General features: G+C 65.7%; 52 protein-coding genes. 26 read left to right on the forward strand and 26 right to left on the reverse strand.

Annotated features, from left to right (window positions below):
• Positions 1–309: 309 nt before the first annotated feature.
• The 8 genes from ssd (at position 310) to A5788_RS10650 (ending at position 5,795) form a co-directional block, all read left to right on the forward strand.
• Positions 310–1,371: a septum site-determining protein Ssd gene (ssd, locus tag A5788_RS10615; protein ID WP_064868181.1), complete on the forward strand. Its 1,062-nt coding sequence runs from the start codon at positions 310–312 to the stop codon at positions 1,369–1,371.
• Positions 1,368–2,582, forward strand: coding sequence for a TadA family conjugal transfer-associated ATPase (locus A5788_RS10620; protein ID WP_064870676.1), 1,215 nt, complete (start codon positions 1,368–1,370; stop codon positions 2,580–2,582). The genes ssd and A5788_RS10620 overlap by 4 nt, the downstream gene beginning before the upstream one ends.
• Complete coding sequence (locus A5788_RS10625) at positions 2,579–3,421, forward strand: type II secretion system F family protein (RefSeq protein ID WP_064868080.1); 843 nt, start codon at positions 2,579–2,581, stop codon at positions 3,419–3,421. The genes A5788_RS10620 and A5788_RS10625 overlap by 4 nt, the downstream gene beginning before the upstream one ends.
• Entirely contained in the window at positions 3,418–4,026 is a 609-nt protein-coding gene (locus tag A5788_RS10630; RefSeq protein WP_064868083.1) for a type II secretion system F family protein, read from the forward strand. Before A5788_RS10625 ends, A5788_RS10630 begins: the two co-directional genes overlap by 4 nt.
• Positions 4,027–4,109: 83 nt before the next feature.
• Positions 4,110–4,343: a DUF4244 domain-containing protein gene (locus A5788_RS10635; RefSeq protein WP_064870677.1), complete on the forward strand. Its 234-nt coding sequence runs from the start codon at positions 4,110–4,112 to the stop codon at positions 4,341–4,343.
• Position 4,344: 1 nt separating this feature from the next.
• The gene (locus A5788_RS10640) at positions 4,345–4,722 is read left to right on the forward strand and encodes a TadE family type IV pilus minor pilin (RefSeq protein WP_064868177.1); all 378 of its coding nucleotides are present in this window, start codon (positions 4,345–4,347) and stop codon (positions 4,720–4,722) included.
• Positions 4,719–5,135 carry an Rv3654c family TadE-like protein gene (locus tag A5788_RS10645; protein ID WP_156525498.1) on the forward strand — a complete coding sequence of 139 codons (417 nt, stop codon included), beginning with the start codon at positions 4,719–4,721 and terminating at the stop codon, positions 5,133–5,135. The genes A5788_RS10640 and A5788_RS10645 overlap by 4 nt, the downstream gene beginning before the upstream one ends.
• Before the next feature lie 327 nt (positions 5,136–5,462).
• Entirely contained in the window at positions 5,463–5,795 is a 333-nt protein-coding gene (locus A5788_RS10650) for a hypothetical protein (protein ID WP_231894353.1), read from the forward strand.
• 39 nt (positions 5,796–5,834) lie between these two features.
• On the opposite strand, the gene A5788_RS10655 is transcribed toward A5788_RS10650, so the two are convergent.
• Together A5788_RS10655 and A5788_RS10660 are read right to left on the reverse strand one after the other, a co-directional pair.
• Positions 5,835–6,479: a hypothetical protein gene (locus tag A5788_RS10655; protein ID WP_064868178.1), complete on the reverse strand. Its 645-nt coding sequence runs from the start codon at positions 6,477–6,479 to the stop codon at positions 5,835–5,837.
• A 186-nt stretch (positions 6,480–6,665) separates the two neighbouring features.
• The gene (locus tag A5788_RS10660) at positions 6,666–7,256 is read right to left on the reverse strand and encodes a hypothetical protein (RefSeq protein WP_064868179.1); all 591 of its coding nucleotides are present in this window, start codon (positions 7,254–7,256) and stop codon (positions 6,666–6,668) included.
• A 515-nt stretch (positions 7,257–7,771) separates the two neighbouring features.
• Here A5788_RS10660 and A5788_RS10665 point away from each other — a divergent pair.
• Positions 7,772–8,980 (forward strand): IS110 family transposase, encoded by a 1,209-nt coding sequence (locus A5788_RS10665; RefSeq protein ID WP_005193666.1) that lies wholly within the window; start codon positions 7,772–7,774, stop codon positions 8,978–8,980.
• Between the two features lie 9 nt (positions 8,981–8,989).
• Here A5788_RS10665 and A5788_RS10670 read toward each other — a convergent pair whose 3' ends face one another.
• The 4 genes from A5788_RS10670 to A5788_RS10685 form a co-directional block, all read right to left on the reverse strand.
• Positions 8,990–9,643, reverse strand: a complete 654-nt coding sequence (locus A5788_RS10670) for a DsbA family protein (RefSeq protein ID WP_064870678.1) — start codon at positions 9,641–9,643, stop codon at positions 8,990–8,992.
• A gap of 269 nt (positions 9,644–9,912) precedes the next feature.
• On the reverse strand, positions 9,913–10,428 hold the full coding sequence (locus A5788_RS10675) for a signal peptidase II (protein WP_005193672.1): 516 nt from the start codon (positions 10,426–10,428) through the stop codon (positions 9,913–9,915).
• A complete protein-coding gene (locus A5788_RS10680; RefSeq protein WP_064868407.1) occupies positions 10,425–12,425 on the reverse strand; it encodes a heavy metal translocating P-type ATPase in 2,001 nt (666 codons plus the stop codon). The genes A5788_RS10675 and A5788_RS10680 overlap by 4 nt, the downstream gene beginning before the upstream one ends.
• The gene (locus A5788_RS10685) at positions 12,422–12,823 is read right to left on the reverse strand and encodes an ArsR/SmtB family transcription factor (protein WP_010844639.1); all 402 of its coding nucleotides are present in this window, start codon (positions 12,821–12,823) and stop codon (positions 12,422–12,424) included. Before A5788_RS10685 ends, A5788_RS10680 begins: the two co-directional genes overlap by 4 nt.
• A gap of 92 nt (positions 12,824–12,915) precedes the next feature.
• Between A5788_RS10685 and A5788_RS10690 the strand changes: the two genes are divergently transcribed.
• Positions 12,916–13,512: a class I SAM-dependent methyltransferase gene (locus A5788_RS10690; RefSeq protein WP_064870679.1), complete on the forward strand. Its 597-nt coding sequence runs from the start codon at positions 12,916–12,918 to the stop codon at positions 13,510–13,512.
• A gap of 339 nt (positions 13,513–13,851) precedes the next feature.
• On the opposite strand, the gene A5788_RS23840 is transcribed toward A5788_RS10690, so the two are convergent.
• Both A5788_RS23840 and A5788_RS10695 read right to left on the reverse strand, forming a co-directional pair.
• Entirely contained in the window at positions 13,852–14,046 is a 195-nt protein-coding gene (locus tag A5788_RS23840) for a hypothetical protein (protein ID WP_156525499.1), read from the reverse strand.
• A gap of 35 nt (positions 14,047–14,081) precedes the next feature.
• Positions 14,082–14,444, reverse strand: coding sequence for an Rv2640c family ArsR-like transcriptional regulator (locus A5788_RS10695; RefSeq protein WP_005193682.1), 363 nt, complete (start codon positions 14,442–14,444; stop codon positions 14,082–14,084).
• A gap of 99 nt (positions 14,445–14,543) precedes the next feature.
• On the opposite strand from A5788_RS10695, the gene A5788_RS10700 reads away from it, so the two are divergent.
• Positions 14,544–15,032 (forward strand): ArsI/CadI family heavy metal resistance metalloenzyme, encoded by a 489-nt coding sequence (locus A5788_RS10700; protein WP_174351863.1) that lies wholly within the window; start codon positions 14,544–14,546, stop codon positions 15,030–15,032.
• Positions 15,033–15,058: 26 nt separating this feature from the next.
• Here A5788_RS10700 and A5788_RS10705 read toward each other — a convergent pair whose 3' ends face one another.
• From A5788_RS10705 to A5788_RS10725, 5 genes are read right to left on the reverse strand one after another with little or no spacing between them, the layout of a single operon-like run.
• The gene (locus A5788_RS10705) at positions 15,059–15,469 is read right to left on the reverse strand and encodes an arsenate-mycothiol transferase ArsC (RefSeq protein ID WP_005193685.1); all 411 of its coding nucleotides are present in this window, start codon (positions 15,467–15,469) and stop codon (positions 15,059–15,061) included.
• Positions 15,466–15,891 (reverse strand): arsenate reductase ArsC, encoded by a 426-nt coding sequence (locus A5788_RS10710; RefSeq protein ID WP_006360546.1) that lies wholly within the window; start codon positions 15,889–15,891, stop codon positions 15,466–15,468. Before A5788_RS10710 ends, A5788_RS10705 begins: the two co-directional genes overlap by 4 nt.
• Positions 15,892–15,932: 41 nt before the next feature.
• Positions 15,933–16,616, reverse strand: coding sequence for an arsenate reductase ArsC (locus A5788_RS10715; protein ID WP_006360545.1), 684 nt, complete (start codon positions 16,614–16,616; stop codon positions 15,933–15,935).
• The gene (arsB, locus tag A5788_RS10720; RefSeq protein WP_005193688.1) at positions 16,609–17,709 is read right to left on the reverse strand and encodes an ACR3 family arsenite efflux transporter; all 1,101 of its coding nucleotides are present in this window, start codon (positions 17,707–17,709) and stop codon (positions 16,609–16,611) included. Before arsB ends, A5788_RS10715 begins: the two co-directional genes overlap by 8 nt.
• Positions 17,706–18,068 (reverse strand): ArsR/SmtB family transcription factor, encoded by a 363-nt coding sequence (locus tag A5788_RS10725; protein ID WP_020173050.1) that lies wholly within the window; start codon positions 18,066–18,068, stop codon positions 17,706–17,708. The genes arsB and A5788_RS10725 overlap by 4 nt, the downstream gene beginning before the upstream one ends.
• Positions 18,069–18,317: 249 nt before the next feature.
• Here A5788_RS10725 and A5788_RS10730 point away from each other — a divergent pair, with 249 nt between their 5' ends.
• Positions 18,318–21,251: a helix-turn-helix transcriptional regulator gene (locus A5788_RS10730; RefSeq protein ID WP_231894355.1), complete on the forward strand. Its 2,934-nt coding sequence runs from the start codon at positions 18,318–18,320 to the stop codon at positions 21,249–21,251.
• On the opposite strand, the gene A5788_RS10735 is transcribed toward A5788_RS10730, so the two are convergent.
• The 4 genes from A5788_RS10735 to A5788_RS10750 all read right to left on the reverse strand — a co-directional run bounded on the left by A5788_RS10735 (position 21,244) and on the right by A5788_RS10750 (position 29,740).
• Positions 21,244–23,559, reverse strand: coding sequence for a helix-turn-helix transcriptional regulator (locus tag A5788_RS10735; protein WP_231894356.1), 2,316 nt, complete (start codon positions 23,557–23,559; stop codon positions 21,244–21,246). The two genes, A5788_RS10730 and A5788_RS10735, sit on opposite strands and share 8 nt — an antisense overlap.
• A gap of 190 nt (positions 23,560–23,749) precedes the next feature.
• Positions 23,750–25,375 (reverse strand): hypothetical protein, encoded by a 1,626-nt coding sequence (locus tag A5788_RS10740; RefSeq protein WP_064868418.1) that lies wholly within the window; start codon positions 25,373–25,375, stop codon positions 23,750–23,752.
• Between the two features lie 252 nt (positions 25,376–25,627).
• Complete coding sequence (locus tag A5788_RS10745) at positions 25,628–27,202, reverse strand: hypothetical protein (RefSeq protein ID WP_064868399.1); 1,575 nt, start codon at positions 27,200–27,202, stop codon at positions 25,628–25,630.
• A 162-nt stretch (positions 27,203–27,364) separates the two neighbouring features.
• Positions 27,365–29,740: a DEAD/DEAH box helicase gene (locus A5788_RS10750; protein ID WP_064868397.1), complete on the reverse strand. Its 2,376-nt coding sequence runs from the start codon at positions 29,738–29,740 to the stop codon at positions 27,365–27,367.
• Between the two features lie 402 nt (positions 29,741–30,142).
• Here A5788_RS10750 and A5788_RS10755 point away from each other — a divergent pair, with 402 nt between their 5' ends.
• The 3 genes from A5788_RS10755 (at position 30,143) to topA (ending at position 34,398) form a co-directional block, all read left to right on the forward strand.
• The gene (locus A5788_RS10755) at positions 30,143–30,346 is read left to right on the forward strand and encodes a cold-shock protein (RefSeq protein WP_005171662.1); all 204 of its coding nucleotides are present in this window, start codon (positions 30,143–30,145) and stop codon (positions 30,344–30,346) included.
• Between the two features lie 174 nt (positions 30,347–30,520).
• Positions 30,521–31,123 carry a hypothetical protein gene (locus tag A5788_RS10760; protein WP_064868394.1) on the forward strand — a complete coding sequence of 201 codons (603 nt, stop codon included), beginning with the start codon at positions 30,521–30,523 and terminating at the stop codon, positions 31,121–31,123.
• Between the two features lie 212 nt (positions 31,124–31,335).
• Positions 31,336–34,398, forward strand: coding sequence for a type I DNA topoisomerase (topA, locus tag A5788_RS10765; protein WP_064868391.1), 3,063 nt, complete (start codon positions 31,336–31,338; stop codon positions 34,396–34,398).
• A gap of 141 nt (positions 34,399–34,539) precedes the next feature.
• Here the strand turns inward: topA and A5788_RS10770 are convergent, their stop codons facing one another.
• On the reverse strand, positions 34,540–36,084 hold the full coding sequence (locus A5788_RS10770) for an adenylate/guanylate cyclase domain-containing protein (RefSeq protein ID WP_064868388.1): 1,545 nt from the start codon (positions 36,082–36,084) through the stop codon (positions 34,540–34,542).
• A gap of 84 nt (positions 36,085–36,168) precedes the next feature.
• On the opposite strand from A5788_RS10770, the gene A5788_RS10775 reads away from it, so the two are divergent.
• From A5788_RS10775 to A5788_RS10800, 6 genes are all read left to right on the forward strand, one after another.
• A complete protein-coding gene (locus A5788_RS10775) occupies positions 36,169–37,527 on the forward strand; it encodes a DNA polymerase III subunit delta' (RefSeq protein ID WP_064868384.1) in 1,359 nt (452 codons plus the stop codon).
• 88 nt (positions 37,528–37,615) lie between these two features.
• Positions 37,616–38,536, forward strand: a complete 921-nt coding sequence (locus A5788_RS10780; protein ID WP_064868381.1) for an ABC transporter ATP-binding protein — start codon at positions 37,616–37,618, stop codon at positions 38,534–38,536.
• Positions 38,529–39,338: an ABC transporter permease gene (locus tag A5788_RS10785; protein ID WP_064868378.1), complete on the forward strand. Its 810-nt coding sequence runs from the start codon at positions 38,529–38,531 to the stop codon at positions 39,336–39,338. Before A5788_RS10780 ends, A5788_RS10785 begins: the two co-directional genes overlap by 8 nt.
• Positions 39,335–40,228 carry an ABC transporter permease gene (locus tag A5788_RS10790; RefSeq protein ID WP_197494536.1) on the forward strand — a complete coding sequence of 298 codons (894 nt, stop codon included), beginning with the start codon at positions 39,335–39,337 and terminating at the stop codon, positions 40,226–40,228. The genes A5788_RS10785 and A5788_RS10790 overlap by 4 nt, the downstream gene beginning before the upstream one ends.
• A 67-nt stretch (positions 40,229–40,295) precedes the next feature.
• Entirely contained in the window at positions 40,296–41,378 is a 1,083-nt protein-coding gene (locus tag A5788_RS10795; RefSeq protein WP_064868375.1) for an ABC transporter substrate-binding protein, read from the forward strand.
• A gap of 123 nt (positions 41,379–41,501) precedes the next feature.
• The gene (locus A5788_RS10800; RefSeq protein WP_064907302.1) at positions 41,502–42,614 is read left to right on the forward strand and encodes a hypothetical protein; all 1,113 of its coding nucleotides are present in this window, start codon (positions 41,502–41,504) and stop codon (positions 42,612–42,614) included.
• On the opposite strand, the gene A5788_RS10805 is transcribed toward A5788_RS10800, so the two are convergent.
• Positions 42,506–43,690, reverse strand: coding sequence for an NAD(P)/FAD-dependent oxidoreductase (locus A5788_RS10805; protein ID WP_082938000.1), 1,185 nt, complete (start codon positions 43,688–43,690; stop codon positions 42,506–42,508). The two genes, A5788_RS10800 and A5788_RS10805, sit on opposite strands and share 109 nt — an antisense overlap.
• 8 nt (positions 43,691–43,698) lie before the next feature.
• Entirely contained in the window at positions 43,699–43,893 is a 195-nt protein-coding gene (locus A5788_RS10810) for a ferredoxin (RefSeq protein WP_049700598.1), read from the reverse strand.
• Between the two features lie 139 nt (positions 43,894–44,032).
• Here A5788_RS10810 and A5788_RS10815 point away from each other — a divergent pair, with 139 nt between their 5' ends.
• The gene (locus A5788_RS10815) at positions 44,033–45,229 is read left to right on the forward strand and encodes a PucR family transcriptional regulator (protein WP_064868369.1); all 1,197 of its coding nucleotides are present in this window, start codon (positions 44,033–44,035) and stop codon (positions 45,227–45,229) included.
• Positions 45,230–45,245: 16 nt separating this feature from the next.
• On the opposite strand, the gene A5788_RS10820 is transcribed toward A5788_RS10815, so the two are convergent.
• Both A5788_RS10820 and A5788_RS10825 read right to left on the reverse strand, forming a co-directional pair.
• Positions 45,246–46,658 (reverse strand): fatty acid desaturase, encoded by a 1,413-nt coding sequence (locus A5788_RS10820; protein WP_064868414.1) that lies wholly within the window; start codon positions 46,656–46,658, stop codon positions 45,246–45,248.
• 117 nt (positions 46,659–46,775) lie between these two features.
• Positions 46,776–47,678: a LysR family transcriptional regulator gene (locus A5788_RS10825; RefSeq protein WP_064868366.1), complete on the reverse strand. Its 903-nt coding sequence runs from the start codon at positions 47,676–47,678 to the stop codon at positions 46,776–46,778.
• Between the two features lie 128 nt (positions 47,679–47,806).
• On the opposite strand from A5788_RS10825, the gene A5788_RS10830 reads away from it, so the two are divergent.
• A complete protein-coding gene (locus A5788_RS10830; RefSeq protein WP_049700601.1) occupies positions 47,807–47,995 on the forward strand; it encodes a hypothetical protein in 189 nt (62 codons plus the stop codon).
• Positions 47,996–48,006: 11 nt separating this feature from the next.
• Here the strand turns inward: A5788_RS10830 and A5788_RS10835 are convergent, their stop codons facing one another.
• Genes A5788_RS10835 through A5788_RS10850 form a run of 4 tightly spaced genes read right to left on the reverse strand, consistent with a single transcriptional unit; the run spans position 48,007 to position 53,177 of the window.
• Positions 48,007–49,698: a dipeptide ABC transporter ATP-binding protein gene (locus A5788_RS10835; RefSeq protein WP_064868363.1), complete on the reverse strand. Its 1,692-nt coding sequence runs from the start codon at positions 49,696–49,698 to the stop codon at positions 48,007–48,009.
• Between the two features lies 1 nt (position 49,699).
• On the reverse strand, positions 49,700–50,629 hold the full coding sequence (locus tag A5788_RS10840; RefSeq protein ID WP_064868360.1) for an ABC transporter permease: 930 nt from the start codon (positions 50,627–50,629) through the stop codon (positions 49,700–49,702).
• On the reverse strand, positions 50,629–51,585 hold the full coding sequence (locus tag A5788_RS10845) for an ABC transporter permease (RefSeq protein WP_064868357.1): 957 nt from the start codon (positions 51,583–51,585) through the stop codon (positions 50,629–50,631). The genes A5788_RS10840 and A5788_RS10845 overlap by 1 nt, the downstream gene beginning before the upstream one ends.
• A complete protein-coding gene (locus tag A5788_RS10850; RefSeq protein ID WP_064868354.1) occupies positions 51,585–53,177 on the reverse strand; it encodes an ABC transporter substrate-binding protein in 1,593 nt (530 codons plus the stop codon). Before A5788_RS10850 ends, A5788_RS10845 begins: the two co-directional genes overlap by 1 nt.
• Before the next feature lie 284 nt (positions 53,178–53,461).
• Between A5788_RS10850 and A5788_RS10855 the strand changes: the two genes are divergently transcribed.
• The 3 genes from A5788_RS10855 (at position 53,462) to A5788_RS10865 (ending at position 57,479) form a co-directional block, all read left to right on the forward strand.
• Positions 53,462–55,804 carry a sulfatase-like hydrolase/transferase gene (locus tag A5788_RS10855; protein WP_064868412.1) on the forward strand — a complete coding sequence of 781 codons (2,343 nt, stop codon included), beginning with the start codon at positions 53,462–53,464 and terminating at the stop codon, positions 55,802–55,804.
• Positions 55,805–55,927: 123 nt separating this feature from the next.
• Positions 55,928–56,911, forward strand: coding sequence for a TauD/TfdA dioxygenase family protein (locus tag A5788_RS10860; RefSeq protein ID WP_064870075.1), 984 nt, complete (start codon positions 55,928–55,930; stop codon positions 56,909–56,911).
• A 145-nt stretch (positions 56,912–57,056) separates the two neighbouring features.
• Positions 57,057–57,479 (forward strand): hypothetical protein, encoded by a 423-nt coding sequence (locus A5788_RS10865; protein ID WP_064868348.1) that lies wholly within the window; start codon positions 57,057–57,059, stop codon positions 57,477–57,479.
• The last annotated feature ends 52 nt before the right edge of the window (positions 57,480–57,531 follow it).

The raw sequence follows: 57,531 nt of genomic DNA on the forward strand, positions 1-57,531 counted from the left end.
ATGCGATCGTCGGCAGCGTCAGATGTGTATAAGAGACAGGTCCTCTGTCTGGGGTCTTTCATTTTTCGGCGCGGCGGGTGGCCGCGTTCAATCGCCGGGCTGGGCGGATCTGGACGCGTCAATCTGCGGTCAATCAATGTGATGAGCGTACACCATTGTTGAGCAGATTCAGTATAGTGAATCTGCTTACATCGAACCGCCCATCGAGTCGCGCGTGCGTCTCATCCACAAGCACGCCTCAGTCCACAGATGTGCCCACTCCTTGCGGTGGCGGGCGTACCGGCGACCGATGCGACGCATGCTCAGTTCATGTCCGACGACCTCCTCGCCCTCGTGGCCGAACACCTGCACGACGACGTTGCCCGGTGCGCCGCAGCAGCGGGATATCGGTTGATCCCAGGCGACGCACGTGAGTGCAGACGGGACTGGCTGAGAACGCGGGCGGTCGTGCTCGATCCGCCCGCAGTCGCGACACTCGCGCCGAGCTCGCTGCCACGACGTGGCGGCGTCGTGCTGATCTCCGATGCCGAACCCGCTTCCGCGACGTGGCGCGGTGCGCTCGATCTCGGCGCCGTCGACTCCGCGGTTCTTCCAGAAGACGAGTCTCACCTGGTGCGGATTCTCACCGAGTTGCGGCTGCCGGCGTCACGCCAGGCAGGAGCGTTGGCGTTCATTCCGGCGCACGGCGGGGCCGGAGCGTCGACACTCGCCGTCGCGAGCGCGCTCGCCGCCGTCGAGAGCGGAGAGCGGGTGTTGCTCCTCGACATCGACGAACTCGGGGCAGGGTTGGATCTCACGCTCGGAGTGGAGGCGCGCGAAGGGCTCCGGTGGCAAGACCTGTCCTTCGACGAGGGTGCGGTCAGCGGTGCCTCGCTCCGAAATGCGTTGCCGCGCTACAACGACAGGCTCGCGCTGGTGACCGGTAGGCGTGACGACATCCGACCGCTCACCCGTGGGCCCGTGCTCGCAGCGGTAGACGCCGGTCGCGCTCATGGCGACCTCGTGATCGCAGACCTCCCGCGTGCCGATACCCCCGTGGTCCGCGCGGTTGCCGAGTCGGCCGAGTTGGTGGTGGTCGTGACGACACCGACTGTCGCGGGAACTGCCGCCGCACGTCTGCTGATCGCTCGATTGTTGACGTCGTGCCCACGCGTCGAGCTCGTGATCCGCGGGCCGTCTCCTGGCGGGTTGCGAGCGGCTCAGGTTGCCGACGCCGTCGGTGTGCCGTTGATCGCCGCGTGCCGACCCGACCCGCGCCTGGCCATGCGCCTCGAGGCCGGACGCCTGCGGGTCGCGCCGCGCAGTCCGCTGGGCCGAGCAGCGTCAGCCGTGTACTCGCGATTCACCGACGCCCGAGTGGCGGCATCATGAGTAGTGCGGCGCCACAGAGAGTTTCACGGCTGCAGTCGACCAATGCGACCTCCGACGACGCTCTGATCGACCGGGTGCGCGAACGCCTCGCCAAGGAGTCGGCCGAACCGACGGCCGCGGTCATCGCGGAGGCTATTCGCGCCGAGTCGGGTGGTGTCCTCGGCGACACCGATCTGCTTGCGGCACTGCGACATCTGCAGACCGAACTGACGGGTGCGGGCCGACTCGAAGTGCTTCTCGCCGAGCCCGGCGTCGCCGACGTGCTCGTCGTCGGACCGCAGCGGGTCTGGGTCGATCGCGGCGGTGGTCTCGAACCGACAGGTATCACCTTCGACGACGACGCGGCAGTTCGACGACTCGCGAGTCGGCTGGCGCTCGGCGCTGGTAGACGTCTCGACGACGCGCAACCGTGGGTCGACGCCCAGCTCACCTCACTCGGCAGACGCGGACTCACCGTACGACTCCACGCGGTCATCCCTCCGCTGGCCGCGGACGGCACGTGCATCTCGCTACGGGTATTGCGCACCGCAGGAATGGATATGGCGGGACTGATCGCGTCGGGGGCGGTCCCGCCCGAGTTGGTCGAGGTGCTCGAAGCGATGGTCGCCGCACGTCTCGCCTTTCTCATTGTCGGCGGGACCGGCTCGGGTAAGACGACGCTGCTGAACGCGCTGATCGGTGCGATGGCCCCGACCGATCGAGTGCTGTGCGTCGAGGACGCCTTGGAACTCGCCCCTGCGCATCCGCATGTGGTGCGTCTCGTCGCGCGAACGTCGAATGTCGAAGGGATGGGCGAGGTTCCGGTGCGTGTTCTCGTCCGTCAGGCGCTGCGAATGCGTCCCGACCGCATCATCGTCGGAGAGGTTCGCGGCGCCGAGGTGATCGACCTCCTCACCGCGCTCAACACTGGTCACGAGGGTAGCGGCGGGACGTTGCACGCGAACTCGACGTCGGAGGTTCCCGCCCGCATGGAAGCGCTTGCGGCACTTGGGGGAATGAACCGGGAAGCCTTGCACTCACAGCTTGCCGCAGCTGTTCGAATAGTTGTCGGGGTGAGTCGCACGGCCGGTGGCGCGCGGGGGATTGTCGAAATCGGACTGGTATCACGGAACGCCGACGGGTGGGTAACGATACTGCCGATCTGGCTGCGCAACAGTGGATTCACCGACCATCGTGCCGTGTTCGACGCGATGGTCGAGGAACGCGCATGAGTATCGTGCTGGCGACGCTTGCGGTCGCGGTGATGTGGTGGCCGACGAGTCGGGTCGAGCACCGTATGTCCACGCTGACGGGGACGGCGGCGACGCGGTGGGCCCGGTTGCAGCCGAGTGCCTTTGGGCTGATCTGTGCCCCGTTGGTGGCATTGCTCGTCGGAGGGATCGCCGGTGCTGTGGCGGCGTCGATTGCGGTGGGACTGGTCGTCTGGCTTCGTCGGCGCAGGGGTCGAGCGGCTGATCACGAGACTCAGCGCGACGAGATGCTGACCGCTCTGGCGCTGATGATCGCTGAGCTGTCGGTGGGAGCACCGCCGGCTCACGCATGTGCTGTTGCAGCGCAGGAGATCTCGCGGGGAAGAGAGGTGCCATCGGAGGTGGCCGAGGGGCTGACCGTCCTGGCTGCGCGCGCAGAACTCGGTGGCAGCGTCGTCGTCGACGAGGTGTCTGATGGTCGAGGGCACGTGTCTGGTTCGGATTCCGGGAGTTCGGTTTCAGAGGGCTCGTGGCGGCGGATCGCCGTCGCGTGGCGGACCGCAGAGCATTCGGGCGTTCCGATGGGGGAGTTGCTCGAGTCGCTACGCGCCGACCTCGCCGCGCGACGCGCATTCACCGAGCGCACGCGTGCAGGTCTCGCGGGTCCGCGCGCGACCGCCGTTGTGCTGGCCGGACTTCCGCTTCTCGGGATCGCGCTGGGCCAGGCGACGGGCGCACGCCCGATCCAGGTTCTACTCGGCGGAGGTCTCGGCGGCATGCTGTTGGTGATCGGCACGGCGCTCGTCGCGGCGGGCATGGTGTGGACCGAACGCATCACAGACAAGGTGGTGCGCGGATGACGGTGGCGATGTTGCTGCTCGCAGTGGCGTTGCTGACCCTGCCGCCGCGACGGTGGCTGCTGTATCGGGTTGTCGAGCCACCGGACCGTCCATCGGGCGAAGCGCGGTGGCTCGGCAGGAACCGTGAGGTCGACGATCCGTTCGCCGTTGCCGCAGGCCTCGACCTGTTCGCGGTGTGTCTGCGTGCGGGTCTCACGGTCCCCGCCTCCGCACTCGCGGTCGCGCAGACAGCACCGGCGACGTTGGCGGAGCCGCTGACCGCTACTGCGGAGCTACTTGAGCTCGGCGCCGAGCCCGAGCGCGCGTGGTCGACGCCGCTGGGAGATCTGTCCGCGCGCCGAAAGTCCTCCGACACAGACTATTTCGAACAGTTGTCGATGCTCGCTCGGCGGTCGGCTCGTGCTGGGTCTGCGCTGTCGGCTCAGGTAGGTGAGCTCGCTGCCGAGACCCGGCGTCGCGCCCACGACGAAGCGCTTGCTCGTGCGGAGCGGGCCGGTGTGCTGGTCAGCGGGCCGCTCGGCTTGTGCTTTCTCCCGGCGTTCGTGTGTCTCGGCATCGTTCCGGTTGTGATCGGCCTCGCAGGCTCGACACTCTCTGGTCTGTAGAAAACTCGATGGATCTCTGCGCGGGTTCTCAACGTCAAAGCAGTGCAGTACCAACTAGTTTCACCTCAACCGAAAGGCACATCATGAAGATCCTTGACGCGACCCGAAGCGGAATCGAGCGAATCGCGGGTCGTACCAACGTGAACCTGACCAGATTGATCACCGACGACGAAGGCATGAGTACGGCAGAGTATGCGATCGGGACGATTGCGGCAGCCGCGTTCGGGGCGATCTTGTACACAGTGGTCAGTGGCGACAATATCGTCAGCGCGCTGACCGGGATCATCACCAAGGCGCTCAACACGTCGGTGGGTTGAGATGCGGCCGCGGCGGATTGTCGACGACGAGTCGGGGATGGTCACGATCGAGGGAGCCTACGCGATCTCGGCTGTCGTGATCGTGGTGATTCTCGCGGTGGGTGTGGTCACGGCGGTGACCACCCAGATCCGCTGTACCGATGCCGCCCGTGAGGTGGCTCGGCTGACGGCTGCGGGTGATGATCAGGCCCGCGCCGCCGGCGAGCAGATCGTGCCGGGGGCGCAGATCTCCATTGCGGCGCAGGAGGATCGGATCGTCGTCGAAGTCCGTCGTGGTGCGCCTATGGTGCCCGGTCTGACATTGTCTGCGCGGGCTGTCGCGGTCCCTGAGCCCGACGGTTCTGACCAGGTCGACGTCGCGCCGGGGGTGGTGCGGTGAACCGCCGCTTGGCGGGTGCGGCGCGGGCGCAGCGGGATTCACGCCTCACTCGACTTCTCCGCGACGAGGGCGGCTACGCCACCGTGGCTGCGGCGGGTGCGATCGCGGGTATCGCGGCACTGATCGTGTTGGTCATTTACGTGGGTGCGGCGACGCTGGCTCGTCATCGGGCGCAGTCGGCGGCCGACCTCGCGGCGTTGGCGGCTGCGGCAGATCATGTTGCGGCGCAGAATGATCCGTGTGCCACGGCAAGATCGCTCACCGTCGAGCAGCGGCCGCGGGCGGAGGTCTTCGAGTGCACGGTCGTCGGTGAGGATGTCGTGGTCGGTGTGCGTGTCTCGGTGTCGTTGGGGGCGTTGGGAATCCGAGCGGCGTCAGCACGGGCGCGTGCCGGTCCGGCAGATGACCCGTGACGCCTTCCGCCGTGCTGCCCACTGGCGACAAGCCGTGTGGTCCGTTCGTACGCAAACGTCGACTTTCCCCTGATCGAGTGACATCGGCAGAGCGCCGGGCTGGGTACCGTCCAGTGGCGCAGTACTGTTCCGTTTGTCCGAATCTCGGAGGTCGTCCATGAAGTTCTCCCGTTCCGCCGGCGCCGCTGCACTCTGTGCTGCCGCGGTGGTCCTGTCGATGCCTGCTGCCGCTCACGCGGGAGGCACCAAGGACCCGCGATACGCGGCGCCGCCCGCTTCGTCGGCGCCGACGTCAGCGTGCTCGGATCGTGCGCCGTACACGGGGCAGTGGGTTGGGCACGGGCGGTCGATCGATCTGCGCGACAACGTTCCGGAACCATCACACTCGGCAGCGGTGCGTCGAACAGTGAGACGTGGACGCTGGGCTGGAAAGCGCAGAAGACCACCGTGTTCCCCGACTGCGGCATCCTGACCGAGGTCAAGGCACAGACCAAGAAGATCGGTGAGGGCAGCTATGGACTGCTGGCCGCCGGGAAGCAGTTCGAGGGTGCGTTGGGTAAGCGGGAAGGACACACGGTTCTGCTGATGTCACTGCATCCCGGACAGGACTCGATTGCGTTCTGCCGCAAGGACGATTACGCCCGCGACTGCGGCGCGTAGTTCCCTATTCTCGCAGGGTCTCTGTCGTGGCGGGGGAGATCAGGCTCCGCACTCCCGTGAGTAGCCATACTTGTCCTGGTTGCACCAGGGCAGGGAGTGTCCGGCGGCGGTGAAGCCGGCCATCTGCATATAGGTGACTGCTTGTGAATCCTTCACCAGCACACCGTGATAGACGGCGCCCGCGTGCATCGAGTTGTCTCCCAGACCTTCGCCGTGCTTCGAGATCTGTTCTCCGAGCGTCATGGTGGCGCCGCTGGAGTCAGCGCTCCAGGTGAGTGCCCACTTCTCGCCGTCGGCGGCACCGATCGATACCGACATGTCGCCGGTGCCGTCGGCGTTGAGATTCATATCTCGCGTGTGACCCACCCACGCCCCGGTGAAAGCGCCGGCGCCAGAGGGAGCTTTCGGGGTTGCTGATGCCGTCACGGTATTCACGGGCGTGCGAGGGTTCACGGGTGCGGCAGAGTCGACCTCGGTCGGGTCCGTGGTGCCGGGGACGGTTTCGGATTCGGTGACGGTCGACGTCACGACGACAGGTGCCGACGGACTGGGCGTCGCGGATGAGTTCTCGTCGGGGCCGCAGCCGGTCGCCGTCAGCGCCAACGCGATTGCGGCAGAACCGAGTACGCACGCCCTCGCGAGCCGTGTTCGGTTTCGTCTGACGTCGGGCTGATCGATGCGCATGACCGTTCCTCTCGATGACTGGACCCGATAGGTGCTCGATCCGACGACGACTCGAACAGGCAATCGTGACTCGACGAAGCGCGGGCCTCTCACCGACTATCGCAATGAATCGCCATGGCGTATCACCACGTCATTCAGCTGAACGGCGGTCGGTACGGCGAGGTCGGCGCCATGTGGGGGCAGAACTCAGAGAGCGTCGTCGCCGATGTGGATGCGCTTGGGGTACACCCGTGTCGAATCCATCGGGGCGAACCAGACCTGCGAGAAGGAGACCTCGGCGTCGCCGCGGTAGGCGAGTCGGAGTCGGCCCGGCCCGGTCTTGGAAATCGAGCCGGGAATGGAGCCGTCGGCAAGGTCGGCACTAGCAACGCGGCTGTTCGGAATGCGCGGTGCCACTGCGTCGACGAACGGGGCCCAGTGCACCACCTCGCTCTCGGTGAGGAACGCGCCCGCGGCGGCGTTGACCTCGCCGGTCTCGGTGTCGGTGGCGAGATAGACCTCGCCGAGTGCGGTGGCGATGCGTGGCCCGACCATTGCGCTCTGCAGGTACCACTGCGCGTTGTCGACGACGTCGGCGTCGAAACGGGCGGCACACCAGGCGAAGTGGATGTCGAGTGCATCGAGTGCCTGCGCCTCGGAGTAGAACACGTCCGGCTCGCCGATCGACGCCGGCAGAGTATCGGCGGATCCCGTCGGACGAGCCAGTAGGAAGAACGCTGGGCGCGCGCGTGTAATGAGCGGCGACGGTGTCACGCGATCGGGGGTCCCCTCGTACATCGTTCAAGTATCCCTGAGAACAGTCTGTGACAGGCGGTAGTGACCGGATTCGTCAGATTCGACGCGTTGGGGAACGGTCCAATTCGCGGCTGACCTCGGCTGAGCGGTCAGCGGGACGGCACTGGTCAGACGCCCAAGCGGAGGAATACGGCCGCGTGTGGCACGATTCGCCAGGTCCAACCTGAGAGTTCGCTGAGACTGTGTGCTGAGTGCCTTCAGTGCACCGCCGACATACCGATTCACACCCACACACCATGTCTGCAGACGGCACGCCCACAGTCACCTTTACGTTGGAGTACGTCCGGGGCGGTCGCCTCGGACGCTCGTCCGCGGTTCGGGGCGTGGCTCGACAATCACCTGTGTGCCCTCGGTGGCTCGGCGTGGAAGGCCACCCCGGACCGTGACGGGTCGTTTCGGCCGCTGATTGAGAAGTGTTCGCGAACTTGTCGCTGTGTAAAGGTGCGCCGGCGAAACAACCCCTGACGAGGTCAACAGGTTCGAGCAGAGAGGTTCATGTGGTCGAAACAATCTGGGTAGGAATCGATGTCGGCCGTCACGCACACCACGCCGCCGCTGTGGACGACGCGGGGACGGTGCTGTGGTCACGTCGGGTACCGAACGATCAGGCGGCCATCGAAGCGATTGTGGACCAGGCGTGCCGTGTCGAATCGGTGGTGTGGGCGATCGACATGACCGCGCCGGAATCGGCCCTCCTCCGAGGGGTGTTGTCCCGCCGCGGCCAACACATTCGCTATGTACCTGGTCGCGTTGTGCACAGCATGACCGGCGCTTTCGCCGGCGAAGGCAAAACCGACGCCCGCGACGCGGTGGTGATCGCCCAGACCGCGCGCCTGCGTGGTGATCTCGCGACGGTCGCGGTCCCTGATGACGTCGCGATCGAACTCGACCTGTTGACCGGGCATCGCCGCGACTTGGTCACCGAACGCACACGAGGCATCAATCGACTGCGCGGCCTGCTGACCCGCATCTTCCCCGGTCTCGAACGGTGCTTCGACTACTCGACGTTGACTGGTTTGGCGTTCGTCACCCGCTTCACCACACCGTCGGCGATTGATGGGGTCTCCGACGAGGAGATTTACGACCACCTACGCGGTCAAGGAGTCCGCCGGCCGACCATCCCGAAGATGATCAGCAAGGCGCGTGCCGCCGCGGCCGCGCAGACCGTCGCTCTGCCTGGTGAGGCGACCACGGCATTGCTGGTGCAGCAGGCGGCTACCTCGCTGATGGCGCTCACTCGCCAGATCACCTACCTGGATAAACAGATCGCCGAGGTGTTCCGCCGAGACCGCCACGCCCGGATTCTTGAATCCGTACCCGGTATCGGCACCCGAAGTGGTGCCGAACTCATCGCGTTCACTGGTGGCGACCTCACGTCGTTCGGCTCGGCTGCCAAACTGGCTGCCTACGCCGGTCTTGCTCCCGTCCCGCATGATTCAGGTAACCGGCGGGGCACATTGCGTAGACCGCAGCGCTACCACCGGGGTCTGCGGAAGGTGTTCTACATGGCCGCACTCAACAGCTCGCAACGCGACGGACCATCACGGGAGTTCTACCAGCGCAAACGACGCGAGAACCGCTCTCACGTGCATGCGCTCATCTCGCTGGCCAGACGGTTGATTGATGTTGTGTGGGCACTCATCCGTGATGGCCGAGAATGGACTCCGAGGGGCGCCGGCCCGCCCATCGCGGAGGCTGCCGCCTAGCCCCTGAGATCATTCAGACGCCGCTGCACGCACCGCCGCGGTGAGGTCGTCGATCGTGTTCGGTTGTAGCCGATTCTCGTCGAGGAAGAATGTGGGGGTGCCTTGGACCCCGAGAGCCAGACCGTCAGCGACGTCGGCGCGGATCCGTTCGAGCGTGGCCGGGCTGTTGTAGACCGTGTCGAAGGCCGCCATATCGAGATCGAGGTCGACGGCGAAGCTACGGAACAGGTCGTCAGCGGGGACTTGCTGTTCGCCCCAATGGGTTTGGGTGGTGAACATGCGCTGGTACATCTGCTCGAACCGCCCCTGCTGGGCGGCGGCTTCGACCGCGCGAGCAGCACGTTCGGCGTTGAAGTGTCCGGGCATCGGAAAGTAGCGGACGACGAACGTAACGCGGTCGCCGTAGGTTCGCCGCAGATCCTCGATGACCGGGTAGATGGCTCCGCAGGCTTCGCACTCGAAGTCCAGGAACTCGACGAATTGCGCCCGGCTCTGCGCAGGCGACGTCAGCCGAGGACTGTCGGGCCGGGCCACCAGATCAGACACCGCGGCGGTATCGGACGGGGCGGGTGTGGAAGTGTCCTGATCGACGAGGACGGCGACTCCGATACCGACGATAATGGTTACGAAGAACGCCCACGCGAACTTGGTTGGTCTGGTCATACGTTCAACGTAGAGGCGATGTCGGCGGGAATGAGGATCGGTCTCATCAGGCCGGGGGTTGCCTTCGGGGTAGCGCCCGGAATGTATGAACCTGATGTCTGTTCTCAGTCTTCATGGGTGCGCGCTACAAGCGGATCAGATTCTGTATCCGGCAGCGAGGAGTCTCTGGCGTTTCCTCTGGGAGCGGACCATCGAGACTCCGGGCAGACGGTGAGCCGGGCAGTGACCAGCGCGGCCAGCCGGGCCCTGCGCCGGATCGGGGGGGGGGGTCAGCGCTCGGGTGAATGCTGCGCTCGTTCGTCGGGACTCCTGAATGCGGTGAGGGTGATCAAGATGGCAGCGCCGCCGACGATGAATGTGTCAGCGAGGTTGAACGTTGGCCACCAACCGGTGTGGAGATAGTCAGTGACCACTCCGTCGGGGAACCGATCGATGAGATTGGCGCTTGCCCCGCCGAGGATCGCTGCTAACCCCAGCCGCCCGAGGTGCCCGGTGCCTGGCGCCATCCGCCAGGAGGTGACCGCGACGATGAAGGTGATGATTCCGGTGACTGTGGGCAGCACCCATGCCGGGGCATCGGCGGCGATCGAAAACGCCGCGCCCGGATTGAATGCCAGCCGCAGCTGCACCGGCCCCGTTCCGATGACTGCGCCGTCCGCGAGCGCGCTTGTGGCCCATGCCTTGACGGCCAGATCGGTGGCCGCGAGTCCGACAGCGACGGCCAGCAGCCCGCACCGCCGTGTGAGGCGTACGCGGCGGTGCGCCACCGGAACCGCGGTGATCACTGCCCGACCGTCACTACGGACGGAGTCCGCTGGCCAGTTCCGGTCCTCGCCCGGGCTAGCGCTTTGACCCGGCCGGCGCGGACTCCGTTGGCGATGACGACGATCTCGGCGAGTTCGTGGACGGCGACGACGGCGGCGAGGCCGAGTATCCCGAACAGCGCGAGAGGGATGAGGATCGCGATCAGGGCGAGGGACAGGCCGACGTTCTGCAGCATGATCTTCCGGGCGCGGCGGGCGTGATCGAGTGCCTGCGGGAGGGTGCGGAGGTCTTCGCCCATGAGGGCGACGTCGGCGGTTTCGATCGCTACGTCCGATCCCATTGCGCCCATGGCGATGCCGAGGTCGGCGGTGGCCAGGGCGGGAGCGTCGTTGATGCCGTCGCCGACCATAGCGGTGAACGAGCTCGTTCGGAGGTCGCCGATGATGCGGGCCTTGTCTTCGGGGCGGAGGTCGGCGTGTACGTCGTCGATGCCGGCGATCTTCGCCAGCGCGTTGGCGGTGGCGGTGTTGTCGCCGGTGAGCATCGCGACCGTGGCGCCGATGCGGTGCAGGTGCTCGATTACCGCGCCGGCTTCGGGGCGAAGCTCGTCACGGACGGCGACCGCGCCGATGACCTGACCGTCGTGTTCGATCAGGACGGCGGTGGCGCCGTCGGCCTGCATGGCCGCGACCCGCTCATCGAGCGGGCCGGGCTCGATCCAGTCGGGACGGCCCAGCCGCGCGGGCCGTCCGTCGACGAGGCCGGTCAGGCCGGCCCCGGGAACAGCCTGCACATCGCGCGCGGCGGTGGTCTCGCCGTGGGCGGCGAGGATCGCGCGGGCGAGCGGGTGTTCGCTGTGCGCTTCCAGCGCCGCGGCGACGGCGAGCACCCGCTCCTGGCCCGGAGTGCGGTCGCCCAGGCTGCTCCCGGTGCTAGGAGCAGCGGTGTCGGTGGGGGTGGTGGCGATGTCGACGACGGTGGGCCGGTTCGCGGTCAGAGTGCCGGTCTTGTCGAGGGCGACGGTGCGGACCCGGCCGAGGGCTTCGAGGGCGGCACCTCCTTTGACCAGGACGCCGATCTTGCTGGCGGCGCCGATCGCCGCGACCACGGTCACCGGCACAGAGATCGCCAGCGCACACGGCGACGCGGCGACGAGCACGACCAGGGCCCGTTCGATCCACGTGGCCGGGTCACCGAGCAGGGAGCCGAGGATCGCAATGGCGGCGGCGAAGATCATGATCGCCGGTACCAGGGGCTTGGCGATCCGGTCGGCGAGGCGTTGCGCGTCGCCCTTGCGGGACTGTTCGGCCTCGACGATCTGCACGATCTTGGCCAGCGAGTTGTTCTCCGCCGTGCTGGTGACATGCACGCTCAGGGCGCCGGTGCTGTTGATCGACCCGGCGTAGACCTGCGTGCCGGGTCCGGCTTCGACAGGCACGGATTCGCCGGTGATCGCCGAAACATCCAGTGCGGTGCGGCCTTCGGTGATGGTGCCGTCGGTGGCGATCCGCTCGCCGGGTTTGACCAACATCTGGTCCCCGACGGCCAATTCCGCCGGGGAGACGGTGACCGGGGTGCCGTCGCGGAGCACGGTCGCGGAGTCCGGGACCAGATTTAGTAGCGCCCGCAGCCCGCGGCGGGTGCGGGCGACGGCGTACTCCTCAAGGCCTTCGCTGATGGAGAACAGCACAGCGAGCATCGCGGCTTCGCCGACCTCGCCGAGGATCACCGCGCCGACCGCAGCAATCGTCATCAGGGTGCCGACGCCAATTTTGCCCTTCGCCAACCGGCTCAGGGTCGAGGGGACGAATGTCCACGCCCCGATCAGCAGCGCCACCCACTCCAGGGCGAGCGCGACCGGTTCGGGGCCGCCGGACCAGCTGGTGATGTACGCGGCGAGCAGGAACACCGCGGCCGCGGCGGCAGCCTGCAGCTCCCGCACCTGCCACCAGTGCTCCGGAGCCTGCTCGTCCTCACTGGCCGGTTCGTCGTGCCCGCATCCGCATGCGTCGCTCATCGCCGCACCCCCGCCTTCGTGTCGCCCGTTGTGCAGCAGGAGGTGGTGGCGTCGGTGCCGTAGTTCGGGCACAACACAACCGCGTTTCCGGTCGCTGCCAGGAGGGTTTCGGCGGCGGCGAGCACGTCCATCAGCTCCGGTCGGGCCAGGCTGTAGAACACCTGCCGCCCCTGCGGGCGGCCTTCGACGAGCCCACAGTCCCGTAAGCACGCCACGTGCGCGGAGACCGTCGATTGCGCCAACCCCAGCTCCGCCATCAGATCCGCCACCCGGGCCTCGCCACCGTGCGCGAGGCGGGTTGCGATTGCCAGACGGGTCCCATCGGAGAGGCTGTGGAACAACGCCACCGCGGGATCGAGGTCCGCCCCAGTCGCCACCGAGCACTCATTCATCGTCATATGACGATGATAGCGGCATTGTGTGCTGTAATCGAATCATCACGAAGAAGTGGCAGCAGGCGCGGCCGGGCGAGATGGTGGGAGCTGTTGGTATGCCGTCGATGTCGACGATCGAGTCTCTGTTCTGCCGCAGCGCACCGTGGCAGGCGGCCACCGGCAGGTGGGTACTCCCGTGGGCGCTGCAAGGCATCCATCCCCGAGGCCGGGTCCTTGAAATCGGTGGCGGCGCCGGCGCGATGACCGAACAGATCCTCACCACCAACCCCGACGAACTCGTGGATGTGACCGTCACCGACTTCGACCCGGTCATGGTCGCCGCCGCCAGCGATCGGCTGCAGGGTTTCGGGGCCCGCGCTCACGCCCAGGTCGCCGACGCCACAGCCCTGCCGTTCGAGGACGGAAGCTTCGACACCGTCGTCTCGTTCATCATGTTGCACCACGTCATCGACTGGGAACGCGCACTCGCCGAGGCCGCCCGAGTGCTCGCGCCCGGCGGAATGCTGGTCGGCTACGACCTGCTCGGCAGCGCACCGGCGCGGCTGCTGCACAACCTCGAAGGGGCACCGCACCGGTTCATCCCCCGTGGCGAACTCCGCCTGCGCCTGACGTCTTTGCCTCTGACCGACATCACGGTCCGCGAGAACCCTGCGTTCGCCCGGTTCCGTGCCCGCCGTGCCGGTGACCGATGACCACGCCACCACTGCACGGGCATCACCATGGCCCTCCCTCGGACGAGCTCGCCGAGCTCGAGCAGCGTGACGTCGCGGTGGCGTTCGTCGACCTCGCCGGATACAGCGTGTTCACCGAGTTCTGCGGCGACCAGGAAGCCGCAGAACTGGCCATACGGTTGGCCTCTCAGACCTGGCAGGCAGGCTCTACGACCGGGCACGCGGCTGGTCAAGGCCATCGGCGATGCGGTGATGCTCACCGCCGACGCCCCCCAAGTGATCCTCGCCACGATCACCGCCCCCGCGGCCGCGGCCGCCGGTCAAGACGGATTCATCGCCCTACGCGCCGGGATCGATCCACTACGGCAGCGCAGTCGTCCGCGACGGAGACCTGTTCGGGCACGCGGTCAGCGTCGCCGCCCGCATCACCGCCCTCGCTGGCGCCGGCCACGCCGTGATCACCGATCCGATCTGCCCGCCACCAGCCGAGCTGGATTGCTCGCCATGCTCGCTGACCTGCTGAAAGACACCGGAGTTGGCCTGCCAAAAGGACACCCGGATAAGGCTCGCTCAGTTCGTGCCGTCGCCGTTCAACAGCAACCCGTCGTAGCGCTGAGAACGTTGCGTAGTGCTTCCAACGAGTCCGGTTGCGCTCGGTAGTAGACGTTCATGCCGCGGCGCTCGGGGGTGACCATGCCGGCTTTGCGGAGCTGCCCCAGGTGGTGACTGGTGGTGGCTTCGGTGAGGCCGACCGCGGTCGCGAGGTCGCAGGTGCAGGTCCCGTCACCGGTGTCGGTAAGCAGGATTGAGACGAGCTTGATCCGAACGGGATCGGCAAGCGCCTTGAGCCGCAACGCGATCTGCAGCGCGGTGTCGTCATCGAGCGGTGCCGCCGATACCGGTGCGCAGCAGATCGGGGCGCTGATGTCGACCATCGGCAAGGGCTTCGGCATGACCAGATCGTACGCCCCTACTTGACATATGTCGAAAAGGTGGGCACGCTGCAGAGTGACCGCAGTTCGATATATGTCTCACAGGTGAAGGTGATGGTCATGTCCCGTATGCAGTTGGCGCTCAACGTCGATGATCTCGATACCGCGATCGAGTTCTACTCCAAGCTGTTCAACACCACCCCGGCCAAACGCAAGCCGGGATACGCCAATTTCGCGGTCGTCGAGCCGCCGCTGAAACTGGTGCTGCTAGAGAACCCCGGCCAGGGCGGCACGATCAACCACCTCGGCGTCGAGGTCGAATCGAGCGAGAAGGTGCACGCCGAGATCGCCAGGCTGTCCGGGGAGGGCCTGTTCACGCAGGAGGAGATCAACTCCACCTGTTGTTTCGCAACCCAGGACAAGGTCTGGGTGACCGGCCCGGCGAACGAGAAGTGGGAGGTCTACACCGTGCTCGCCGACTCCGACACCTTCGGCACCAGCCCGAAACTGTTGGAACAGAACGCCGCCGCCGACGACGCCGAGCAGGGTTCGGTGTGCTGCGGTGGCAGCGCCGCCGAACCGGCCGAAGCGCGCACGGCCTGCTGCTGAGCCCGACGTTCAGCCCGCGCTCCCGCCTACCGCGCGATGCGGTCGGCGAGGGCGCGGATCCGCGCGGTGATGTCGTCGCGGATCAACCGCATCCGTTCGATGCCGTCGATGCCCCGTTCGGAGGGTTCGTCGGTGTTCCACACCTCGAGGGCGACGCCGTCGGGTGGGGTGACGTCGGCGGTGCCGACCACCACGACGAGATCTGCAGTTTGCATCAGTTCGTCGGTGAGTTGGCGCGGCTGATGTCCGTCCACGGTGGCGCCGACTTCGGCGAGCACCTGGGCGGACAGGTCGTTGACCTGGCCGCCGATCTTCGCGCTGGTGCCGGCCGAGGATGGGGTGATCCGGGCGGTGACTGTCGGTGTGAGATGTTCGGCCATCACCGATTTGCCGCGATTGGACACGCACACGAACAGCACCTGCGGTGTCGTGCTCACCGGCCGACCTGCTGGTCGGCGGGTACGAGTTCGTCGAGGAGGTCCTCGACGAGTCCGCGGATCTGATCGCGGATCGGGCGGACCGCGTCAATGCCTTGGCCGGCTGGGTCGTCGAGGGCCCAGTCGCGGTACCTGACGCCGGGGAATACTGGACATGCATCGCCACAGCCCATGGTGATCACCACATCGGAGGATTCGACCGTGTCGGGGGTGAGGATCTTCGGTGACTGCGCGGAGATGTCGATACCGACTTCGGCCATCGCCGCGACAGCGGCGGGATTGATTGAGTCGGCGGGAGCAGATCCGGCGGAGCGGACCTCGACACTGCCCTGGCTCAGAGCGGTGAGGAACCCCGCGGCCATCTGTGAGCGGCCAGCATTGTGGACGCACACGAACAGCACGCTAGGTCGAGAGGAAGACATGAAACACAGGCCCTTTCAGCTGTGGAGGAAAGCTCGGAAAGTCACACACGGTCGGCCGTGAGCTCGGCAAGGAGCTCGCGAACCCGGGCATCAAGGTCATCGCGGATGGCGCGAACCTCGCCTAGTGGACGGCCTTCAGGATCGGAGACCGTCCAATCGAGATACCGCTTACCGGGATAGATCGGACACGCGTCGCCGCAACCCATCGCTACGACCACGTCGGCGGCGGCGACCACATCGTCGGTTAGCGGTTTGGGGTACTGCGTACCCAAGTCGACGCCGATCTCGCTCATTGCTTCGACGACGGTCGGGTTGATCGAGTGCGCGGGTGTTGACCCGGCTGAGCGCACGTGTACCCGCCCAGCGGCGTGATGGGTCAACAATCCTGCGGCCATCTGCGAGCGGCCGGCGTTCTGCACGCAGATGAAGAGAACCTCGGGCACATCCTTGGGCACCGCGCCCTCAGCCTGGGCGAGGGCGCGTAACCGATCAGCCGCGAACCGGCCCGCCAAGGTCGTCAGATGCGTATGCACCCGGGAGGTACGCCGTAACACGGTGTAGGACTCGAAGACACAGCGTTCTACCGTCTGGCGAGACACCACCCCTTCGTACTTGGCGGCCAAGTCGGCGGCGGTACGGGCCAACACGGTATGAGGCATCAACAGTTCGGGCTGCTCGCGGTGTTCACCGCGACGTAGGTGTTCGTCCAACGCATTCTCAGACATCGCGAGCAGGCTCCTTCGACACATCTAGGCTAGAAGCAGTGGGAGTTGTGAAGCGTTTCCGCAACGCCAGGGACACATAGACCAGCGCGACGAGAACCGGGACCTCGATCAGTGGCCCGATGACCCCGGCGAGAGCCTGGCCGGAGGTCGCACCATAGGTCGCGATCGCGACGGCGATGGCGAGTTCGAAGTTGTTGCCGGCGGCGGTGAACGCCAGCGTGGTGGTCCGTGCGTAACCCAGCCCCATCGCGGCGCCGAGGACGAATCCGCCACCCCACATCACCGCGAAGTAGATCAGCAGCGGCAGCGCGATCCGCACGACGTCCCACGGGTGAGAGGTGATCTGCTCCCCCTGCAAGGCGAACAGGATGACGATGGTGAACAGCAGACCGTAGAGGGCCCACGGCCCCAATCGCGGGAGGAACGAGGATTCGTACCATTCGCGGCCTCTGGCCCGTTCGCCGATGCGGCGGGTGAGATAGCCGGCGATCAACGGGATTCCGAGGAAGATCAGCACCGACTTCGCGATCTGCCACGGCGAGGTGTCGATGGTCGTCTGTTCCAGGCCGAGCCATCCGGGTAGCACCGAAAGGTAGAACCAGCCCAGCACGGCGAACATGATCACCTGGAACACCGAGTTCAGTGCGACGAGGACGGCAGCCGCCTCGCGGTCGCCGCACGCCAGGTCGTTCCAGATGATGACCATCGCGATACAGCGCGCCAGACCGACGATGATCAGTCCGGTCCGGTATTCCGGTAGGTCCGGGAGCAGAAGCCAGGCCAGCGCGAACATCAACGCGGGTCCGACGATCCAGTTCAGCAGGAGCGATCCCAGGAGCAGGCGACGATCGCCAGTGACCGAGTCGAGTCGGTCGTAGCGCACCTTGGCCAGCACCGGATACATCATGATCAGCAGTCCGAGAGCGATTGGCAGCGAGATGCCGTCGATCTCCACGGCCGCCAGGGCGTCACCCAGGCCGGGAACGGTGCGGCCCAGCATCAGGCCCGCGACCATTGCTGCGCCGATCCACACCGGCAGGAACCGGTCGAGCATCGACAACTTCGCCGCGACCGCGGTGTCGGTGGTGGTCACTGGTCGGCCTCGCACGAACGAGTTTCCCCCACAACCATGGCGAGATCGCCCAGCAGGACCGACAGTTGTTGCAGTGCTTCGGTGTTCACACGGTAGTACACCCAGGTCGCGCGGCGTTCGCTCGTCACCAGACCCGCCTGACGCAGCACCTTGAGATGATGCGAGATCGTCGGCTGCGACAGCTCGAACGGCCCGGAGATGTCGCACACGCACGCCTCACCTCCCGGATGCGCGGCAACCTCCGACAGCAACCGCAGCCGAACCGGATCCGCGAGCGCCTTCAGCAGCGGGGTAACCGCTCCGGTCTCGTCACCACTCAGGCCGCGGCCTGGCAAGAGAAGCAAGTTCTTATTCGACACCCGTCAATATTGACATACATCGATTCAACGGGACAAGGCCCTCCGATACCCGGGAGCGCACTTGCGTTCCCGCATTGAGATCCACGCCCGCGGGCTCTGGCTCAGCGACCCCGCGATAAACTGCTGACCAGCGGTCGGGCGCTCTGCGGGGAGTGCCTGTCCGGTCCGCTCTCGCCTATTGAATTTGCTGCGGGCAGTGCTGCCTACGGGGCGTATGTCCGCGGCGTGTTGCCTACGGGAGATGATCGGGTGTCGGCCGAATGTGTCGCGGAGCGGTCCGACGACGACGCACAACCTGACGATGCACAACCTGACGACGCACAACCTGAGGACGCACAACCTGAGGACGCACAACCTTCAGGGCACGTGCGTCGCGGGACGTTGCTCGGTCGCGAACGTGAACAACGTGAAATAGGCGCTGTCATCGACTCCGTAATCGCAGGCCACTCGGGAGTCGTGCTGGTGCGCGGCGAACCGGGCGTCGGCAAGACGGCACTGGTGACTGCCGCGGCGGACGGTGCAGGCCGGGCCGGGGCCGCGGTGTTGCTCGGGCGCGCGGTCGCCTTTGAACAGTCCCTCCCCAACGCGCTTCTGCAGGTGCTTCTGCTGCATCTCGGCGATGGGTCGACAACTGTTGCATCGCAGCATGTCTCGACGCTGCGCCTCGCGCTCGGACTGGAGGCTGGGGAAATGCCAACGCCACCAGCGCTGGCGGATGCTGTTGTCTCCCTTGTTGCCGAGATGTCTACTCGCGCACCGGTCGTCATCGTCGTCGATGATCTCCAACACGCGGACCAGAGCTCGAAGGACGTGCTCGACGCACTCGTGATGGCGCGGCTGCCACGTGTGGCGGTGGTGGCAACCGCTCCGGCGCACACGCAGTGCGGGCTCGGCTCGTGCACGGTCATCGACGTCGTGCCACTCGTCGACGACGCCGCGTCGAAACTCCTCTCTCTGGCCCACCCGAACATGGCACTCGAGGTCCAGCGCCGCATATTGGCACTTGCCGAAGGCAATCCACTCGCGCTGCGCGCGGTGCCCGCCGAGCTGCGGCACGACCACCTCGACGGCTCGGCGGCGTTGCCGCCGGTACTTCCAATGTCAACTGTGCTGCGAGACAGACTCTTTCCCAACATGCCGGAGCTTCCCGGTGTGACGCGGCGCCTGCTCTTGATGCACGCGTTGGCCCCCGACATTCCGGTCAACGATCTTCTCGCGGCCCTCGGCAGTCGCACATACTCGGACGTCGTCACTCCCGCGCTGGACGCGGGGGTCGTCGAAGTGAGCGTCTTCGACGGCGAGGCCACCCCCGCGGAGCCGCAACGAATCCGCTTCACCCGAGCGCTCTTCGGCTCGGCGCTGATGAGCACGGCAACCGATGACGAGCGCTCGGCGACGTATCGATCGTTGGCTCGGGTTACGTACATCTCAGCCGGGATCGAATCCGACTTGTCCGAATCCGACTTGTCCACGGGAAGAACCAGATTCGACGACGCGCTGGCAGCTCGGCTCGAAGTGGCCGCGGAGGCCGACCTGTGCACCGGCGAGTGGCGTTCGGGGCTGGACCGACTTCAGCGAGCCGTTGAGCTGACCGGTGACCGCGGTGAGCGTCACCGGCGACTGGCTCGCGCAACGCAGGTTGCCGCGCGCGTCGATCGTGAAGTGGCGGCACAGATGTTCGTCGGAATGCAGACAGGGCAGCGGCATTTCGAGAATTCGATCACCGACGCACTCGCCGCGTCGGCTGTCATCGTCATCGACGACGACGGCGATGTCGACACGGCGTATCGAATGCTGATGGATGCGTTCGAACGCACTGCGCCGCACGACTCCGACGATCCGGTGGTTCTCGAGGCCGTCGAGGCGCTGCGCGAGTTGTGTTGGCTCGGTGGGCGGGCGGAGTTGTGGGACGGTTATCGGCGGGTCGTCGACGAGGTGGCGCCCGAGGCGTCGTCTGCGCTCGGACTTGTGGCGGCACTCTGGAGGGGGCCGTCGACGCTGTCAGCCGTGCAGCGGACCACTCTGGACGCGCTGATCGCCGGATTGTCGGTCGATCAATCTCCGTTGTGGATCGGCGAGGTCGCCGAGATGGCTGCGACATTCGACCGGATCGACGAATGTCGTGCGGTACTCGATGAGCTGATCGACGGCATCGACACCTGCCGCGACGTGACGAGCAGGCCGTCGATCGCGGCGGTGTGGGCGATGCTGCTGCTGGCGCAGGACGCGTTCCACCGTGGTAATTGGTCCACCACAACCGAATTGGCACGACAGGCCAAGGCGGTCTGCGGCGTCGACGGCCACGATCACCTCGGCTGGCTCGCCGACTACCTGCTCGGTATGGTGGCCGCGGTTCGTGGCGAGGTCGACCTGGTGGAGCAACTCGCGGCGCGCATGCGTGCCTGGGCGATCCCGCGTCGTGCATTCGTGCTCATCCGGTTCGCCGAACACCTGTGGACGTTGGTCGCCGGTGGGCGAGGGGACGTCGGTTCGGTGTACATACATGCAACGGCGGTCAGTCCGGTCGGTCGGCTCGGACCCTACGTGTCGATGTCGGGAATGATTGCGCTCGATCTCGTCCGATCGGCGACTCGCACCGGTCGTGACGACGACGCGCGGGCGCATGTCGCCGCCATCGAAGAAGCTCAGATCGGTCGAATCTCTTCGCGGCTGGACCTGATTGCGCTGGCGTGCCGGGCCATGATCAGCGGCGACGATTCGGGCCGACTGTTCGAGGAGGCGCTGGCGCTACCCGGAGCCGACCAGTGGGTCTTCGAGTACGCGCGTATCCAGTACACCTACGGGATGGAACTGCGACGTAACCAGGAACTCGTCGCTGCCAGGAGGCAACTGCGAGCAGCATTGTCGACGTTCGTCGAACTCGGTGCGACGCCGTGGGCCGCGCGTGCCGAGGCGGAACTCGACGCCACGGCACCGACACGCAACGTGGCGGCCGCAGACTCGGAGCTGACCGCCTACGAGCGGCGCATCGCTGAGATGGCCGCGGCCGGACTCACGAACAAGACTGTCGCAGAACGACTCGACATCTCTCATCGGACCGTCGGCAATCATCTGTATCGGATCTACGCGAAGCTGGGAGTGACATCGCGGGTCGAACTGCGAGACGTGCTCGCAGTATCGAAGCCGAGGACCGGCAGCCCCGCCGGCCGACTGGTCAGGTGAAGAGGGCGCAATCACGCAGTGCCGTACGGGATCTGACTCCGACGGTGCGGTATACGTGCGAAAGATGGCTTCCGACCGTGCTCGGTGCAATGCCCATCCGAGCTGCGATGGCACGGTTCGACATTACGGATACGGCCATCTCGGCGATACGATTTGCCGTGGCGGAAATCTGTGGGGATCTACGTGGCGGTGTGAAGGTGGTGACCGACTCGCCGAGCAACCGTAGTTCATCGGCGGTTCGTGCAGACCAGTGGTCGGCGCCGAGCACGGTGAACGTCGAGAGAGCTTGGTAGAGTTCCTCTCTCGCGGCGCGACCGAGGCCGTTCATGCGCAACCGACGCCCGAAGTGTAAGCGCACTCGCGCGACGTCGAACGGCCATCGGTCGGCGCCGGGCGTTGCGATCGCAGAGCGATATGCCTCGACATCGTCGGTGACGATCGCGTACGAACCCGCACGCAGGAAAGCGAGCCGGAGATCGGGCCCTGGACCGACTGCGGTCAACGCCTGCGCCACCGACTCTGTTGCCGAACGTGATTCGCATTCGGAGGCGGCCTCGGCGAGGTCGATGATGGCGCGGTCGCCGCGAGTGATGACGTCGGCGGGCCCATCTTTGGAGGCGCGGAAGATGCGTAGCGCGCTCCGCGGATTACCTGCGCCGAGAGCTGTGACCGCCTGGAGGTGGCCATGGTGTCGCGTGACGCCGACCCCCTTGGATATCCACTCGGGTACTGCGAGGGATGCGGTCGATGTCGAGAGCAGCTCCCCGCGATACGCCGACAACAGTTTTCGTGCACTGACGAGATAAGCCTGTGCGTAGAGTTGCAGTCCCGACTCGCGGCACAGGGCAATCCCGCCGTCGAGAATCCGCTGTGCCTCGTCCCAGCGTCCCGCACCGAGATAGTGCGAGCCGAGCATCCATGCGGCACACACCGACGAGGTGACCGACGAGCGAGGGTCGCTCCACACGCGATGCAACGCTGCCCGCCACCAGTAGCTGCTGCTGCGCGAGGTTGCGACAAAAGCGCTGCGCACTACATCTGCGCTGTCGGCTGAGTGTTGCAGGGTGTCGATCAGTCGGTCGAGCCGAGTATCGAGGTGCGCATGCGATGCGCGGTCGGGCGAAAGTGTCTGCGCCGCAATCAGTGCCCATTCCGGCGCTGTCGCCGCGTGCTGGGCGACCAGGGCGGTGAATTCTGACCAGTGCTCCGGCCGGTCGTCGAGATGGCACAGCTGGTAGTGCGACCAGAGTGCGTCGTCGAGGATGCGGTCGCCCGGAATCGACGGCTGTGCGCGAATCGCCCGCGCGAAGGTTCGCTGTGCCTCGCGGATCGACTCCGGCGCCTTCGCCGACAGGTACGAGCGCGCAACGACGGCTTCGAGCGAATGCGTCGCTGTGGCGTCGGTGCTCAATGCGTCATCGAGAAGTGCGCTGGCGGTTGGGATATCGGCGCTCACAGCAGAGACCAGAGCCGACGCCGCCGCTAGTCGTCGAGCCTTGGCGGGCGGGTCTGTCGTGCGGGCGGCGCTGAGTCTGAAATTGTCGGCGGCAGTGTGGGAGTCGCCGTGCCGAAGTGCCTGCGCCGCAGAACGTTGCAGAAGATCTGCGACGTCGTCGTAGTCCAGTCCGACTGTTGCGGAATCGCTCTCGGGAAGTGCTGACTCGGTCGACGCGATGGCGAGATAGCCTGCGCGGACCAGTTCGCGGGGGCGGCCGTCTCCGCGAAGCGTGATGCGACGACGATCAGCGGAATCAAGGCTCGGAAAGTGTAGGCGCAGAAAGTGATCGGACGACGACACGTCGAGCGGATGGACCGCGAGCGCGACGTCGACCGCATGACTGGGTAGACCTGCGACACCCGGCACGCAGGTGGTGACGAGCTTGACCCGGCTGCCGGCCAGGCGTCGGCACAGGAACGAGAGTGTCTGTGCGGCAGAGTCGTCGAGCTGGTCGGCGTCGTCGAGTCCGATGAGTAGCGAGTGAGATCGAGGCCGACGCGCAAGGCTGAGCAGCGTCTGTCGCAGATCGGTGGCATCATCGTCCGCGTCTGTGTCCGAGTGAGGCTCTGATGTGTCGGATTCGCGGAGGTGGGCGGCCAGTTCGGTCAGGACTGACTCGGAGCCGGCGCGGGTGTTCAGCCGCGCGAGTCGGTACCCGGCGTCCGACGCCATACGTTCGGCCGCGGCCAGCAGTGCTGTGCGCCCGGTGCCCGGTGCGCCGACCAGCGCAATCGAATGGTCAGTCGGCGACGAGACGAATGAGCTCAGTGATGCAAGAAGCCGGTCGCGCGCCGTCAGGGTGTGTGACACCACCGCCCGGTGACCTCCCCTGTGAGCTAAGTTACTTGCAAGTACAAGCAACAATGTAGCTCACCCCGGGGGCGCCCAGATGTCCGGGTTGCCGGAAGCAGGAGTCGGCACGTCCGGCCTTGCACGGTGGCAGAACACAGCGACGCCCACGACCGTGGTGGTCATGGGCGCCGCGTTGTTCGTGGAGCTGCTACTTCGAGGCGGAGCCGCTCGTCGACGACGCGTTCGACGCGTTGCTGCTCGAAGCCGACGACGGTGACGACGTGGCGTCGGAGTCGGCCGAGGCGGTGGCGTCGGAACTCGCGGCTCCTCCGGCTTCGGCAGAACCGGCGTCGGCAGAACCAGTGCCCGCAGATCCCTTGCCGGCAGTGTCGGTGCCGTTCGTCGTGCCGGGGTCGGCTGCGGTGGAGTCGTCGGTCGCTCCGGCCGTGTCGTTGCCGGCGGTGGCAGGTGCAGAGGCGCCGCCCGACCCCGTCACACCATCACCCGTGGCACCTGACCCCGTGACGCTCTCGCTCGGCGTGACCACACCGGCGTCGGACGAACCGGAGTCCGTGGATTCCGACGAGGTAGCGGACTCCGCGAGATCCGTTGCGGCCGTTGCGTCCTGGGCTTCGGACGCTACCGGCGTCGCAGCCCTGACAATCGGCGCGCTCGCGACTGACGACGCATCGACGGTGTACGACGTCTTCGGAGGTAGCGGAGCCAGCGCAGTCGCGATTGACGTCACGATGTGCTGCAGGGCGCCGAGCGTGCCCGGCAGGAGGATGTTGAGCTGACCGTCCTCGTCGAAGCTGCTGTCGAGCGCGGGGTGCAGCAGACCACCATTGATGACGGGGAAGTCACCGAGACCGATGATGTTGCCGACGCTCGGGCCATAGCCGCCATTGATGAGGCCGTCGAGCATGACACCCGGCGCTTGCATCAGCGCGGTCGCGACCTGGCCGATATCACCGGCTTCAACGCCGTCGACCACGGTCTGGACAGCATGCCCGACCGCCCCGAGGCCACCGGCCAGCGGACTGATGATGCCCATTCCGGCGAAGAGTACGACGTCCGGCACCTGATAGACCAGGCGCTTACCCGCAGCGAACGGCTCCGACAGCGCAGCGCTGATCCGATCGTTCGGGATCGCTCCGGCGAGCGCCAGACCGGCGTCGAGCGGCACGTCGAGGATCTTCATCAGTGCGGGCATCACTGATCCGGTGGACGGATTGATTGCCGCGTAGATCGGCGCGACGGCGACCAGCAGGATGTTGTTCATCGCCGACTCGATGTCGCCCGCCTTCAGGGCGGCGGTGACCGCGGCGAGCAACTGCGGAACATCGTTGCGCAGTGCGTCGGCAACGTCGTTGACCGCGCCCGAGAGTCCTGGGCCGACGCCGGCGGCGGCCTCGGACGCCTGCTTCCACAGCGCGGCGAAATCAGGGCTGGTGCCCGCCTTCCACTCGCCGTTTGCAGCGCCGTCGGCGACGCCCTTGACGAGATTGAGCTGGTTCTCCAACACCTGGCTCAGTATCGGCAGCGCTTTGTCGGGCGAATTGGCTTGCAGCGTTTTGATATTCGCGAGCGCCCGCTCGATCGCGTCCGCGTAGATCTGCGTCGGGTCGGCATCGGCGGCCAGGGTGGTCAACGCATGTGCGCCGACGGTTGCGGTGTCCGCGACGAGTTGCGTCGTCGAGGCTGCCCCCTCGGTTGCGGCCACCGTCGCGGCCTGACTCATCGCCGGGACGGCTGCGATCACTGCGGCGCTCGCGATGGACATTCCGGTGAGGGCCAACGCGCCCACCCCCGGGCGAACGACAGCGTTCTTCATGGTCACTCCTTGTCAGTGGCGGCACCAGAACCTCGTCCGCCCCCGAGCGACCCGATTGCGGCGCGCACCACCACCCGACGCGCCGTCGTCGAGGGTGCCTCGTTCGCACAGCAAAATGACGGGATACGCGCAAGCCGGTAGCCGCGTGACTCAGCTTGTGACGCGGAACACGACGCACAAATGCGCTCGACGCCCGCGGAGTAAGTATCCGCGGGCGCCGAGGCGTCGTGAGTGGTGTGTCGGATCAGAGCGTTAGCTTTCGCTCGACGCTGAGCTCCCTGCAGAGGCGGATTCGGACTTCGACGTTGCGGAGTCTGCAGACTCCGTGGTGTCTGCCGCGTCGGCATCAGTATCAGCGTCGGCAGCCGAGCCGGTTCCCTTCGAACCCGCAGAGCTCGAACCCGTGCTGCTCGAACCCGCGCTGCTCGACGTCGAGTCGGTAGCGGACTCCGAAACGTCTGCCGTGCCGGATGATTCGACGCTGCCCGACTTATCGCCGGAAGACTGCGCGGGTGCCTCTGTGGAATCGGCAACCGTTGCCGTCGGCGCAGCCGCATCCGAAGCAGCCGCATCGGAAGCGGTCGCAGCCGCGTCGGAAGCAGTCACGGTCGAGTCGGTCTGAGCCGCGACCAGCGTGGCCATGTCGGCGCTCACGGTCTTCTTCGGGGGCTTCGGCGTGATGGCCTTGCGAATGTCCTCCTGAACGCGCTGGAGCACCCATCCCGTACCCGGAAGGACGATGGCGGGAGTGCCGTCGGCGTCCGTGCCGGAGAGCTGCAGCACGCCTCCGAGCAAACCGCCGCTGACAACGCGCACTCCGTTGAAGCCCACCAGTCCGCCGACGCTCGGTCCGTAGCCGCCGTGCAGGAAGCCGTCGAGCGTGATGGCAGGCGCCTGGACGAGTGCTGTCAGTGCGCCTTCGAGATCGTTGGTGCCCAGGGCGTCGATCACGTTCTGCACGCCGCGACCGAAGCCGCCGATCCCGCCTGCGACCGGGCTGATGATCCCCATCCCGATGTAGGCGAAGTCGGAGCCGATCACGTTGTTCACCTTGATGGCGTTGCTGATCGGTGTCGAGATGGCGGCGGCGATGTCGGCGTTCGGGATCGCACCCGCGGCGATGAGGCCGGCGTTCAGCGGAACGTTGAGCAGCTTGACGAGCGTCGGGACCACTCCGCCGCCTGCCTTGGTCGGCTTGATCACGGAATACACCGGCGTGACCACGGCGAGCAGCAGGTTGTTCATCGCGCCTTCGATGTCGCCGGACGAGAGCGACGTCGAGACGGCTTCGAGCAGCTTGGGGAGCTGATCAGAGAGTGCCGCGGTGACGTTGGCTTCGATGCCCGCGGAGTCCAAGCCGTCGAGTGCGGCCTGGATCTGGGTCCAGATCGGCGAGAAGTCGGCGGCCTTGCCCTCTTTCCACTCACCGGCGACGGCCCCGTTGATGATGCCGTTGACCAGCGCGGTCTGGTTCGCCAGCAGCTGGTTGAGGATCGGGTACTCGGTCTTCGACGCCGTCTTCTTCAGCTTCTCGATGGCAGCCTGTGCCTTGGTGAGCACCTGCTGGTAGATCGCCAGCGGGTCGGTATCGGTAGCGGAAGGTGTTCCGGCAGAGGGTGTTGCTGCAGAAGGTGTTCCGGCAAGTGGCGTCGCCAGCGCTGCGGCGGCCGCAACAGCGGCGTCCTGCGTCACGGCCGTTGGCATCGCTGCGGCATACGTGGCTGCCTGGCTCATCGACGGGACGGCCCCGATCACCGCGGCACTCGCCACGGAGAACCCGGCGAGGGCCATCATGCTCGCCCGTGGGCGAACGGCAGCGTTCATCATTGTCACTCCTAGAAACCGGTGGCGAGCAGTCGTGAGTAGTCGGGGTCGCCAGGTGGACCCCGCAGGTGGACGCCGTCGCCACTCGCCGGCGCTCACCGCCGATGACTGTGCATGCCGGATCGACAAAAGGGACGAATCGTCGCAACGCCGTGGACAAATGACTCAGCTTGCGAGGTGGGTCATATCCCGCAGCAGGTGTGTGATAGATCGCAGCACGCTCAGGGCTCCCGCTTTGTCGAGCGGTTCATTACCGTTGCCGCATTTCGGTGACTGCACGCACGACGGACATCCCAGCTCGCACCCGCATTCGGAGATGGCGTCCGCGGTCGCCGCGATCCACGTCGCGAACTGCGCGTACCCACGCTCGGCGAAACCCGCGCCGCCGAGATAGCCGTCGTAGACGAAGACGGTCGGAAGTCCGGTGTCGGGGTGCAGGTTGGTCGAGAGCCCTCCGATGTCCCATCGGTCGCACGTCGCGACGAGGGGCAGCATGCCTATCGCCGCATGCTCCGCGGCGTGCAGGGCACCCGGCAGGCGCGTGGCGTCGATACCCACGTCGGACAGCGACTCCGGCGTCAGCGTGTACATGACCGCGCGCGTGTGCAGGGTCTGACGCGGCATGTCGAGTTCGACGGCGTCGAGAACCTCGCCAGACGGAAGCGACCGCAGATATCCGACGACCTGATGGCTGACGTCGACTTCGACGAACGCCACCGACAGCGGTCCGTAGGTGTTCGACGAAACGACGGACGTCACCGACACGTCCGTGGTCTCACGCGCCGACGTCGTCCAGTCCGGCTCCTCGGGATGAGCCAGCGCGAGTCCCTCGTCGAGGTCGAGTTCGTCGACGATATAGCTCTCGCCCTGGTGAATGTGTAGCGCTCCGGGATGCACCGTGGCGGGTGCGCGACCGGCGTCGACGGTCCCGAGCAGCTCCGACGTCGTCGCATCGACGATGAGGACCTGCCCGCCGATTCCACCGCGAATGTCTATGTCGCCGTGGGGTTCTACGCCCGCGGCCGGATACCAGCCCGCCTTGCGCTTGCGGAGTAGACCGTCGGCGGCGAGTTGCTGCACGGCGTCGCGCGCGCCCCAGCGCTCGATCTCGTTGTCCCCCAACGGGTACTCGGTGGCTGCACACAGCAGGTGCGGCGCGAGGATGTACGGGTTGGTCGGATCGATCACGGGCGCCTCGACCGGCGTGGCGAGTAGCGCGTCGGGATGGTGGACCAGATACGTGTCGAGCGGGTCGTCACGCGCGATCAGGACGACGAGCGCATCGCCTGATTCACGTTGGCGCCCAGCACGTCCCGCCTGCTGCCAGAACGAGGCGATGGTTCCCGGGTAGCCCGCAATGATCACCGCGTCGAGTCCGGTGATGTCGACGCCGAGTTCGAGTGCGTTGGTGGTCGTCACCCCGACGAGCCTGCCGTCGGAGATCGCGGCTTCGAGTCGACGACGATCATCGGCGAGATACCCTGCGCGATAGGCGGCCACCTTGTCGACGAGGTCAGGAGTGCTGTGCGACAACAGATCACGAGCCCGCAGTGCTGCGATCTCGACGCCCCGTCTGCTGCGTCCGAAACACAGTGTGCGAGCGCCCTCGACGACGAAGTCGGCAAGCAGGCGGGATGCCTCTGCATCTGCGGATCGTCGTACCGGAGCATTGTTCTCGCCGGTCACGCCCGGCACGAAATCGGGTTCCCACAATGCGACTGTCCGCTCACCTCGCGGCGATCCGTCGTGTGTGACCCCGACCGCGGGTTCGCCGATGAGTCGTTCGAGTGCGGCGGCGGGATCGGCGACGGTCGCACTGGCCGCGATGACCGTCGGCTCCGAACCGCACGCACGTGCCAGACGCAACAGTCGACGCAGCACCATCGCGGTGTTGGACCCGAACACCCCACGGTAGTGGTGACATTCGTCGACGACGATGTATCGCAGGTGCGCGAAGAACTGTCGCCATTGGCCGCGCGACGGGCCGCCGGTGTGTGTGCCAGGCGTGGCGACGCCGGTGAGTATCCCCAGGTGCAGCATGTCGGGATTGGTGAAGATCCACCGTGAATGTGCGCGAGCCCACTGTCGGATCTCGGAATCGGTGTCGCCGTCGTACGCGCACGGTTGGAGGTGAGAAAAGTCGCGGCGTCCGGAGATGATCGACGTGAGTGCCTTGAGTTGATCGGCGCCGAGGGCTTTAGTCGGGCTGAGATACAGTGCGGTCGAGTGTGGTTCGGCGAGAAGCGTCGTCAGAATTGGCATTTGGTACGACAACGATTTGCCAGATGCAGTTCCGGTGGCAATCGATACATGTCGGCCTGCGAATGCGTGGTCGGCTGCCTCGGTCTGATGAATCCACGGTCGTTCGATTCCGCTATCGACGAGAGCGGAGCGGACCTCACTCGAAATCCATTCCGGCCAGGGCGCGAAAGTTGCTGAGCGGGAATCGATTACCGAGAGATGGGTTACCGGACTGGAGTCCGGATCTGTTCCGGCCAGTGAGCGACGAAGAAGTTCGGTGCCGAACGTGGAGTGGTGCATAGACGAAATGTCGTGGTGATCGGGCGATCTCGGTTCGCGAGGCCCCAATCGGTGCGAGTGCGTGATTATGTCCTAGAGCCAGCCGGTTTTCATTGCATACGATGTTACCTTTCGGTCTCGAACGTCGAAAAATCGGGTGCTTTTGGCTCAGAGTGATTGCGACGACTATCCAAGTCGCCTCGAACATGATTGACTGAGTTCGGCCGCAGCTCCCGGGCGGCCATCGCTGATTGCGGTGATCGCGCGGGATCGGGTTGCAGCCGTGGTACTGAAGTTGTCAGGCCGAATGGTGTTCGTCCACGAACTCTTCCATCGGCGTTCTCCGAGGTATGGCGGTACGACCGGCCGCGACACGTGACCAGCGTGTCGGGACAGTTTGAATGTATGTAAAGGATTGCAGGAATGGCACAGGGGACTGTGAAGTGGTTCAACGCGGAGAAGGGCTTCGGCTTTATTGCTCCCGATGAGGGCAATGACGACGTGTTCGTCCACTACTCGGAGATCCAGGGCAACGGCTTCCGTACCCTCGAGGAGAACCAGCGCGTGGAGTTCGAGGTCGGACAGGGCACCAAGGGTCCGCAGGCGACGGGCGTCCGCGCCGTCTGAGACTTCGGCTCAACAGACGAGCTTGATCGATGCAACGCTCCCGTCCTCTTTCGAGGGCGGGAGCGTTCGTCTGTCAGCGCCCGTCTGCCACGTGACCGGCCACCTCGTAGCCGCGGCGTTCGACGTCCCTCTGTTCGACGCCCCAGTAGGCAAGGCACCAGTATTGTCTGGTGCGTGGGCCAATTGGCGTTCTTCTCCGCCGAACTCGACGAGCCGTCGCTCGACGACCTCGGTGGTCTTCTCGCAGCGCACGGACAGTCGTCGCGCATCGCAGGTAGCGGGTCGGGCGCGGGTGGTACGCGCGTATCGATCGTGCTGTCGGCGCCATGGCGCGCGTCAGCCGTGGTGGAGGAGATGAAGGCCTGCGGTGTCGACACCGAGCTCGCCGAGTCCGACGAGGGCAATCCGCTCGCACGCACCGCGCTCACTCCGCTCCTCGACACTCTGCATGCAGCCTGGTCGCGCGGCGCGGTCAAGGCAGTTCCCGCAGGCTGGGTACCCGGCCCGCGTGCGCTGCGACTCTGGACGATCGCCGCGGGCTCGACCGATGCCGGGCACTACCAGCTCGGACTCGATCCACATGCGCCGGATACGCATGCGCAACTCGCGACTGCGCTGATGCGGACCGGGATTGCACCTACCCTTGTTGGCACGCGAATCCATTCGCCCGCTCTACGGATCTCGGGTCGTCGTCGACTCGCTCGTCTCTGCGAGTACGTCGGCGAGGCACCTCTTATCGCGGGGGCGCAGGCGGACTGGCCGGACGTCGGGGACTGACGAACGACACACATCGTTTCGCGCTCGGCATATTCAGCGTTGACCTGGCGTTATGGTCGGCAGCGTCGTCGAATCGCGTGGTGGATACCCGCCCATCGTGAATTCCGATGTGCAAATGGCGCTATACATAAGGTACAAACCTCAAACGAGACGAGACCCCACCCGCCGGCCAACCGGCACGCGGCGGGCGGGTCCAAACCGAAGGACACCCGTTGGCCGAGACCAGCACCACCGCACCCGCAAAAGGAGAAGCGATCCGACGACTGGTGATCGTCGAGTCGCCGACCAAGGCGCGCAAGATCGCGGGGTATCTGGGGGGCAACTACGTCGTGGAGTCCTCGCGCGGTCACATTCGTGACCTGCCACGGGGTGCCGCCGACGTTCCGGCGAAGTACAAGGGCCAGCCCTGGGCGCGGCTCGGTGTCAACGTCGACGACAACTTCGAGCCGCTGTACGTGGTCTCGGCAGACAAGAAGTCGACGGTCTCCGAACTGAAGTCGTTAATGAAGGATGTCGACGAGCTCTATCTCGCGACGGACGGCGACCGCGAGGGTGAGGCGATCGCCTGGCATCTGCTCGAGACGCTCAAGCCGAAGATCCCGGTCAAGCGCATGGTGTTCCACGAGATCACCGAGCCTGCGATCCGCGCCGCGGCCGAGAACCCGCGCGACCTCGACATCGACCTCGTCGACGCGCAGGAGACCCGACGCATCCTCGACCGCCTCTACGGGTACGAGGTCTCACCCGTGCTGTGGAAGAAGGTCATGCCGAAGTTGTCGGCGGGCCGTGTGCAGTCGGTGGCAACGCGCATCATCGTCGAACGTGAACGCGAGCGCATGGCGTTCGTGTCGGCCGAGTACTGGGACGTCGACGCCACGCTCGACGCCGGTGAGTCGACGACCCCACGCACCTTCTCGTCGCGGCTCGTGTCGGTCGACGACGCGCGGGTCGCTGCCGGTCGCGATTTCGACTCACGCGGCAACCTGAAGCGCGCCGAGGGCGTCGTCGTACTCGATCGGGAGCGGGCGACGGCCCTGGCCACAGCCCTCGACGGTGCCGACATGACGGTCACCTCGGTCGAGGAAAAGCCCTACACGCGCAAGCCGTATGCGCCGTTCATGACCTCGACGCTGCAGCAGGAGGCGGGCCGCAAGCTGCGCTTCACCTCCGATCGCACGATGCGCATTGCGCAGCGCCTGTACGAAAACGGCTACATCACCTACATGCGTACCGACTCGACGACGCTGAGCGAGTCGGCGATCAACGCCGCACGAGCACAGGCTCGCGATCTGTACGGCGCCGACTTCGTGCATGCCACGCCCCGGCAATACACCCGCAAGGTCAAGAACGCTCAGGAGGCGCACGAGGCGATCCGACCGTCGGGCGAGACGTTTCGGACTCCCGGCCAGGTTGCCGGTCAGCTCGAAGCAGACGAATTCCGGTTGTACGAGCTGATCTGGCAGCGGACCGTCGCGTCGCAGATGGCCGACGCGCGCGGCACCACGCTGAGCCTGCGTATCGCCGGCACCGCGAGCGGGCAGGGCGGCAACGGCGAGCGCTGCACGTTCGCGGCGTCGGGTCGGACCATCACGTTCCCCGGCTTCCTGTCGGCGTACGTCGAGACCGTCGACGAGCAGGCAGGCGGCCAGGCCGACAACGCCGAGACACGGCTGCCGCAGCTGACCGAGGGCCAGCACCTCACGGCCACCGACCTCGAGGCCGACGGTCACTCGACCAACCCGCCCGCGCGCTACACCGAGGCGTCGCTGGTCAAGGTGCTCGAAGAGCTGGGCATCGGCAGACCGTCGACCTATGCGTCGATCATCGGGACCATCCAGGACCGCGGTTACGTGGTGAAGAAGGGCAGCGCGCTGGTTCCGTCGTGGATCGCATTCGCTGTCGTCGGGTTGATGGAGGCGTACTTCGAGAATCTCGTCGACTACGACTTCACGGCGTCGCTCGAGGACGACCTCGACCAGATCGCCAACGGCAACGAGAACCGCACCCGCTGGCTGACCGAGTTCTACTTCGGCGACAAGGCGGCCGACGAGTCGTCGAGCGGTGATCAGGGCGAAGTGCCGGAGATCGCAGGCTCCGACATCGCCAAACACGGCGGATTGAAGAAGCTCGTCGGCGTGAATCTCGAGGAGATCGACGCCCGCGAGGTCAACTCGATCAAGCTGTTCGACGACGAGCAGGGCCGCCCGGTGTACGTCCGAGTCGGCAGGTTCGGGCCGTACCTCGAACGCAACGTGGCGACGTCACCCGACGCGGAACCGGATCTCCAGCGGGCCAACCTGCCTGCCGATATGACTCCCGACGAGCTGACGCTCGAGGTCGCGGAGAAGCTGTTCTCGACGCCGCAGGAGGGACGCTCGCTCGGCGTTGACCCGGTCAGCGGACACGAGATCGTCGCGAAGGAAGGACGATTCGGACCGTACGTCACCGAGATCCTGCCGTCCGACGACGACGAGGACGGTTCGGGTGGCGGCGCTGCGCCGTCCACAATTCCCGCAGGTCCTACTCCTCGTGATGGTGGCGAGGGCGGTGTGGTGCCGCTCGACGACGTGCCCGCGGGCGGTGGCACGGCCACCAAGACGGTCGCGAAGAAGACTGCCAAGAAGGCCGCGAAGAAGGCGGGACCCAAGCCGCGGACGGGTTCGCTGTTCAAGTCGATGGACATCTCGACGGTCACACTCGACGACGCGCTCAAACTGCTCTCACTGCCGCGGGTCGTCGGCGCCGACCCGGAATCCGGCGACGAGATCACCGCGCAGAACGGCCGCTACGGACCGTATCTGAAGAAGGGCACGGACTCGCGGTCGCTGGCCAACGAAGACCAGATCTTCGGGATCACGCTCGACGAGGCGCTCAAGATCTACTCCGAGCCCAAGCGTCGGGGACGGCAGGCCGCAGCACCCCCGCTGCGCGATCTCGAGAAGAACGACGAGGTCAGCGACAAGCCGATGGTGATCAAGGACGGCCGCTTCGGCCCGTACGTCACCGACGGCGAGACCAACGCCAGCCTGCGCAAGGGCGACGACGTCGCGACCATCACTCCTGAGCGGGCGATGGAACTCCTCGCCGACCGCCGCGCCCGCGGCCCGGCGAAGAAGGCCACGAAGAAGAAGGCCACCGCGAAGAAGACGCCCGCGAAGAAGACCGCAACCAAGACGGCCGCGAAGAAGACCGCGGCCAAGAAGACCACGGCTGCGAAGAAGACGACCGCGAAGAAGACCGCCGCGAAGAAGAGCGCCCCGCCGGCCGAGGAGTGATCTCGACAAGCTCGATCAGCGGGTGGGCGCTCGATCAGCGGTGCACCCCGCTGGGTGATCTCGACAAGCTCGATCAGCGGGTACACCCGCTGGTTGAGCAGGCCGCGAGCGTAGCGAGCTGCCGTGTCGAAACCACCGCCCCTAGCGCCGGTACGGCGACAGGTGCGGGCGGGCGAGCAGCGTCTCGATGCCGCGGCCGCGCAGCTCGACGCCCTCGCCGATGTCCCAGTTCTTCGCCTCTTCGCTCGAGGCGAGGAACACCGCGCGGGCCGAGCCGAGCACGCGGGTCGGTTCGTCCTTGGCCAGTTCGGTGAGGCGCGCGGCCTCGTTGACCGGGTCGCCGATCACCGTGTACTCCAGCCGCTGCTCCGAGCCGATGTGGCCAGCGATGGCCTTGCCTGCGGAGACGCCGATGCCGATGTCGGTGTCGCCGAGTGTCTCGTACAACTCCTGGCGCATCTCCCGCGCCGCGGCGAGTGCCTGACCGGCGAAGTCGTCGAGGTTCAGCGGTGCGCCGAAGATCGCGAGCGCGGCGTCGCCCTGGAATTTGTTCACGAATCCGCCGTGACGTCCGACGACGGCCACCACGACTCGGAAGAACTCGTTCAGCAGGTCGACGACCTCTCGCGGTGGCCGATTCACGGCCAGCCGCGTCGAGCCGACGATGTCGACGAACAACACCCCGACGTAGCGTTCCTCGCCGCCGAGTTCTGTCCCGGTCTCGATGGCCTTGCGCGCGACATCCTCGCCGACGTACCTGCCGAACAGGTTGCGTAGCTGCTGCCGCTCGCGCAGGTCGGCGACCATGTCGTTGAAGCCTGCCTGCAGAAGCCCGAGGTCGGAGCCGTCGTAGATCTTGACGGCAGTGGTCAGGTCGCCTTCGCTCACTCGTGTCTGTGCAGCGCGGAGTTGTTTGATGGGGTCGTTGATGGCGCGTACGACGCGCACGATGGCCAGCAGACTGAACGCCAGCGACGCCAGGCACATCCACAGAATGGGGCGCAGCAGCCCGGTGGCGTCGGTCGCGATGAAGTGAATGCGTTGCAGCAAGATGAGGCCGACGATCACGACCATCGGCGCGACAACGCTGATGACCCAGAAGACGGCGATGCGTGTGGTCACGCCCGGCGCGATCGCGTCGTCGGGGTTGTTGGCCATCGCTGCGACGGTGATGGGGCGCAGCACCTTTTCGGACTGCAGGAAGCTGAGCACACAGGTCACGAGGGCGCCGATCGCGCTGGCGACGGCAACGATGAACGCATCCTTGTGTGAGACGGTCAGGTTGACCGCGGTGAACAGCACACCGCCGATGAGCCACAGACCCAGGTTGACCAGCGACAACGTCACCGGTAGACGCAGCGCCCGCTTGCGGGCCATGTCGTTGTCGAGTCGCGTTCGACGTCGGTGCCACACGAGTACCGGCAACGACAGCTTGATACTCAGCGCGCCGCCCACGATCATCGCCAGGAGGAGATAGGCAAGGAAAATGCCCTGATTGAGTGCGGTGATGTCGTTGAACTGGAACGAATCCTGCGACGGCATACCGAAGCGAAGAAACGCGAAGGTGAACAGCGCGCCAACGAGATTTGCGCGCAACAGGTCGAGGGCGAGGATCGGCCACGGCGTGCGCGCTAGCCATTTGGCCAGGTGCAAGCCGTAAGACAGCCTGGATCGACGTTCAACCACGACCTTTACGGTATCTGGCTGCTTGCAATTGTTAAACGTTCATCCACAAGCCGGGGTGTCCGAACTGCGGATTACGCTGGTGATGTGACAAATGTCTTCGACCGGCTCACCGGGCAGCGGGCTGTGGCGCAGGAGCTGACCGACGCCGCAACGGCGGCCAGGGTCCTCGCCACGCGCCTCGACGCAGGCCCGTCCACCCCCACTGCTGACTTCGACGCCGCAGAGCTCGACGCATCGGTCCTGGACGCTGCCGACTTCGACGACCCAGACTTCGACGAGCCAGACTTCGACGACCCGACCTTCGACGGCCCCACTCCGTCGTCCGTCGTCGTGCCGCGGGCGTCGATGACGCATGCCTGGCTGTTCACCGGTCCGCCCGGGAGTGGTCGATCGGTCGCAGCGACGTGCTTTGCGGCCGCGCTGCAGTGCCAACATCCCGACGTCGTCGGATGCGGTGAGTGTCGCGCATGCGTGACGGTCATGGCCCAGACGCATGCCGACGTCCGGCACATCGTGCCGCAAGGGCTGAGTCTTTCCGTCGACTCGATGCGCGAGATCGTGCAGGCCGCCGCGCGTCGGCCGGGTACCGGTCGCTGGCAGATCGTCGTCGTCGAAGATGCCGACCGGCTGACGGAGCAGGCGGCCAACGCGCTGCTGAAGGTCGTCGAGGAGCCGCCGTCGCGCACGGTCTTTCTGCTGTGCGCGCCGTCCGTCGACCCGGAGGACATCTCCGTCACACTTCGTTCGCGATGCAGGCATGTCCCGCTGGCAACGCCGACCGTCGCCGACATCGAACGCGTCCTCATCGACCGCGACGGACTCGACGCCGAGGCCGCGCGGTGGGCCGCGTCGGTCTGCGGCGGCCACATCGGACGTGCCCGACGCCTCGCCACCGACCCCGAGGCTCGCGAGCAACGCGACAAAGCATTGGCACTCGCGCGCGCGGCCACCCGCGATTCGACGGCCTACGCGGCCGCAGAGGAATTGGTGAAGTCGGCCGACGCTGCCGCGAAGGCGATCAGTGCCGAACGAGACGAAGCCGAAACCGAGGAGATGAAGACCGCCCTTGGCGCTGGTGGCACGGGCAAGGGGACCGCCCGACCGCCCCGCGGAACCGCGGGCGCACTCAAAGAGCTTGAGAAGCGCCAGAAGTCGCGCGCCACCCGCGTCGGACGCGACACCCTCGACCGTGCGCTCGTCGACCTCGCGGCTCTCTACCGCGACGCCCTCGTCGTCTCGATGGGTGCACAGGTCACTGCGATGCACCCGGACAAGGCTGCCGACATCGCTGTTCCGATGGCCGCGTATGCCTCTCCGGAGCAATTGCTCCGCTGTGTCGAAGCCGTGCTGGAATGTCGTGAAGTCCTTGACCAGAACGTGAAGCCGAAGTTCGCTGTCGACGCGATGGTTGCCACCATCGGACAGGTCATGCGCCCGAGCTGATCTCCGGGGTAGCCACTTGTCGCGCTCGGCGCCCGGAGTAACCGCCGGGTAATCACGGTGAAACACAACGCTTCTAGCGTGGCAACTCATGACATCTGCACAGGGGGCGACGTCACGCGCGTCAGAGCGGCCGCCGGGGACCGGCATCGACATCTCCGGATTGACCAAGACCTTCACCAGCCGATCGGTGCGTGGGACCAACACGGTCACCGCGCTGTCCGACGTGTCGTTGAAGACCTCGGAGGGTTCGTTCCTGTCGTTGCTCGGTCCGTCCGGATGCGGCAAGTCGACGGTGCTGCGCATCCTCGCGGGACTCGAGGAACCGACGTCGGGTACCGCGTTGATGAACGGCCAGTCGCCGACAGAACTGCAGCGAGATCACTCGCTGGGCATCGCCTTTCAGGATTCTGCCCTGTTGCCGTGGCGGACCGTCGAATCCAACATCAGGTTGCCGCTCCAGGTCGGACGCATGCCCTCCGACGACGCATTGGTGTCGGATCTGATCGAACTCGTCGGCCTCACCGGATTCGAGAAAGCCAAGCCGGCAATGCTGTCCGGCGGTATGCGACAACGTGTTTCCATCGCGCGGGCGCTCGTCGTGCGTCCTACCGCGTTGCTGCTCGATGAGCCGTTCGGCGCACTCGACGACATGACGCGTCAGCGCCTCAACATCGAACTGCTCCGTATCTGGACCGAGAAGCCCGCCACCACACTCATGGTGACCCATGGGATCGCCGAGGCGGTCTTTCTCTCCGACGTCGTCGCTGTGATGAGTCCGCGCCCCGGTCGCGTCGTGGAAGTGGTGCCCGTCGACCTTCCCCGGCCGCGCGTTCCCGAGATGATGCGCACGCCGGAATTCCATGCGCTGCATGACCATTTGTCCGGCTTGCTGTTCGGCGGCACGGCATCGGACGGTCCCGTGAAGTCCCAACCCGCCGCATCCGAGCCCGACAGGGATGTCCCCGACACCGCGGACGCCGACGCGATCTCCGAGGCCACGAGTGGCTAGCGCCGTGGTGGAACGGACGTCGTCGGCGCGCACGGTCGCAGGCGCCGACCGGTGGGCCGCGGGACTCATCGGCATCGTCGCCGTGCTGGTGCTCTGGTCGATGGCCGGAGCGTTGGAATGGTTTCACGGGACGATTCCCACTCCCTGGGCCGTCGTGCAGACTATCGCCGACACCGGGTGGAGCTACTACGCCGAAAACTTCTCGTCCACAATCGGATTGGCGCTCCGCGGCTTCTTCTGGGGCAATCTGCTCGCGATCCTGCTTGCCTTGCTGGTGATCGTGATCCCCCCGATCGAGGGCTTGGCGACTCAACTCGCGATCATCTCCTACTGCACACCTATCATCGCCGTCGCGCCGATCATCCAGGTGGCCTTCGCGCAGGTGCAGACGATGATCATCTTCCTCGCGGCCATCTCGGTGTTCTTCACGACCATGATCGGAACGCTCAGCGGGTTGCGGTCTCCGAACAAAGCAAGCCTCGACCTGATCCGCGTGTACGGCGGTGGCCGTTGGTCGCAGTTGCGGCGCGTGCGGATCGAGGCTGCACTTCCGAACACGTTGGCCGCGATCAAGATAGCTGCACCGGCCGCGGTTCTCGGGGCCGTCCTCGGAGAGTTCCTCGCGATGCCGGACAAGGGCGCCGGCCCGGCGATGATCGTCGCGCAGCAGCGCGGCGACATCCCGCAGGTGTGGGCGATCGCGCTGATCTGTGGTGCCGTCGCGGGCGTCGGCTACGCGATCGTCGCCATCGTCGCCCGGTTCGCAACGCGTTGGGCCGCGGGCAAGGAGGTGTTCGGATGAGCGCTCCCACAACCGATTCGACGACCGACGTGGTGGTCGCCGGTACACCGACACCATCGAACGGACAGCCAGAAAGCGTTGCTACAGGTCCGAACATCGGAGCGCTGCTCTGGCAGATCACCAAGTTCCTCGGATCACTCGTCACCTCCTTTGTGTTGATCCTGGTGATCTGGTGGCTGTTCCTGCTCGCCTTCCCCGACATCGGACCCATCATCGGACGCACCCCTGTGCAGGTGTTCCAATACCTGTTCACCGAGCCCGGCGCTGCCGACGCGAGGTCGGAGATCTTCGATAATCTCGCCATCACCCTGACCGACGCCGCGATCGGCTTCGTCGTGGGAATGACCGCGGCGCTGCTCGTGGCGGCGCTGTTCGTCGTATCACGCCCTGCCGCACAGACATTCATGCCGATAGCGATGCTGCTGCGCTCGGTGCCGTTGGTCGCGATGACACCGCTGATCACCCTTGTCGTCGGGCGGGGAATCGGGGTGGTCGCCGTGATGGGTGGAATCGTGGTGTTCTTTCCCGCGCTCGTCATGATCATGACCGGCCTGGCGAACGCGCCCACACAGATCAACGACGTGATCGCCGTGTACGGCGGTAATCGATGGACTGCGTTACGACGCTCCGCAATTCCCTCGGCGGTGCCCTCGTTGTTCAGTGCCGCCAAGATCTCGGTTCCCGGTGCGCTCGTCGGCGCGACCGTCGCCGAATGGCTCGGCACCAACAAGGGACTCGGTGCAACGTTGCAGCAGGCGCTGCCCGCGGCGGCATACAACGAGCTGTGGGCGTCGGTACTCGTCATCACCGTTGCGTCGATCATCCTCTACGCGATCGTCGGCGTCGTCGAATCAATTGTCCTGGCCCAGATGGGTATGCAGCAGAACTGAGGCTGCTGATCGTGGCCAGCCCGGTCGGGTGATCCTCGCCCGATCCACCTGAAAGGAAGAACACCCAATGAGTAATTCCGTGCGTAGCGGCGGCGGACTCGATCGTCGCGCATTTCTTCGGTACTCGCTCCTTGCGGGCGGTGCCGCGGGTGCACTGGGCGTGTCCGGGGCGCTCGCGGCCTGTAGCAGTGGCAGCAGTTCGTCCGGCGGGGCGTCGTCGGACAATCCCAAGGTGCAGCTCTCATGGCAGAAGAACATCGAGTTCGCCGGGGAATACTGGGCTTTGGAGAAGGGCTACTACAAGGCGGGCGGTCTCGGCACGCCCGAGCTGATCACCGGCGGCGGCGCCGGTACGGGTGTGGAGACCGGCCTGACGTCGAACAAGGTGTGGATCGGTACCACCGCACCGCAGCTCACCGCGCCGGTGATCCTGCAGGGCGCCAAACTGATGACCGTCGCGGCCACCTACCAGAAGAATCCGTTCTGCATCGTGTCGTCGGCCGAGAAGCCGATCAAGACACCACAGGACATGGCGGGCAAGAAGATCGGCGTGCAGGCATCCAACGAGAATGTGTTCAAGGCTCTGCTCACCGCCAACGGGATGAAAGAGTCCGACGTCCAGAAGATCTCGGTGCAATACGACCCGACGCCGCTCACCAAGGGCGAGGTCGACGGTTGGGTCGCCTACGTGACCAACGAGCCGATCACGTTGGCCGAGAGCGGTTTTGCCAACACCAACTTCCTCTTCGCCGACTTCGGACTCCCGCTGGTCGCCGAGACACTCGTGGTGAAGCAGGAGACCATCGACAACGAGCGCGACAAACTCAAGGCGTTCCTCAAGGCCGAGGTGCAGGGCTGGAACGACGCCGTCGCCGATCCCGCGGGTTCGGCGAAGCTCGCCGTCGAGAAGTACGGCAAGGATCTCAAGCTCAACCTCGATGAGCAGACCAAGGAAGCGACGGCCCAGAACACGCTCGTCGTGTCCGAGGACACGAAGAAGAACGGTCTGCTGACCATGACCGACGCCCTGATCGCACAGAACATCGAGGCACTCGGCAAGGCTGGCTACACCCTCAAGCCGGAGCAGATCTTCGACATGTCGCTGATCAACGAGGTCTACAAGGAGAACCCGGATCTGATCAAGGCCTGATCTCCTTCACGACGCACCTGGGGGCGGCGAGCGCGTGATGCGTTCGCCGCCCCTGACATATGTCACCGCATTCGATGACGAATGGCATGGGTGCTGCCGATCACCCGGCGAGATGATCGCTGTATGTCCACTCTCACCGACACATCCTCACGGCGCGTCGCTGTCCCCAGTTGGCTACGGAATCCGGCGCTCGGTCTCTTCTTCCTCGCCCCGCTCGTCGCCGAGTTCTTCCTCGGCGACTTCCCCCTGACCATGATCTTCGCGATCATCCCGTTGGCGTTGTGGTACGGCGGAAGCGCAGTACTCATCCGAGAGGTCGTACGGCGTCGCGGGTTGGGTTGGCCGTCAATTCTCCTGCTGGGCAGTGCTTTTGCTGTCGTCGAGGAGGGACTGTTGACAATGTCGCTGTTCAATCCCGACTACGCCGGTGCGCATCTCCTCGACAAGGGGTACATCCCGGCATTGGGTATCGGGACCACGTGGACGGTGTACGTCCTTTGCCTGCACGTCGGATGGAGTATTGCGACACCCATCGCGTTGGCCGAAGCGGCTGCGGGACAACGAGGGAACATTCCTTGGCTCGGCCGGCGTGGGCTGATCGTGACCGGGGTCTGCGTCGTGCTCGGCGCGGTGTTCACCTTCGTTACCACCTATCCGCTGTTCGGTCACTTCCTTGCGTCTCCGGATCAGCTGCTCGCGTGTTTCGTCATCGCGGCGTCGTGTGTCGTCGTCGCGCTCTGTCGTCCGGTGTGGACCAGCCGTGGTCGGACTCGACGTGGATCGGCGCCGTCGCCGTGGTGGGTGTTTGCGGTGATCTTTCTGTGCGCGGGTGCTTTTCAGCTCGATTCGGCGATCGACACCACATGGATTGCCGATATGACGGTGGTGGTGGCGATCGCCGTGGCACTGGCGTCGTTGGGGTGGTGGTCACGCTCCGACGGATGGTCGCAACGTCACGTGCTGGCCGCGGCGTCGGCCATGCTCCTCACCTACACGTGGCACGCCTTCTTCTCTACCGGGGTGGTGCCGTCGACTCCCATGGTCTTGCTTGTGAGCCATATCGTGTATGCCGTTGCGGCGGTGGCGATCCTGCTGATCTGCTGGCGTCGAGTGGGCGGTGGGGAAGGTCAGGATCGCGCAGCGGTGAGCTCCGCCGACAGTGCTCGACGCAGCTTGGCGATCCGTCCGGGGGCGTCGACGGCCACCGCTCCGAGCAGCCGGTCGCCGTCGGAGTAGAGCACGACGCCGTCGGCGTCGACGGTTTCGGTGACCGTTCCCGACGGGTCGACCTCGGTGGCGCCGACGATCTGAATGCGGTGACCGTGCCACGACGACCAGGCGAACGGTACCCCTGCATATGTCTGTTGCGCGCCAACCGCATTCGCGCCTGCGACGAATCCCTGCGCGGTGGCAGAGGTCCAGTGCCCGCCGGCAGCGCCGTCGACCGATGCGACATCGCCCGCCGCCCACACCGCCGGCGCGCTGGTTGCCATCGTCGAATCGCAGATCACCGCACCCGACGTGGGATCGAGTTCGACGCTGCTCGCCGCGAGCCAGTCGGTGGCAGGCGTCGACCCGATGCCGACGACGACCGCGTCGATCGGGACGTCACGCCCGCACGATGTGCGTATGGAGTCGATCGTGTTGTCGCGCGACGAGATACCTGCCAGACCGGAGTCGGACAGAAGTGTCACGCCGGCGTCCTCATGCAGTGTTGCGAGCATGCGTCCGGCGAGCGGGCCGACGCTGCGGGCGAGCGGGAACGACGACGTTCCGATCAGGGTGACGTCGATACCTCGCGCGGCAGCGGCCGATGCGATCTCCGAACCGATGAAGCCGGTACCGAATACGGCCAGACGTGCTGTGTCGCGGAGTTTTTCGCGGATTGTGACCGCGTCGTCGAAGTGACGGAGCGTGTGGACGTTGTCGAATCCGTCGAGTCTGCCGATCGTGCGGGCACGATGCCCGGTGGCGAGTACGAGCGCGTGGTAGGCGATCGGGCCCGCGTCGGTGAGCAGTCTCCGGCGCGTGACGTCGATTCCCGTTGCCGTGGTGGACATTCGCAGGTCGATGTCGAGTGCTTCCCAACTCTCTGCCCGTCGCAGGGTGGGCAGTTCGGGTTGCTTGTCGGCGTCGAGCAATGCTTTGGACAGCGGCGGGCGGTCGTAGGGGAGATGCGGCTCGTCGCCGATCATGACGATGGCGCCGCTCCACCCTTCGGCGCGGGCGCCCTCGGCGGCGCGTACCCCCGACAAGGACGCACCGACGATGACGAGCGGAAGAGTGTCAGATGACATGAGTGGTGCGGACACGGCGCACCTCAGTCGAGCATCCGCAGGGCGGATACCGGGCAGGAGTCGACGGCTGCGCGCACGTAGGTCTTGTCGCTGTCGGGGACGTCGGAGGTCGCTACCTCGACGATGCCGTCGTCGCCGATCTGGAAGTACTCGTTGGCCTGTGTTTCGCACATGCCGATGCCCTCGCAGGTGGGGCGGTCGACCTGGATGTGACTCATCATTCTCTCCTTCGATAGCGGGCTGGTGAACGACCATCTGTTGTCATCTTGACCGGGAGGTGCGTCACAATCACTGGTCCTCGGACCCAATCGGGCGCATTTGACTGTGCAATCACACAGTCTCTGGCAGTTTGGGGTGATGACCGAGATCGCCGAGTGGCTGGAGATGTTCGTCGCCGACCAGCAGAGCCCGACTGCGCTCGAGGGCTGGGTGTCGACCACCGTCGATGCGATCATCGCCGGTGTCGATCTGCCCGCCGACATTCGACCGGTGCTCGTTGCCGCGGTCGAGGAGCACTGGCTCGCGTTCCTCGGCGGCGTGACCGTCGACGCGGACGGGGCAACCGAACTCGTACCGGCAGCGGGAGACCTGTCGATCCAGATCGCGCGGCACCATCTCGGACTGCCGGTGCTGTTGAAGGTCTATCAGAGCGCGCAGGAGGCGTCGTGGGATTTCGCCGTCGACGTAGTCGGGCATGCGCCACAAGATCTCGATCACGAGTCGCTCCTCGTGTGGTTCTGGACCAAGGCCAACCGCTGGTTCGCCACCTCGGTCGAACTCTCCGTCGCGTTGTATCAGGACGAAGTGGAGCGGATTCGACGACGCGGCGATGCGCGACGCTACGAGTTGGTCGCCGATGTCCTTGACGGGAAAAGCGTTGGCTCGACGGAACTCTCGGCGGAGCTGGGCGGCCATCCGATCGCCGGCGTCACACAGGTCGCGGTCATCGCGCACGCGATGGACGCCGACTCCATCGAGCGGCTCGAACCGTCACTCGTCCGCCTCGCGTCGTCGATTCCCGGAGCACGGCTGGCCGTCGTCCGGCCGGGAGGCCGCGAACTGTGGGGATGGCTTGCGCTGAATGTGGCACCAAGCACTGCGGCCCAGTGGGATTCGCGCGGCGCCGATCCCGCGCAGATCCGGTTCGCGATCGGAGAGGCGGCCGAGGGTATCGAGGGATTCGTCCGTTCGCATCGCGATGCTCGTGCGGCGCAACGTGTCGCGCTGTCGCCGCGTCGAGATATCGCGCTGACCGTGTACGAGGACGTCGCCGCGCTGACTCTCCTGACCGGAGATCCCGACGCCGCAGGGCGTTTCGCGCGTGCGGTGCTGCGTGGACTCGCCGCACCGGAACTCGACGAACTGCGCGGCACCGTTCGCTATGTGCTGACCACCGCCGACAGTGCAGACCAGGTCGCGACATCGCTTGGTATACACAAGAACACGGTGCGCTACCGAGTGCAGCAAGCAGAACGTCTGCTCGGACATCCCATTCGGGAGCGAGCAGGCGATCTGGTGTTGGCGCTGGACTACTTCGACGCCTTCCTCGGCTGAGGCGGGTCGCGGGTGACTACGCGCTGGTCTCCTTCAGGGGGATGAAGTCGACTTTCTCGCGCACACCGCAGTCCGGGCAGGTCCAATCGTCGGGGATCTCCTTCCACGCGGTACCCGCGGCGAATCCCTCGAGTTCGTTGCCCACCGCGACCTCGTAGGTGTAACCGCAACCGGGGCAGCGGGCCGCGGCGATGTCGTCGTTGATCGCGCCGGGCGTCGCGTCGTCGAGAAGCGACTCGTCGAGCGTCGTCTCGCTGGGGATGGGGAACCTGCGGGTGAGACGGTCGAGCTTTCCGGGAGCGACGTTGGCGAGTCGGACGTCGCCGTCGAAGTGTTCGACGACGCGGTGGTCCATGACCCGGCGCCACAGCGGCGGGAAAAGCGCGAGGACGATCATTCCGGCGTAACCGGTTGGCAGTGCGGGTGATTCGCGATAGTCGCGCAGTGTCTGGTAGCGGCGAGTGGGGTTCGCGTGGTGATCGCTGTGTCGCTGCAGGTGGTACAGCAGTACGTTGGTCGCGATGTTGTTGGAGTTCCACGAATGCATGGGAAGCACGCGCTCGTAGCGTCCGGCTTTGGTCTGCTGCCGCAGCATGCCGTAGTGCTCGAGGTAGTTGACGATCTCGAGTAGCGAGAAGCCGACGACCGCCTGCAGCACGAGGTAGGGCAGAATTCCGACGCCGAGCCAGATGGTCAGCGCAGCCCACAGCACGATGGTCATCAGCCAGGCGTTGAGTACGTCGTTGCCGATATGGAACGGGTGAGTGTCCTTGCGGCGATAGCGCTTTGCCTCGACCTGCCATGCGCTGCGAAGCGAGCCCGACACGGTGCGGAACCAGAACCGGTAGAAGCTTTCACCGAGTCGCGACGACGCAGGGTCTTCCGGGGTGGCGACCCGCACGTGATGTCCGCGGTTGTGCTCGATGTAGAAGTGGCCGTAAAAGCTCTGTGCCAGTGCGATCTTCGACAGCCAGCGCTCGTGGCTCTCCTTCTTGTGCCCGAGCTCATGCGCGGTGTTGATCCCGATGCCGCCGATGAAACCGAGTGTCACGGCGAGCCCGATGCGGTTGATGATCGGCCAGTCCGCGGTGGCGATGAGATACATCGAGAGGATGAAGCCCGCGTACTGGATCGGCAGAAAGGCGAAGGTGATGTAGCGGTAGTACTTGTCGTTCTCGAGTTCCTCGATCACGTCGTCGGGCGGGTTGGTCGGGTCGAAACCGGCGACGAAGTCGATCAGCGGGACCACGCCGAGCACGATGATCGGACCGACCCACAGGAAGACACCCCACCCGGTGAGTTCGTACCCACCGATGGCGATGAATGCGAACGACGGGACGATCAGACCGATCAGCCACAGATAGCGCTTGCGATCACGCCACCTTGCGGTGCTTCCTTCGGCAACGGTGCCGGTGGCCTCGAGTGCCATGATGTACCTCCTGAACACGGGCTGTATTTCTGAACTGTTGTCAGAATCCACGCGTTCTGGATCACAATCACCGTGCTATTCACCCAATGTGCGGCGTCACGCTGTGCGATCACACAATCAGGTGGTGGACGCCAGCGCGACGTCGAGAAGCTCTCGCGCAGGTCCGCGCACCGTGATGTGCGAGGTCCACACGGCACGGAGTGGACGCACCATCGACAACCCGTCGACATTGATGCGCACGAGGCGTCCGGCCGCGATGTCGTCGGCGATCGACAGCCGCGACAACACCGTCACCCCGTTCGACGTCAACACCGACGACCGGATCGCGGTGACCGACCGCAGTTCGATGAGTGGGTCGGCGGCGACGAGTCCGAGTTCCGAGAGCGCCTTCTCGTAGGTGATCCGTGTTCCGGAGCCGGGTTCTCGCTGGATCAGCGGCGTCGACGCCAGTTCGTCGGCCGACACCGTGCCCGTGCGTGACCAGCGATGGCCTGGAGCGGCGACCACGTACAACTCGTCGGTGGCAACGAGCGCGGCGTCGAGGTCGGCTGTCTCGCCGGGACTTTCGACGAACCCGAGGTCGGCATCACCGGACCGCACCGTGTCGATGACCTCGGCGGAATTCATGGGGCGCACCGAGATTCGTGCTCCGGTGCGTGAGGTGAGCGTGGTGAGCCAGCCCGGTACCAGGTACTCGGCGACTGTCATCGACGCTGCGACGACGAGCGTCGCATGCCTGTTGCCGATCAGCGTGTCGACGCCCGCGACGAACTCGGCTGCCCGCTCGACGAGCGCGTTGGCCCACTCGAGGACCAGGCGACCGTTCTCGGTCGGTTCGACGCCGGCGGGGGAGCGTACGAAGATCTCGATGCCGAGTTCGTGCTCGACGCCGCGCACGCGCGAGCTGACGGCCTGCTGGCTGAGTCCGAGGTCGCGGGCGGCGGCGCCCATGCTGCCGAGTCTGCCGACCGCGACGACGACCTCCAGCGCTGTGATGTCGGGAAGTCGGCGTGCGGGCATGGCGATGACGTTAGGCAACGCCTCGTCTGGTCACAAGCATGATCTGTGGCCTTGTAGGGTGGTCACTGCGCGGCCTGCAGTGGGGTCGTGCGGTTCGTAGGATTCCCGACCACTGACGAGGGAGCGAGATGTCGGACTTCATCAAGAAGATCAAAGACGACGCGAAGGCCGTCGGTGCCGCCATCGACAACGAGCTGACCGTGCTCGAAGGCGTTCCCGGCTACGACCCGCTGGCCGACGACGATTCCGCGGGCGACGAGAGCGCCGGAGACGAGAGCGCGGCCGACACGCCTGAGGCTGAGCCGAAGAATTCCTAGGGTCTCGGACCTCACGCCAACGCGGCGCTCGACTCTCGACGCCGCTGCGGGTCGGGGTACGGCACGGCGTCGAGCAGTGCGCGCGTGTACTCGTCGCGCGGCCGGGTCAGCACGTCTCGCGCAGACCCGTGTTCGACGACCCGCCCGTTGCGCAGCACGTACACGCGGTCGGACACCTGCTCGACGACGGCGAGGTCGTGGCTGATGAACAGCGCCGCGAAGCCCAGCTCGTGCTGTAGTTCTGCGAACAGTTCGAGCACGCGTGCCTGCACCGACACGTCGAGCGCGCTGGTCGGCTCGTCGGCGATGAGCAGCTTGGGCCGCACCGACAGCGCCCGCGCCAGCGCGACACGCTGACGCTGACCGCCGGAGAGTTCGTGCGGAAGTCGGTCGGCGAACGAGCGAGGCAGATGCACCGCGTCGAGCAACTCCTCGACGCGGGTCGATTGCTCTGCGCGCGTTCCGATGTGCTGGATGTCGAGCGGTTCGCGAATCGACTCGGCGACGGTAAAGCGCGGGTCGAGCGACGCGGTCGGGTCCTGCGGCACGAACGCGATGGTGTGGCGCAGCGAGCGCAACTGTGCGCGGTCGACGGCGTCGAGGTCGTGTCCGTCGACCAGGATCTTGCCACCACTGAGATGGGTGAGCCCGCCGATAGACCGGCCGAGAGTCGTCTTACCCGAGCCTGATTCGCCAACCACCCCGACGACCTCGCCGGGATCGACGTGCAGCGAGACGTCGTCGAGTGCGACGACGGGCTTGCGTCCGAAACCGCCACGATGCACCGCGGTGACATGCTCGACCGCGACGATGGGAACGGGTCCGTCGCCCTCAGCGGTGTCGGAATCTGATGCCGCCCCGGCACTCTCGTCGTCCGTGGAGTCGACGGTCGGCAGCTTGGGAACCGCGGCGAGAAGTTGACGTGTGTACGGCTGTGTCGGCCGAGCGAAGATGTCGAAGACCGTTCCGCGTTCGACGACCTCGCCGAGTTGGACGACGACGACGCGGTCGGCGATATCGGCGACGACACCGAGATTGTGTGTGATGAGCAGGATTCCGGCGTCGATCCGGCCGCGCAGACGCAGCAGCAGGTCGAGGATTTCACGCTGTACCGAGACGTCGAGCGCCGTCGTCGGCTCGTCGGCGAGGAGCAGTGCCGGGTCGTTCGCGAGTGCGAGGGCGATCACCACGCGCTGCTTCTGGCCGCCGGAGAGTTGGTGGGGGTAGTAGTCGACGCGCTGCTCCGGGTCGGGGATCTCGACGAGCGACAGCAGTTCGACGGCGCGGCGTCGAGCATCGCGTCGTGAGATCGATTGATGTGTCCGTAGCGCCTGGCGCAGTTGCCATCCCACGGTCTGGGCGGGGTTGAGTGCGGTCTGCGGCTCTTGGAAGATCATGGCCACACCGGTGCCGCGGATCGCGTTGAGGTCGCGTTCGGAGGCGTTCAACACCTCGACGCCGTCGACCTTGACCGAGCCGGTCGCGACCGCGTGCTCGGGGAGCAGACCTATCGCCGCGCGGGCGGTCATCGTCTTGCCGGAGCCGGATTCGCCTACCAGGGCGACGATCTCGCGTCGATTGACACGCAAGCTGATGTCGGAGACGGCCGGACGCGGGTAGTCGAAGGTGACTCGAAGGGAGTCGACCTCCAGTGCGGGTGCGGGATCAACTGCTGTGTGGTCGTTGTCTGCAGCGTTGGTCATCTCACTGCCTCCTGCTGCGCGAAATGGACTGGGAAATCAGGTAGAAACCGAGGACGAGTGCTGTGATCACGATGAGCGGCGCCACCGAGAACCACGGATTGGTCTCGAGGTAGCTGTTTCCCGACGACAGAATGCCGCCGAGGGACGGCGTCGGGGGAGTCACACCGATGCCGAGGAAGCTCAGCGCCCCTTCGACGAAGACGGCGAGCGATAGCGACAGCGCGAACTGGACCCCGAGTGACTCGATCGAATTGGGCAGTACGTGGCGGCGGAGAACGTAGCTGTTGCGCGCGCCGCTCACACGTGCCGCCTCGACGTAGGGCAGTTCTCTGACGCGTAGCACCGATGTGCGGGCGAGTCGACCGAAGATGGGAATCTCCGCGAGCACGATGACGATTCCGATTGTGGTTGCGCCGGGCGACAATACGGCGGTCAGGGCGATACCGAGGACAAGCGCGGGAAAGGCGAGGATGACGTCAAAGGTACGCTGCGCGATGACATCCGAAATCGGGTGAGAGACCGTGAGGACACCGATCGCGGTACCGAGAAGGGCGCCGATCGGTACCGCGATGAAGATGATCAGCAGATCCACCCGGATGCCGTAGAGCACCCGTGTCGCGACGTCGCGATTGAGGTCGTCGGTGCCGAACCAGTGGTCGGCGCCGGGCGGCAACAGGTATGCGCCGTCGATCTGCTGGTCCGGTCCATACGACGTCAGTAGCGGTGCGAGCAGGGCGAGCGCCACGATACCGAGCACCAGAACGCTTCCGACTAGGCCGCTCCCGGTGAGGAGACTGCGCCACAACGGCGTCCGGATTCGACGCCGCTCCTTGTCGGTGGGCGACTCCGGGATCAGACCCGGCTCGATGTCTACGGCGGAGGCCCCGGTCGCGGACGTCGAGCCGGACGAGGTGGTCAGTGAGGTCGACATCAGTTACCTGCCAATCGGATTCGGGGATCGAGCCACGCATGCAGCACGTCGGCGAGCAGTTGGAGCACGACGAACACCGCGACCGACAGCAGCACGAGTACCTGCACGAGCGGATAGTCGCGGGCGAAGATGCCCTGCTCGGTCAGGAGTCCGAGCCCGGGCCAACCGAAGATGGCCTCGACCAGGATCGCCCCGCCGAGAAGGCCTCCGGTCACCAGCCCGAGTGCGGTCAGGCTCGGTGGTAGCGCATTGCGCAGCGCGCTGTGAATGACGATGTCTCGCTTCGATACTCCGAGTGCTCGGGCTGTCGTCGCATAGGGTTGCCGGAGTTCGGTGCGCAGCGCCTCGGTCAGGAAGCGGGCGAGTGTGGCACCTGCCGGGAGCGCCAGGGCGACAGCGGGTAGCAGGAGGTACTGCGCGGTGATGCCTGGTTGGCTGAAGAGTCCGTCCGGCGGTGTGCCGCCTGCGGGGAGAAGTCGGAATTTGACTCCGAAGATCAGGATCAACAGTGTGCTGACAACGAAGGTCGGAACCGCGATTGCTACCGCATTCACGCCGGTGACAAGGGAATTCACGAAGCGGTTGTCGTAGATCGTTGCCGACAAGCTCAACGCCAGTGCCAGGATGACGGCGAGGATCAGCGCGGTGACGGTGAGCAGAATGGTGTGGACCAGTCCGAACGAGACGAGCGAACTGATCTCGCCACCGACCTGGTAGCTCTTGCCGAGATCCAACGTGAAGATGCCTGCGATCCAGGTGGCGTATTGGGCGATGAAGCCGCGATCAAGGCCGAGGTCGTGCCGGATCGCCGCCAACTGCTCGGGGGTGGCGTCGGGACCCGCGAGCGCTGATTCCGGTCCACCCGGGATCAATCGGACGATCGCGAAGATCAGCACGGAGGCCACGAACAGCACCAGGATCGCCGTCGGTATGCGGCGCAATAGGTATCCGGTCATCAGGAGTTCCGTCCTTGCGTGTTGAGGTAGGTCTCGCCGAGGTGCAGTTGGGCACGCCTGTCCCAATCGACGTTTCCGACGGCGGGCGACGCCGCGGACTGTTGGAACACCACACCGATCTCGACGAGGAACAGATCGTTCAACCAGATGTCGTCGAGCTGCCGATACGCGGCCAGCGCCGCGGGCGACGTCGGATCGGGAGCATTCCAGGCCGCGTTGGCTGCCTTCGCGTAGTCGGGGCTGACGTAGTTGGAGGAGTTCTTCGCCGCGTTGAACGGGTACGCGGAGACGGCGAGCGTCGACGGCGTGAACTGTGCAAAGGCATGCTGCAGCAACCAGATTCCGTCGAACTTGCCGCCGATGAGCTTTGACGACTGCACGGTGTTGTCGTTGGGACGCAGCTCGACCGGGATACCGACATCCTTGAGGTTCGACTGCACGATCTGCGCCACCACCCGGTCAACTCCCTGGGTGGAGTAGTCGAGAGTGATCGGTGCAACCTGCCCGTGCTCGGCGACGAGCTGGCGGGCACGGTTCACATCGCGTGTGTACGTCGTGTTCTTCGACGCGTCGTATGCGGGAGACCACTTTGGCCAGGGCAGGTTGACCACGTAGCCGCTCTTGCGGAAGACGTCGTTGATGATGCGTTCGCGGTCGATGGCGAAGGCGATCGCCTTGCGCAGGCGGACGTCGGCGAGGGCCGGGTTGGCCACGTTGATTCCCACGTACTCCTGCTGTTCGGCGCCGGTGTAGGTGATGCTGTTGAATCCGTATCTGCGCGTTGCCAATTCCTGGTCGTGATTGTTGAGTCCGTAGGCGAGGTCGATCTGGCCCGTGCGTAGCCGGGTGTAGAGCGCCTGCTGGTCGGTGATGATGTTGAGGTCGATGGCGTCGAGATTGGCTCGGGGACCCCAGTAGGAGTCGTTGCGCACCAGGCGAACATCCGAGTTCGGCTGCCATGACGAGAAGCGGAACGGTCCCGTTCCGTTGAACACCTTGCCCGCACGCAGCCCGTCGAGGGTGTTGCCGTCGATGATCGGTGCAGAGTCGAGCAGGTCGAAGACGTTGCTGAGCGGATGGTCGAAGGTCAGCACCACGCGGTGTGGATTGCTGGTGTCATATCCGGTGATCGCGGCGGCGGTCCGCTTGAACTGCGGTGTCCACGGCCCGGCGGTGTACGCCTTCAGCGAGCTCTCGACGTCGGCGGAGGTGAAGGCCCGACCGTCGTGGTAGCGCACGTCGTCGCGCAGATCGAGCGCGAGGGAGCGGCCGTCCGGGGCGAGTTGCCAGCGTGTGGCCAGCGACGGCCGGACGGTCAGATCATCGCGCGAGTAGCGGATCAGGGTGTCGAAGACGTTCGACACCACGTGGCCGTTCATACTGCCCGTGCCGATCTGCAAGAAGGTCTTCGGGCTCAGGTCGTTGAGCACCCCGACGCGCAGCGTGCCGCCCTGTGGCGGCTTGTGACCCGGCGGCAGGGCGGTCGCTGTCGAGTTCTGCTGCTGTAAGACAGCGGAGGTGCACGCGGTTGCCGTGGCCATCGTCAGCAGTGCGACGAGCGCGAGCAGCGCGGCTCGTGTGCGAGTGGGCATGGTCTTCGGATTCTCTTCCGTCCGATGGGCTGGGGGCTGGGGGTTGGGCGTGGTCGGTCATGCGGCAGAAGCCGATCCGGACATCGACCACCCGACGCACGGCCGCGGGTCGGTGTACGTCGTCGAATACGAGCAACTGTGAGGGCATACGGGGGGCGACTTCAAGCTCACGGCGCTTTTCTCGGCAGCGTCGGAGAAAGGGTTGACAGACCGACCCACCGTGCGAATGGTGTGTGATGCGTAACCGCGGACAGCGGCGGTCGCACGATCTTCGAGGAGTGACGATGGCAGACGACAACAGCGAAATACCCGACTACGCAAGAGGTTACGAAGGCTTCGAGGGTCGGGTTGGACGCACGTCGTCGCAGTCGACACCCTGGTGGAAGCCCGAACCGAGTGCGCCGGCGGGTGCTCCGAACATCGTCGTCGTGCTCATCGACGACATGGGCTACTCCGACATCTCGCCGTTCGGTGCGGAGATCGATACCCCCAACATCGCAGCACTCGCAGAGCGTGGATTCCGACTGTCGAACTACCACACGACGCCGGTCTGTTCGCCCGCTCGGGCCGCTCTGCTGACGGGACTCAACCCGCATCGTGCCGGCTACGGCAGTGTGGCGAACTCCGATCCGGGCTTCCCCGGTCTACGTCTCGAACTCGCCGACGATGTGCTCTCGCTTCCGGAGATATTGCGCGCCAACGGCTATGCGACGTACGCGGTCGGTAAGTGGCACCTCGCTCGCGACGCCAACATGAGTCCCGGTCGTACACGCGACTCGTGGCCGCTGCAGCGCGGGTTCGACTCCTACTACGGCTCACTCGAAGGGCTGAATTCGTTCTTCTATCCCAACCAGCTCATCGCCGACAATTCAGTCGTCGACGTCGACGAGTACCCCGATGACTACTACGTCACCGACGACCTCACCGATCGTGCTGTCGCGCAGATCAAGTCGCTGCGGGCACACGATGCCGACAAACCCTTCTTCCTCTACTTCGCGCACATCGCGATGCATGGTCCGCATCAGGTCAAGGAGTCCGACCTCGAGAAGTACCGCGGAAAGTACGCGGACGGGTGGGATGCTGTGCGCCAGAGACGATTCGAACGACAGGTCGCGGAAGGTCTCTTCGACGAGGGCACCCCGATCGCCGAGCGCAACACCGAGCCCGGATACGACGCGCCACCGTGGGACGAACTCGATGTTGAGGAGCAGGAGCGCTTCGCGAAGTACCAGGAAGTGTATGCGGCCATGGTCGATTCGGTCGATCAGAGCGTCGGGCGCATCGTCGACACCCTGACCGAGCTCGGTGAACTCGACAACACGATCATCGTGTTCACGTCAGACAACGGCGGTACCGCCGAAGGCGGTCCGGTCGGAACCCGTTCGTACTTCAGCCAATTCGTGCACGGCCCGGTGCCGTCGGACTGGGAGCGCGACGTTCCCCACGACGAGGACCTGATCGGTAGTGCGGCTCTCGGGGTGCACTATCCGCGCGGGTGGGGCCAGGCGTCGAACACGCCCTTCCGCTTCTACAAGGGGCAGACCTTTGCCGGAGGTGTACGGGTGCCGTTCGTGCTGTCGTGGCCGGATGGCCTGCCGCGTGACGCGGACGACAGCGGTGTTCGCCGACAGTATGCCTACGTGACGGATCTGGTGCCGACGCTGCTCGAGTTGGCAGGCGTCGAGGCACCGACCGAGCGGCACGGAAAACCCGCGCAATCGCGCGACGGTGTCAGTGCCGCAGGGTTTCTGCGCGATGGAGCGTCGAACTCGGATCACACCGAGCAGTACGCCGAGTTCGGCGGACACCGCGGGTTCTATCGGGAAGGGTGGAAGCTGCTGTCGCTGCACCGGGATCCCGATCGCGTCGACGACCCGGAGTGGGAACTCTACGACGTGACAACCGATCCCGCGGAGACGCACGACGTCGCCGCGGAACATCCGGACGTCGTTGCCGAGCTGGCGCGCGCGTGGGACGAAGCCGCGTGGCGCAATACTGTGTTCCCGCTGTACGATTCGCCGGCCGATCAGGGACGTCGACGACCCGACGAAGAACGCTACAGCGACCCGGTGCGCATCCTCGCCGGCACACCGACACTTGAGCGGTACCGGTCGAGCAAGCTCATCGCATACCGAGACTTCGACATCGAGATCGAACTGCGCGACTGGACACGCGCCGACGAAGGTGTGCTGGTCGCCCACGGCGATCCCCAGGGCGGCTATCTGCTCTACATCGAAGACGGCACAGCACATTTCGTGTTCAACAGCTACGGCCGTATTGCGCGCGTGTCCGGTGAGCTACCCGTCGGTGTCGACACACTGGTACTCCGTGCCGTCGCGACGCCCCAGGTGCGATGGGACTTCGTACTCGAGGCGTCGAGTGGCGGGCAGGTCGAGGTAATCGCCAAGTTGGACAACCAGTTCCAGCTCGTCGGCATGGCTCCGTGGACGGGAATCTCCGTCGGGCTCGACGCGCGCGGTCCCGTCGATCTGGACCTGCGGGAGCGACGCGGCGTGTTCCGCTTCGGCAGCGCACTACGCGCGGTGACCTACCGGCCGGGCGCCGTGCGGGTTCCGGCCGCTATCCGCCGCGAGATCGACGAGAGCGCCGAATATCACGCCGACTGAGTATCACGCCGACTGAATATCGCGGCGGCGCAAGGTTGTAATCGGTGTGGGCGAGAACCTGTCGCCGCGCGCCGATCAGTGGAGAAATCGAAGTAACGACGAAATCAGCCAAGGAGTACACCAGTGACACTGACCGACATCGAACGACGCACCGACAGCGAGTCCGCTGCGCAGGCCCTTTACGACGACGCGTCGATCACCGTGACCAAGCTCGGTGAGAACATCGGAGCCAAGGTCGAGGGCGTCCGTCTCGGCGGAGACCTGTCCACCGAGCAGGTCGAGGCGATCCGCACCGCGCTCGCCGTCAACAAGGTCATCGCCTTCACCGGGCAGGACCACCTCGACGACGAGACCCAGTACGCGTTCGCGTCGCTGCTCGGTGAGCCGACGGCACTGCATCCGACGGTGACGTCGCGCGGCGATCAGTTGCTCACCATCGAAGGCGCCGCGAACAGTTGGCACACGGACGTGACCTTCGTCGATCGCATCCCGAAGGCGTCGCTGCTGCGGCCAATCGTGTTGCCCGCCTACGGTGGTGCGACCACCTGGGCGTCGACCGTTGCCGCCTACGAGCAGTTGCCCAAGCCGCTGCGCTCGCTCGTCGAGGAACTGTGGGCCACGCACTCCAACCTGTACGACTATGTGGGACAGAAGGAGCCGTCCGGCGGCGTCGACGTTGTGCAGAAGGAGGAGCACTACGCCGAGTTCACCAGCTCCGAGTACGAGACGCTGCATCCCGTTGTCCGCGTGCACCCGGAGACCGGTGAGCGGAGCCTGCTCCTCGGCCACTTCGCCAAGGAGTTCCGCGGCCTGAAGGCGTCGGAGTTCGCCAATCTGTACCAACTGCTGCAGGCTCGGATCACCAAGCTGGAGAACACCTTCCGCTGGAATTGGAGCTACGGCGACCTGGTGATCTGGGACAACCGGGCCACCCAGCATTACGGCATCGCCGACTTCGGCAACCAGAAGCGTCAGCTGCATCGGATCACCCTGGCCGGCGACGTGCCCGTCGACGTCAACGGGCAGCAGAGCGAGATCATCCAGGGCGACGCGTCGCATTACTCGTCGGTGGAGCAGCCCCGACGCCTCGCGGTGTTCGCTGCTTGATCCTGCTCGCCGGAGATTCTCCGGAGAGTGCACGATGCGGTCGGACCACGTGCTGGGTTTGGCCGCATCGTGCGTTGTACATTGCGTCGTCTGGCCTGTGGATGACTCCCGTGGCATCGGGCTCTCAGCGCATTACACTCCTCGCATGTCGAAGAGGGTAGTGGTCGGAATCTGTTGTGGTGCAGCGCTCGTGCTGTCGCTGGCCGGTTGTTCATTGGCGGGTGAGCCGGTGGCGCAATCGAATTCGGGTACCACCGATATCGCAACGAACACCGCGGAATCCGCTGCGGCTCAACCGACCGGACCGTCGGTCGGCACTGCGACGATGAAAGTGGTCGGCGGTTCGACTCCTGTCACCATCCGCTACCGCATCAACGGCGGGCCGGAGACCACCGAGACCGCCGTAACGCTGCCGTGGAGCAAGGACTACCCGGTGTACAACGAGGTCTCGTCGAGCGTAAGCGTGATCGGCGGTACCGAGGTTGGTTGCGCGATCATGATGGGCAGCAGCCTGGTCTCGTACAAGACCGAAACCAACCCGACCTGCGAGTTCGCGTACTACGGGTGATCTCTCGGGTGGCCCGCCGGTTTGCGTAGTCACTAAGCTCCAGGCCTCGTCG

This window comes from Gordonia sp. 852002-50816_SCH5313054-c (assembly GCF_001665925.1).
GTDB classification, from domain to species: domain Bacteria; phylum Actinomycetota; class Actinomycetes; order Mycobacteriales; family Mycobacteriaceae; genus Gordonia; species Gordonia jacobaea.

What these genes read in the sequence shown, in the direction of transcription:
- A5788_RS10825 (WP_064868366.1), bottom strand. Translation starts at nt 47,678, where the DNA reads ATGCCCGCACGCCGACTTCCCGACATCACAGCGCTGGAGGTCGTCGTC.
- A5788_RS10840 (WP_064868360.1), bottom strand. Translation starts at nt 50,629, where the DNA reads ATGTCGACCTCACTGACCACCTCGTCCGGCTCGACGTCCGCGACCGGG.
- A5788_RS10745 (WP_064868399.1), bottom strand. Translation starts at nt 27,202, where the DNA reads ATGATGAACGCTGCCGTTCGCCCACGGGCGAGCATGATGGCCCTCGCC.
- A5788_RS10655 (WP_064868178.1), bottom strand. Translation starts at nt 6,479, where the DNA reads ATGCGCATCGATCAGCCCGACGTCAGACGAAACCGAACACGGCTCGCG.
- A5788_RS10865 (WP_064868348.1), top strand. Translation starts at nt 57,057, where the DNA reads ATGTCGAAGAGGGTAGTGGTCGGAATCTGTTGTGGTGCAGCGCTCGTG.
- A5788_RS10635 (WP_064870677.1), top strand. Translation starts at nt 4,110, where the DNA reads ATGAAGATCCTTGACGCGACCCGAAGCGGAATCGAGCGAATCGCGGGT.
- A5788_RS10780 (WP_064868381.1), top strand. Translation starts at nt 37,616, where the DNA reads ATGACATCTGCACAGGGGGCGACGTCACGCGCGTCAGAGCGGCCGCCG.
- A5788_RS10835 (WP_064868363.1), bottom strand. Translation starts at nt 49,698, where the DNA reads ATGACCAACGCTGCAGACAACGACCACACAGCAGTTGATCCCGCACCC.
- A5788_RS10640 (WP_064868177.1), top strand. Translation starts at nt 4,345, where the DNA reads ATGCGGCCGCGGCGGATTGTCGACGACGAGTCGGGGATGGTCACGATC.
- A5788_RS10740 (WP_064868418.1), bottom strand. Translation starts at nt 25,375, where the DNA reads ATGAAGAACGCTGTCGTTCGCCCGGGGGTGGGCGCGTTGGCCCTCACC.
- A5788_RS10800 (WP_064907302.1), top strand. Translation starts at nt 41,502, where the DNA reads ATGTCCACTCTCACCGACACATCCTCACGGCGCGTCGCTGTCCCCAGT.
- A5788_RS10700 (WP_174351863.1), top strand. Translation starts at nt 14,544, where the DNA reads ATGTCCCGTATGCAGTTGGCGCTCAACGTCGATGATCTCGATACCGCG.
- A5788_RS10750 (WP_064868397.1), bottom strand. Translation starts at nt 29,740, where the DNA reads ATGCACCACTCCACGTTCGGCACCGAACTTCTTCGTCGCTCACTGGCC.
- A5788_RS10660 (WP_064868179.1), bottom strand. Translation starts at nt 7,256, where the DNA reads ATGTACGAGGGGACCCCCGATCGCGTGACACCGTCGCCGCTCATTACA.
- A5788_RS10710 (WP_006360546.1), bottom strand. Translation starts at nt 15,891, where the DNA reads ATGTCTTCCTCTCGACCTAGCGTGCTGTTCGTGTGCGTCCACAATGCT.
- ssd (WP_064868181.1), top strand. Translation starts at nt 310, where the DNA reads ATGTCCGACGACCTCCTCGCCCTCGTGGCCGAACACCTGCACGACGAC.
- A5788_RS10855 (WP_064868412.1), top strand. Translation starts at nt 53,462, where the DNA reads ATGGCAGACGACAACAGCGAAATACCCGACTACGCAAGAGGTTACGAA.
- A5788_RS10680 (WP_064868407.1), bottom strand. Translation starts at nt 12,425, where the DNA reads ATGAGCGACGCATGCGGATGCGGGCACGACGAACCGGCCAGTGAGGAC.
- A5788_RS10695 (WP_005193682.1), bottom strand. Translation starts at nt 14,444, where the DNA reads ATGCCGAAGCCCTTGCCGATGGTCGACATCAGCGCCCCGATCTGCTGC.
- A5788_RS10830 (WP_049700601.1), top strand. Translation starts at nt 47,807, where the DNA reads ATGTCGGACTTCATCAAGAAGATCAAAGACGACGCGAAGGCCGTCGGT.
- A5788_RS10815 (WP_064868369.1), top strand. Translation starts at nt 44,033, where the DNA reads ATGACCGAGATCGCCGAGTGGCTGGAGATGTTCGTCGCCGACCAGCAG.
- A5788_RS10755 (WP_005171662.1), top strand. Translation starts at nt 30,143, where the DNA reads ATGGCACAGGGGACTGTGAAGTGGTTCAACGCGGAGAAGGGCTTCGGC.
- A5788_RS10625 (WP_064868080.1), top strand. Translation starts at nt 2,579, where the DNA reads ATGAGTATCGTGCTGGCGACGCTTGCGGTCGCGGTGATGTGGTGGCCG.
- A5788_RS10620 (WP_064870676.1), top strand. Translation starts at nt 1,368, where the DNA reads ATGAGTAGTGCGGCGCCACAGAGAGTTTCACGGCTGCAGTCGACCAAT.
- A5788_RS10670 (WP_064870678.1), bottom strand. Translation starts at nt 9,643, where the DNA reads ATGACCAGACCAACCAAGTTCGCGTGGGCGTTCTTCGTAACCATTATC.
- A5788_RS10630 (WP_064868083.1), top strand. Translation starts at nt 3,418, where the DNA reads ATGACGGTGGCGATGTTGCTGCTCGCAGTGGCGTTGCTGACCCTGCCG.
- A5788_RS10790 (WP_197494536.1), top strand. Translation starts at nt 39,335, where the DNA reads ATGAGCGCTCCCACAACCGATTCGACGACCGACGTGGTGGTCGCCGGT.
- A5788_RS10820 (WP_064868414.1), bottom strand. Translation starts at nt 46,658, where the DNA reads ATGGCACTCGAGGCCACCGGCACCGTTGCCGAAGGAAGCACCGCAAGG.
- A5788_RS10685 (WP_010844639.1), bottom strand. Translation starts at nt 12,823, where the DNA reads ATGACGATGAATGAGTGCTCGGTGGCGACTGGGGCGGACCTCGATCCC.
- A5788_RS10690 (WP_064870679.1), top strand. Translation starts at nt 12,916, where the DNA reads ATGCCGTCGATGTCGACGATCGAGTCTCTGTTCTGCCGCAGCGCACCG.
- A5788_RS10845 (WP_064868357.1), bottom strand. Translation starts at nt 51,585, where the DNA reads ATGACCGGATACCTATTGCGCCGCATACCGACGGCGATCCTGGTGCTG.
- A5788_RS10795 (WP_064868375.1), top strand. Translation starts at nt 40,296, where the DNA reads ATGAGTAATTCCGTGCGTAGCGGCGGCGGACTCGATCGTCGCGCATTT.
- A5788_RS10810 (WP_049700598.1), bottom strand. Translation starts at nt 43,893, where the DNA reads ATGAGTCACATCCAGGTCGACCGCCCCACCTGCGAGGGCATCGGCATG.
- A5788_RS10715 (WP_006360545.1), bottom strand. Translation starts at nt 16,616, where the DNA reads ATGTCTGAGAATGCGTTGGACGAACACCTACGTCGCGGTGAACACCGC.
- A5788_RS10850 (WP_064868354.1), bottom strand. Translation starts at nt 53,177, where the DNA reads ATGCCCACTCGCACACGAGCCGCGCTGCTCGCGCTCGTCGCACTGCTG.